Source organism: Enterobacter cloacae complex sp. 2024EL-00227, assembly GCF_043945315.1.
In the GTDB taxonomy this organism is placed as follows: Bacteria; Pseudomonadota; Gammaproteobacteria; order Enterobacterales; family Enterobacteriaceae; genus Enterobacter; species Enterobacter roggenkampii.
In genome coordinates this window covers 114,429-171,511 of sequence record NZ_JBIMQP010000010.1, presented here as the reverse complement: position 1 = coordinate 171,511, position 57,083 = coordinate 114,429, and the positions used below count along the sequence as shown (strand labels likewise).

55 protein-coding genes and 1 other annotated feature (2 of these 56 cut by a window edge) are annotated in these 57,083 nt (G+C 56.1%); of the genes, 39 read left to right on the top strand and 16 right to left on the bottom strand.

Annotated elements, in window-relative coordinates; all coding sequences use genetic code 11:
• Together ravA and viaA are read left to right on the top strand one after the other, a co-directional pair.
• A protein-coding gene (gene ravA / locus ACHH0Z_RS18035; protein WP_045406843.1) for an ATPase RavA crosses the window boundary here: on the top strand, positions 1-988 show its 3' portion. It extends 509 nt beyond the left edge of the window; the window shows 988 of its 1,497 coding nt (coding positions 510-1,497); its start codon lies beyond the left edge, outside the window; it ends in the stop codon at positions 986-988.
• Entirely contained in the window at positions 982-2,433 is a 1,452-nt protein-coding gene (gene viaA / locus ACHH0Z_RS18030) for an ATPase RavA stimulator ViaA (RefSeq protein WP_008500200.1), read from the top strand. Before ravA ends, viaA begins: the two co-directional genes overlap by 7 nt.
• Here the strand turns inward: viaA and asnA are convergent, their stop codons facing one another.
• Positions 2,434-3,426, bottom strand: coding sequence for an aspartate--ammonia ligase (gene asnA / locus ACHH0Z_RS18025; RefSeq protein WP_045406846.1), 993 nt, complete (start codon positions 3,424-3,426; stop codon positions 2,434-2,436).
• Positions 3,427-3,577: 151 nt separating this feature from the next.
• On the opposite strand from asnA, the gene asnC reads away from it, so the two are divergent.
• The 21 genes from asnC to ACHH0Z_RS17920 all read left to right on the top strand — a co-directional run bounded on the left by asnC (position 3,578) and on the right by ACHH0Z_RS17920 (position 24,857).
• The gene (gene asnC, locus ACHH0Z_RS18020) at positions 3,578-4,036 is read left to right on the top strand and encodes a transcriptional regulator AsnC (RefSeq protein WP_008500198.1); all 459 of its coding nucleotides are present in this window, start codon (positions 3,578-3,580) and stop codon (positions 4,034-4,036) included.
• Positions 4,037-4,126: 90 nt separating this feature from the next.
• On the top strand, positions 4,127-4,576 hold the full coding sequence (gene mioC / locus ACHH0Z_RS18015; RefSeq protein ID WP_008500197.1) for an FMN-binding protein MioC: 450 nt from the start codon (positions 4,127-4,129) through the stop codon (positions 4,574-4,576).
• A 374-nt stretch (positions 4,577-4,950) separates the two neighbouring features.
• The gene (gene mnmG, locus ACHH0Z_RS18010) at positions 4,951-6,840 is read left to right on the top strand and encodes a tRNA uridine-5-carboxymethylaminomethyl(34) synthesis enzyme MnmG (protein WP_008500196.1); all 1,890 of its coding nucleotides are present in this window, start codon (positions 4,951-4,953) and stop codon (positions 6,838-6,840) included.
• A 107-nt stretch (positions 6,841-6,947) separates the two neighbouring features.
• Entirely contained in the window at positions 6,948-7,571 is a 624-nt protein-coding gene (gene rsmG, locus ACHH0Z_RS18005; protein ID WP_008500195.1) for a 16S rRNA (guanine(527)-N(7))-methyltransferase RsmG, read from the top strand.
• A 616-nt stretch (positions 7,572-8,187) separates the two neighbouring features.
• Positions 8,188-8,568: a F0F1 ATP synthase subunit I gene (gene atpI / locus ACHH0Z_RS18000; protein WP_008500194.1), complete on the top strand. Its 381-nt coding sequence runs from the start codon at positions 8,188-8,190 to the stop codon at positions 8,566-8,568.
• A gap of 8 nt (positions 8,569-8,576) precedes the next feature.
• Complete coding sequence (atpB, locus tag ACHH0Z_RS17995) at positions 8,577-9,392, top strand: F0F1 ATP synthase subunit A (protein ID WP_008500193.1); 816 nt, start codon at positions 8,577-8,579, stop codon at positions 9,390-9,392.
• A 49-nt stretch (positions 9,393-9,441) separates the two neighbouring features.
• Positions 9,442-9,681, top strand: a complete 240-nt coding sequence (gene atpE, locus ACHH0Z_RS17990) for a F0F1 ATP synthase subunit C (protein ID WP_000429386.1) — start codon at positions 9,442-9,444, stop codon at positions 9,679-9,681.
• Between the two features lie 48 nt (positions 9,682-9,729).
• Entirely contained in the window at positions 9,730-10,200 is a 471-nt protein-coding gene (gene atpF, locus ACHH0Z_RS17985; protein ID WP_003862370.1) for a F0F1 ATP synthase subunit B, read from the top strand.
• Between the two features lie 14 nt (positions 10,201-10,214).
• Positions 10,215-10,748: a F0F1 ATP synthase subunit delta gene (atpH, locus tag ACHH0Z_RS17980; protein WP_008500192.1), complete on the top strand. Its 534-nt coding sequence runs from the start codon at positions 10,215-10,217 to the stop codon at positions 10,746-10,748.
• 12 nt (positions 10,749-10,760) lie between these two features.
• A complete protein-coding gene (atpA, locus tag ACHH0Z_RS17975) occupies positions 10,761-12,302 on the top strand; it encodes a F0F1 ATP synthase subunit alpha (protein WP_003862367.1) in 1,542 nt (513 codons plus the stop codon).
• Positions 12,303-12,353: 51 nt separating this feature from the next.
• The gene (gene atpG / locus ACHH0Z_RS17970; RefSeq protein WP_008500191.1) at positions 12,354-13,217 is read left to right on the top strand and encodes a F0F1 ATP synthase subunit gamma; all 864 of its coding nucleotides are present in this window, start codon (positions 12,354-12,356) and stop codon (positions 13,215-13,217) included.
• Between the two features lie 31 nt (positions 13,218-13,248).
• Entirely contained in the window at positions 13,249-14,631 is a 1,383-nt protein-coding gene (atpD, locus tag ACHH0Z_RS17965; protein ID WP_003862362.1) for a F0F1 ATP synthase subunit beta, read from the top strand.
• Between the two features lie 20 nt (positions 14,632-14,651).
• Complete coding sequence (locus ACHH0Z_RS17960; RefSeq protein WP_006177560.1) at positions 14,652-15,071, top strand: F0F1 ATP synthase subunit epsilon; 420 nt, start codon at positions 14,652-14,654, stop codon at positions 15,069-15,071.
• Between the two features lie 138 nt (positions 15,072-15,209).
• The gene (gene glmU, locus ACHH0Z_RS17955) at positions 15,210-16,580 is read left to right on the top strand and encodes a bifunctional UDP-N-acetylglucosamine diphosphorylase/glucosamine-1-phosphate N-acetyltransferase GlmU (RefSeq protein WP_045406849.1); all 1,371 of its coding nucleotides are present in this window, start codon (positions 15,210-15,212) and stop codon (positions 16,578-16,580) included.
• Positions 16,581-16,805: 225 nt separating this feature from the next.
• Positions 16,806-18,635, top strand: coding sequence for a glutamine--fructose-6-phosphate transaminase (isomerizing) (gene glmS / locus ACHH0Z_RS17950; protein ID WP_021242665.1), 1,830 nt, complete (start codon positions 16,806-16,808; stop codon positions 18,633-18,635).
• 321 nt (positions 18,636-18,956) lie between these two features.
• Entirely contained in the window at positions 18,957-19,997 is a 1,041-nt protein-coding gene (pstS, locus tag ACHH0Z_RS17945) for a phosphate ABC transporter substrate-binding protein PstS (protein ID WP_008500186.1), read from the top strand.
• A gap of 128 nt (positions 19,998-20,125) precedes the next feature.
• Positions 20,126-21,085 (top strand): phosphate ABC transporter permease PstC, encoded by a 960-nt coding sequence (gene pstC / locus ACHH0Z_RS17940; protein WP_008500185.1) that lies wholly within the window; start codon positions 20,126-20,128, stop codon positions 21,083-21,085.
• Positions 21,085-21,975: a phosphate ABC transporter permease PstA gene (gene pstA, locus ACHH0Z_RS17935; protein ID WP_008500184.1), complete on the top strand. Its 891-nt coding sequence runs from the start codon at positions 21,085-21,087 to the stop codon at positions 21,973-21,975. The genes pstC and pstA overlap by 1 nt, the downstream gene beginning before the upstream one ends.
• 47 nt (positions 21,976-22,022) lie before the next feature.
• Complete coding sequence (pstB, locus tag ACHH0Z_RS17930; RefSeq protein ID WP_008500183.1) at positions 22,023-22,796, top strand: phosphate ABC transporter ATP-binding protein PstB; 774 nt, start codon at positions 22,023-22,025, stop codon at positions 22,794-22,796.
• Between the two features lie 26 nt (positions 22,797-22,822).
• On the top strand, positions 22,823-23,548 hold the full coding sequence (phoU, locus tag ACHH0Z_RS17925; RefSeq protein WP_008500182.1) for a phosphate signaling complex protein PhoU: 726 nt from the start codon (positions 22,823-22,825) through the stop codon (positions 23,546-23,548).
• Positions 23,549-23,708: 160 nt separating this feature from the next.
• A complete protein-coding gene (locus ACHH0Z_RS17920; protein WP_102046727.1) occupies positions 23,709-24,857 on the top strand; it encodes an esterase in 1,149 nt (382 codons plus the stop codon).
• A gap of 30 nt (positions 24,858-24,887) precedes the next feature.
• On the opposite strand, the gene yieH is transcribed toward ACHH0Z_RS17920, so the two are convergent.
• Positions 24,888-25,553: a 6-phosphogluconate phosphatase gene (gene yieH / locus ACHH0Z_RS17915; protein ID WP_023326368.1), complete on the bottom strand. Its 666-nt coding sequence runs from the start codon at positions 25,551-25,553 to the stop codon at positions 24,888-24,890.
• 165 nt (positions 25,554-25,718) lie between these two features.
• Here yieH and adeP point away from each other — a divergent pair, with 165 nt between their 5' ends.
• On the top strand, positions 25,719-27,056 hold the full coding sequence (adeP, locus tag ACHH0Z_RS17910; protein ID WP_139152656.1) for an adenine permease AdeP: 1,338 nt from the start codon (positions 25,719-25,721) through the stop codon (positions 27,054-27,056).
• 91 nt (positions 27,057-27,147) lie between these two features.
• On the opposite strand, the gene ACHH0Z_RS17905 is transcribed toward adeP, so the two are convergent.
• The 9 genes from ACHH0Z_RS17905 to rpmH form a co-directional block, all read right to left on the bottom strand.
• The gene (locus tag ACHH0Z_RS17905) at positions 27,148-27,714 is read right to left on the bottom strand and encodes an NADPH-dependent FMN reductase (protein ID WP_014833835.1); all 567 of its coding nucleotides are present in this window, start codon (positions 27,712-27,714) and stop codon (positions 27,148-27,150) included.
• A gap of 36 nt (positions 27,715-27,750) precedes the next feature.
• Positions 27,751-28,497, bottom strand: a complete 747-nt coding sequence (locus ACHH0Z_RS17900) for a 4'-phosphopantetheinyl transferase superfamily protein (protein WP_032654285.1) — start codon at positions 28,495-28,497, stop codon at positions 27,751-27,753.
• A gap of 122 nt (positions 28,498-28,619) precedes the next feature.
• On the bottom strand, positions 28,620-29,591 hold the full coding sequence (gene yidZ / locus ACHH0Z_RS17895) for an HTH-type transcriptional regulator YidZ (RefSeq protein ID WP_008500176.1): 972 nt from the start codon (positions 29,589-29,591) through the stop codon (positions 28,620-28,622).
• Positions 29,560-30,735: an MFS transporter gene (locus ACHH0Z_RS17890; RefSeq protein WP_045406853.1), complete on the bottom strand. Its 1,176-nt coding sequence runs from the start codon at positions 30,733-30,735 to the stop codon at positions 29,560-29,562. Before ACHH0Z_RS17890 ends, yidZ begins: the two co-directional genes overlap by 32 nt.
• A gap of 111 nt (positions 30,736-30,846) precedes the next feature.
• Complete coding sequence (mnmE, locus tag ACHH0Z_RS17885) at positions 30,847-32,211, bottom strand: tRNA uridine-5-carboxymethylaminomethyl(34) synthesis GTPase MnmE (protein WP_025910754.1); 1,365 nt, start codon at positions 32,209-32,211, stop codon at positions 30,847-30,849.
• Between the two features lie 72 nt (positions 32,212-32,283).
• Entirely contained in the window at positions 32,284-33,927 is a 1,644-nt protein-coding gene (gene yidC / locus ACHH0Z_RS17880) for a membrane protein insertase YidC (RefSeq protein ID WP_008500173.1), read from the bottom strand.
• A 2-nt stretch (positions 33,928-33,929) separates the two neighbouring features.
• The gene (gene yidD, locus ACHH0Z_RS17875) at positions 33,930-34,187 is read right to left on the bottom strand and encodes a membrane protein insertion efficiency factor YidD (RefSeq protein ID WP_001307474.1); all 258 of its coding nucleotides are present in this window, start codon (positions 34,185-34,187) and stop codon (positions 33,930-33,932) included.
• Entirely contained in the window at positions 34,151-34,510 is a 360-nt protein-coding gene (gene rnpA / locus ACHH0Z_RS17870) for a ribonuclease P protein component (protein WP_021242673.1), read from the bottom strand. The genes yidD and rnpA overlap by 37 nt, the downstream gene beginning before the upstream one ends.
• 16 nt (positions 34,511-34,526) lie before the next feature.
• Positions 34,527-34,667 carry a 50S ribosomal protein L34 gene (gene rpmH, locus ACHH0Z_RS17865; protein ID WP_000831330.1) on the bottom strand — a complete coding sequence of 47 codons (141 nt, stop codon included), beginning with the start codon at positions 34,665-34,667 and terminating at the stop codon, positions 34,527-34,529.
• A gap of 599 nt (positions 34,668-35,266) precedes the next feature.
• On the opposite strand from rpmH, the gene dnaA reads away from it, so the two are divergent.
• Genes dnaA through gyrB form a run of 4 tightly spaced genes read left to right on the top strand, consistent with a single transcriptional unit; the run spans position 35,267 to position 41,279 of the window.
• The gene (dnaA, locus tag ACHH0Z_RS17860) at positions 35,267-36,661 is read left to right on the top strand and encodes a chromosomal replication initiator protein DnaA (RefSeq protein ID WP_010426558.1); all 1,395 of its coding nucleotides are present in this window, start codon (positions 35,267-35,269) and stop codon (positions 36,659-36,661) included.
• 4 nt (positions 36,662-36,665) lie between these two features.
• Positions 36,666-37,766, top strand: coding sequence for a DNA polymerase III subunit beta (gene dnaN, locus ACHH0Z_RS17855; RefSeq protein ID WP_008500170.1), 1,101 nt, complete (start codon positions 36,666-36,668; stop codon positions 37,764-37,766).
• Positions 37,766-38,839: a DNA replication/repair protein RecF gene (gene recF, locus ACHH0Z_RS17850; protein ID WP_008500169.1), complete on the top strand. Its 1,074-nt coding sequence runs from the start codon at positions 37,766-37,768 to the stop codon at positions 38,837-38,839. The genes dnaN and recF overlap by 1 nt, the downstream gene beginning before the upstream one ends.
• Positions 38,840-38,867: 28 nt before the next feature.
• Positions 38,868-41,279: a DNA topoisomerase (ATP-hydrolyzing) subunit B gene (gene gyrB / locus ACHH0Z_RS17845; protein ID WP_008500168.1), complete on the top strand. Its 2,412-nt coding sequence runs from the start codon at positions 38,868-38,870 to the stop codon at positions 41,277-41,279.
• Between the two features lie 34 nt (positions 41,280-41,313).
• Here the strand turns inward: gyrB and ACHH0Z_RS17840 are convergent, their stop codons facing one another.
• Positions 41,314-42,249: a LysR family transcriptional regulator gene (locus ACHH0Z_RS17840; protein WP_045406857.1), complete on the bottom strand. Its 936-nt coding sequence runs from the start codon at positions 42,247-42,249 to the stop codon at positions 41,314-41,316.
• A gap of 109 nt (positions 42,250-42,358) precedes the next feature.
• Between ACHH0Z_RS17840 and ACHH0Z_RS17835 the strand changes: the two genes are divergently transcribed.
• From ACHH0Z_RS17835 to ACHH0Z_RS17825, 3 genes are all read left to right on the top strand, one after another.
• Positions 42,359-43,384, top strand: a complete 1,026-nt coding sequence (locus ACHH0Z_RS17835) for an NAD(P)-dependent alcohol dehydrogenase (protein ID WP_045406862.1) — start codon at positions 42,359-42,361, stop codon at positions 43,382-43,384.
• A gap of 114 nt (positions 43,385-43,498) precedes the next feature.
• Positions 43,499-44,311: a sugar-phosphatase gene (gene yidA, locus ACHH0Z_RS17830; protein ID WP_008500165.1), complete on the top strand. Its 813-nt coding sequence runs from the start codon at positions 43,499-43,501 to the stop codon at positions 44,309-44,311.
• Between the two features lie 50 nt (positions 44,312-44,361).
• Positions 44,362-45,591 carry a DUF3748 domain-containing protein gene (locus tag ACHH0Z_RS17825; protein WP_023326374.1) on the top strand — a complete coding sequence of 410 codons (1,230 nt, stop codon included), beginning with the start codon at positions 44,362-44,364 and terminating at the stop codon, positions 45,589-45,591.
• Here ACHH0Z_RS17825 and ACHH0Z_RS17820 read toward each other — a convergent pair.
• The gene (locus ACHH0Z_RS17820; protein WP_021242679.1) at positions 45,588-45,920 is read right to left on the bottom strand and encodes a YceK/YidQ family lipoprotein; all 333 of its coding nucleotides are present in this window, start codon (positions 45,918-45,920) and stop codon (positions 45,588-45,590) included. The genes ACHH0Z_RS17825 and ACHH0Z_RS17820 overlap by 4 nt on opposite strands.
• Positions 45,921-46,169: 249 nt before the next feature.
• Positions 46,170-46,241 (top strand) — a sequence feature (ROSE (Repression Of Heat Shock gene Expression) occurs in the 5'-region of heat shock genes and acts as an RNA thermometer to modulate expression.).
• Here ACHH0Z_RS17820 and ibpA point away from each other — a divergent pair.
• From ibpA to ACHH0Z_RS17805, 3 genes are all read left to right on the top strand, one after another.
• Complete coding sequence (gene ibpA / locus ACHH0Z_RS17815) at positions 46,235-46,645, top strand: small heat shock chaperone IbpA (RefSeq protein WP_008500162.1); 411 nt, start codon at positions 46,235-46,237, stop codon at positions 46,643-46,645. Its footprint overlaps the feature before it by 7 nt.
• Positions 46,646-46,781: 136 nt before the next feature.
• Positions 46,782-47,210: a small heat shock chaperone IbpB gene (gene ibpB, locus ACHH0Z_RS17810; protein WP_008500161.1), complete on the top strand. Its 429-nt coding sequence runs from the start codon at positions 46,782-46,784 to the stop codon at positions 47,208-47,210.
• Between the two features lie 172 nt (positions 47,211-47,382).
• Positions 47,383-49,044, top strand: coding sequence for a putative transporter (locus ACHH0Z_RS17805; RefSeq protein WP_023293696.1), 1,662 nt, complete (start codon positions 47,383-47,385; stop codon positions 49,042-49,044).
• Here the strand turns inward: ACHH0Z_RS17805 and ACHH0Z_RS17800 are convergent.
• On the bottom strand, positions 49,012-49,758 hold the full coding sequence (locus tag ACHH0Z_RS17800) for a GntR family transcriptional regulator (protein ID WP_032654308.1): 747 nt from the start codon (positions 49,756-49,758) through the stop codon (positions 49,012-49,014). The two genes, ACHH0Z_RS17805 and ACHH0Z_RS17800, sit on opposite strands and share 33 nt — an antisense overlap.
• 221 nt (positions 49,759-49,979) lie before the next feature.
• On the opposite strand from ACHH0Z_RS17800, the gene ACHH0Z_RS17795 reads away from it, so the two are divergent.
• From ACHH0Z_RS17795 to ACHH0Z_RS17780, 4 genes are all read left to right on the top strand, one after another.
• Entirely contained in the window at positions 49,980-51,602 is a 1,623-nt protein-coding gene (locus ACHH0Z_RS17795; protein ID WP_008500158.1) for an alpha-glucoside-specific PTS transporter subunit IIBC, read from the top strand.
• Positions 51,599-52,921, top strand: coding sequence for a 6-phospho-alpha-glucosidase (locus ACHH0Z_RS17790; protein ID WP_045406865.1), 1,323 nt, complete (start codon positions 51,599-51,601; stop codon positions 52,919-52,921). The genes ACHH0Z_RS17795 and ACHH0Z_RS17790 overlap by 4 nt, the downstream gene beginning before the upstream one ends.
• Positions 52,922-53,013: 92 nt before the next feature.
• Complete coding sequence (locus ACHH0Z_RS17785) at positions 53,014-53,361, top strand: YidH family protein (protein WP_008500156.1); 348 nt, start codon at positions 53,014-53,016, stop codon at positions 53,359-53,361.
• Positions 53,351-53,698 carry a DUF202 domain-containing protein gene (locus tag ACHH0Z_RS17780; RefSeq protein WP_021242685.1) on the top strand — a complete coding sequence of 116 codons (348 nt, stop codon included), beginning with the start codon at positions 53,351-53,353 and terminating at the stop codon, positions 53,696-53,698. The genes ACHH0Z_RS17785 and ACHH0Z_RS17780 overlap by 11 nt, the downstream gene beginning before the upstream one ends.
• A gap of 83 nt (positions 53,699-53,781) precedes the next feature.
• Here the strand turns inward: ACHH0Z_RS17780 and dsdA are convergent, their stop codons facing one another.
• Both dsdA and dsdX read right to left on the bottom strand, forming a co-directional pair.
• Entirely contained in the window at positions 53,782-55,068 is a 1,287-nt protein-coding gene (gene dsdA, locus ACHH0Z_RS17775; protein ID WP_045406867.1) for a D-serine ammonia-lyase, read from the bottom strand.
• Between the two features lie 17 nt (positions 55,069-55,085).
• A complete protein-coding gene (dsdX, locus tag ACHH0Z_RS17770; protein ID WP_045406869.1) occupies positions 55,086-56,423 on the bottom strand; it encodes a D-serine transporter DsdX in 1,338 nt (445 codons plus the stop codon).
• A 204-nt stretch (positions 56,424-56,627) separates the two neighbouring features.
• On the opposite strand from dsdX, the gene dsdC reads away from it, so the two are divergent.
• A protein-coding gene (gene dsdC, locus ACHH0Z_RS17765) for a DNA-binding transcriptional regulator DsdC (protein WP_039267106.1) crosses the window boundary here: on the top strand, positions 56,628-57,083 show its 5' end (the start). Its footprint extends 471 nt past the window's final position; only the first 456 of its 927 coding nucleotides appear in the window; the start codon lies at positions 56,628-56,630; the stop codon falls past the right edge of the window.

Genomic DNA, 57,083 nt, shown 5'->3' with positions numbered 1-57,083 from the left:
TATGCTGATCCGCCTGTGGCTGGACAAAGTGCAGGATAAGTCCAACTTCCGTTCCATGCTGGTCAGCCAGCAGGATGAGAACGAGAACCCGGTAGCAGCGTCATTGCAGGTATCAGACGAGGAGTATTACCAGTGGCAGGAAGAGATCGGTAAAATTAAGCTGCCTGATTCCGTCTTCGAGCTGATCTTCATGCTGCGCCAGCAGCTTGATTTACTGCCCTCTGCCCCCTATGTCTCCGATCGCCGCTGGAAAAAAGCGATCCGCCTGCTGCAGGCCAGCGCCCTGTTCAGCGGTCGCGATGCCGTTGCGCCCATCGATCTGATCCTGCTGAAAGACTGCCTCTGGCACGACGCGGAAGGCATGAATCTGATGCAGCAGCAGCTCGACGTTTTGATGACCGGACACGCCTGGGGACAGCAGGCGATGCTCAACCAACTGGGGGCGATTGCCCAGCGGCGCATCCAGCTTCAGCAGCAGCAAAGTGATAAAACCGCGCTGAAAGTGAATCGCCTGGGGGGGATGTTCGCCCGCAAACCGCACTATGAATTACCCGCCGAACTCACCAGCACGACGCTGACCCTGCTGCTCCAGCAGCCGCTCAAGCTGCATGACATGCAGGTGGTGCATGTTACGATTGAGCGCGAGGCGCTGGCGCAGTGGCTGGATAAGGGCGGAGAGATCCGCGGAAAGCTCAACGGCATCGGTTTTGCGCAGCCGCTGAATATGGAAGTAGACAGCAGCCAGCACCTGGTGATCCGCGACGTCAGCCTGCAGGGCTCGCGTCTTGCGCTTCCGGGAACCGCCTCTGAGAGCGTCCCTGAAGAGATTAAGCAGCAGCTGGACGCGCTGGACACCGAATGGCACCAGCAGCACACCCGCTTTAGCGAGCAGCAAAAATGCCTCTTTATCCATAGCGACTGGTTAGGCCGCATCGAAGCCAGCCTGCAGGACGTTAGCGCGCAGATCAAACAGGCGCGTCAATGCTAACCCTGGATACGCTTAACGTCATGCTGGCCGTCAGCGAGGAAGGGTTGATCGAAGAAGTGGTGATCACCCTTCTGGCTTCACCGCAGCTGGCGGCCTTCTTTGAAAAATTTCCGAAGCTCAAAAAGGCGATGACCGACGATCTTCCGCGCTGGCGGGATAACCTGCGTCAACGGTTTAAAGAGACCGAAGTCCCCCCTGAGTTAACGGAAGAAGTGGCCTGCTATCAGCAGTGCCAGCGACTTTCCACGTCGCAGTTTATCGTCCAGCTTCCGCAAACCCTGACGTTGCTCGACAAGGTCCACTCCCCTTTTGCCAGCCAGGCCCGAGGGCTGGTCACGGATAACGCCACGTTCACTCCCGCACTGCACACCCTCTTCTTACAGCGCTGGCGTCTCAGCCTGGTGGTGCAGGCCACGACGCTAAACCAGCAGCTGCTGGACGAAGAGCGCGAACAGCTGCTCAGTGAAGTTCAGGAACGCATGACCTTAAGCGGCCAGCTTGAGCAGGTGCTGGTGGAAAATGAGAACGCGGCAGGGCGTCTCTGGGATATGAGCGCCGGCCAGCTCCGGCGCGGGGACTATCAGCTGATCGTCAAGTACGGCGATTTTCTGGCGCAGCAGCCCGAGCTGATGAAGCTTGCAGAACAGCTGGGACGTTCAAGGGAGGCAAAGTCGGTTCCAAAGAAGGACGCCCCGATGGAAACCTTCCGCACCCTGGTGCGTGAGCCGGCCACCGTTCCAGAGCAGGTCGACGGGCTCCAGCAGAGCGATGATATTCTGCGCCTGCTGCCCACGGAGCTGAGCACGCTCGGGATGACCGAGCTGGAGTACGAGTTTTACCGTCGGCTGGTGGAAAAACAGCTCCTCACCTACCGGCTGCACGGTGAAGCCTGGCGCGAGAAAGTCAGCCAGCGGCCGGTCATTCATCAGGATTTTGACGAGCAGCCGCGCGGGCCATTTATTGTCTGCGTGGATACGTCCGGCTCCATGGGCGGGTTTAACGAGCAGTGTGCAAAGGCGTTCTGTCTGGCGCTGATGCGCGTGGCGCTCGCCGATCGCCGCCGCTGCTTCATCATGCTGTTCTCCAGCGAAGTCGTGGGCTATGAGCTGACGAACCAGCAGGGGATAGAGCAGGCAATCCGCTTCCTGAGCCAGCGTTTTCGCGGCGGCACCGATCTGGCCAGCTGTTTTCGCAGCATCGTTGAGCGGATGCAGGGCGGCGACTGGTATGACGCTGACGCGGTAGTGATATCCGATTTTATTGCCCAGCGGCTGCCGGATGACGTGGTCAATAAAGTGAAGGAATTACAGCGTGTGCATCAGCACCGTTTTCATGCGGTGGCGATGTCCGCCCATGGAAAACCCGGCATCATGCGCATCTTCGATCATATCTGGCGCTTTGATACCGGGTTGCGTAGCCGCCTGCTCAGACGCTGGCAGCGTTAATTACAGAAGAGAACCGACGCTTTCACGTACCTGCTGCGGCCAGACGCCACACTGCACCTGACCAATATGGGGCAACTGAAGCAGCAGCATGGTCAGACGGGACTGGCCGATACCGCCGCCAATCGTCTGCGGCATTTCCCCACGCAGCAGCGCCTGGTGCCACTCCAGTTTGAGACGATCTTCATCGCCGGTCACCGCCAGCTGGCGCTTCAGCGCCTCAGCATCAACGCGGATCCCCATAGAAGAAAGCTCGAATGCGTCTTCCAGCACCGGGTTCCACACCAGAATATCGCCGTTCAGCCCGGCAAATTCGCCCTCACCGGTGGTGCTCCAGTCATCATAATCCGGCGCACGAACGTCGTGGCGTTTGCCATCAGACAGTTTGCCGCCGATCCCAATCAGGAACACCGCCCCGAGCTCTTTGGCGATCGCCCGCTCGCGGCCTTTGGCATCCAGATCCGGGAAACGGGTCAGCAATTCCTGGCTGTGTACAAAGTGGATCGTTTCCGGCAGGAACGGTGCCAGACCAAACGCTTTGCTTACGGCCGCTTCGGTCGCTTTGATCCCGGCGTAGATCGCCTCAACGGTAGACTTCAGCGTGCCAACGTGGCGCTCACCATCGCCCATCACGCGCTCCCAGTCCCACTGGTCAACGTAGACAGAGTGAATTGGGGAGAGACGGTCTTCATCGGGGCGAAGGGCTTTCATGTGCGTGTAGAGCCCTTCGCCCGCGCTGAAGTCATGTTGTCCCAGGGTCTGACGCTTCCACTTCGCCAGTGAATGAACCACTTCGAACTGGGCGTCTGGTAGCGTTTTCACTTTTACCTGTACCGCTTTTTCGCATCCAGAGAGGTTATCCTGCGTCCCGTCACCCACGCGGCTGAGGATCGGGGCCTGGACTTCAATCAGCCCAAGCTTCTCTTCCAGCTGGCGGGAAAAATAGGATTTTACGAAACTGATCTGGCGTTGTTTTGCGATGTAAGCGGTTTTCATTATTTATACTCCTGCGTCCTGTTGATATTGATTAAGCAACAGAAATGGCACCTTATTCAATAACCCATCAACAAAAAGCCGCCTTCACTTTTGATTCGATAAAATAAGGCGCTAGAATAGAGTGATTCATTAATCTTCATAAGAAAAAGCTATGGAAAATTATCAGATCGACAATCTCGACCGCGGCATTCTGGAGGCGTTAATGGCCAATGCCCGTACCGCCTACGCCGAACTGGCGAAACAGTTTGGCGTCAGCCCGGGAACCATTCACGTTCGCGTAGAGAAGATGAAGCAGGCGGGGATCATTACCGGCGCGCGCATTGACGTCAGCCCGAAGCAGCTGGGTTACGACGTCTGCTGCTTCATCGGCATCATTCTTAAAAGCGCCAAAGACTACCCTTCCGCCCTGGCGAAACTGAACGCGCTGGATGAAGTCACCGAGGCGTACTACACCACCGGACACTACAGCATCTTTATTAAGGTCATGTGCCGATCCATCGACGCGCTCCAGCAGGTACTTATCAACAAGATCCAAACAATCGATGAAATTCAGTCCACCGAGACCCTGATCTCCCTGCAAAACCCGATCATGCGTACCATCCGCCCGTGATCGGGCAAATCCATTCCCACATTTTCCACAGGTAGATCCCAGCTCGTTCACAGCGTACAATGGCCGTCTCTTTATCTGGGCGAGCGATCAATGGCGGACATTACCCTTATCAGCGGCAGCACCCTTGGCGGTGCAGAATACGTAGCGGAACATCTGGCTGAAAAGCTGGAAGAGGCGGGCTTTTCTACGGAAACCCTGCACGGCCCGTTGCTGGAAGATCTCCCGACTGACGGGGTCTGGCTGCTGATCACCTCCACGCACGGCGCGGGCGATCTGCCGGATAACCTGCAACCTTTATATGACGAACTGCTGGAACAGCAGCCCGACCTGTCAAACGTCCGTTTTGGCGCAGTGGGGATCGGCAGTCGTGAATATGACACTTTTTGCGGGGCAATAGAGAAAGTCGAAGCCGCTGTGACCTCCTGCGGAGCAAAACAGCTGGGTGAAACGCTCAAGATCAACATCCTCGATCATGACATTCCGGAGGATCCAGCCGAGATCTGGCTCGCGGAATGGAAAAATTTACTCAAAAACGATTAAAGATCGCGCGAACAGATGTGGATAACTCAGGGTAAAAGCTCGTATTAACCCGTAGTTATCCAAAGAACAACCGTAGCGTCGTTTTTGGCCTGTGTATAAAGTCGCGATCTGATCCCAGCTTATACGGTCCAGGATCACCGATCATTCACAGCAAACGATCCTTTCTAACTGCATGATCTTCTTTGTGAGATCGGACTTATCCACACGGGTTCGCGATCCTAATAAGAGATCACAATAGAACAGATCTCTAAATAAAAAGATCTTCTTTTTAATAGCCCAGGATCCCAATGCTTTCTCGAAAGACTAAAGTTGAGTAGAATCCACGGCCCGGGCTTCAATCCATTTTCATACCGCTTTACGCGAGGCAGACCACCATGTTTTATCAGGATCCTTTTGACGTCATCATCATTGGCGGGGGTCACGCAGGCACTGAGGCCGCAATGGCCGCAGCGCGAATGGGTCAGCAGACCCTGCTTTTGACACACAATATCGACACGCTGGGACAAATGTCCTGTAATCCGGCGATTGGCGGCATTGGGAAAGGACACCTGGTAAAAGAAGTGGATGCACTTGGCGGCCTGATGGCGAAGGCGATCGATCACGCAGGCATTCAGTTTAGGATACTAAACGCCAGTAAAGGCCCCGCTGTGCGTGCGACCCGTGCTCAGGCAGACCGCGTACTTTATCGCCAGGCGGTACGTACCGCGCTGGAGAACCAGCCGAACCTGATGATCTTCCAGCAGGCGGTTGAAGATCTTATCGTTGAGAACGATCGCGTCGTGGGCGCCGTGACCCAGATGGGCCTCAAATTCCGCGCCAAAGCCGTGGTGTTGACCGTGGGTACCTTCCTTGACGGTAAAATTCATATTGGTCTGGATAACTACAGCGGCGGCCGTGCTGGCGATCCGCCGTCTATCCCATTGTCTCGCCGTCTGCGCGAGCTGCCGCTGCGCGTCAGCCGCCTGAAAACCGGCACGCCGCCGCGTATTGATGCGCGCACCATTGATTTCAGCGTGCTGGCGCAACAGCACGGTGATAACCCAATGCCGGTCTTCTCGTTTATGGGCAATGCGGCACAGCATCCGCAGCAGGTGCCGTGCTACATCACGCACACCAACGAGAAAACCCATGACGTGATCCGCAATAACCTCGATCGCAGCCCGATGTACGCCGGCGTGATCGAAGGGATCGGTCCACGCTACTGCCCGTCGATCGAAGACAAAGTGATGCGCTTTGCCGATCGCAACCAGCACCAGATCTTCCTGGAGCCGGAAGGGTTGACCTCAAACGAAATTTACCCGAACGGCATCTCCACCAGCCTGCCGTTCGACGTACAGATGCAAATTGTTCGCTCAATGCAGGGTATGGAGAACGCAAAAATCGTTCGCCCTGGCTACGCTATTGAGTACGATTTCTTCGATCCGCGTGACCTGAAGCCGACCCTGGAGAGCAAATTCATCCACGGTCTGTTCTTCGCGGGTCAGATTAACGGCACCACCGGCTACGAAGAAGCGGCTGCACAGGGCCTGCTTGCCGGTCTGAACGCCGCGCGCTTCTCTGCTGAGAAAGAGGGCTGGGCTCCGGCGCGTTCTCAGGCTTATCTGGGCGTGCTGGTTGACGATCTCTGCACGCTGGGTACCAAAGAACCGTACCGTATGTTTACCTCTCGCGCGGAATATCGCCTGATGCTGCGTGAAGATAACGCCGACCTGCGTCTGACCGAAATGGGCCGCGAGCTGGGTCTGGTCGATGACGAGCGCTGGGCGCGCTTCAACGAGAAGCTGGAGCGCATTGAGCAGGAACGTCAGCGTCTGAAAACCACATGGGTGAATCCGCAGGCGGAAACCGCTGCTGAAGTGAACGCTCACTTAACCGCGCCGCTGTCGCGCGAAGCCAGCGGTGAAGATCTGCTGCGCCGTCCAGAAGTCACCTACGAGAACCTGGTCAAACTGACCGCGTTCGCGCCGGGCCTGGAAGACGCTGAAGCGGCAGAGCAGGTCGAAATCCAGGTGAAGTACGAAGGTTACATCGCCCGTCAGCAGGATGAGATCGAAAAACAGCAGCGTAACGAAAACACGCTGCTGCCGGAAATGCTGGACTACCGCCAGGTGACGGGCCTTTCCAACGAAGTGATCGCCAAGCTGAACGATCACAAACCGGTGTCGATCGGTCAGGCATCCCGCATCTCGGGCGTGACCCCGGCGGCGATTTCGATCCTGCTGGTGTGGCTGAAAAAGCAGGGCATGCTGCGCCGTAGCGCGTAATTGACATTGCTTTTGGCGGGTGGCGCTTCGCTGACCCGCCCTACTTATTCGTAGGCCCGGTAAGCGGCAGCGCTACCGGGCAAAAAAACTCTCAACAGGTATTCACTGTGCTCAACAAACTCTCTCGTCTGCTGGATCAGGCAGGTATTTCGCTCACCGATCACCAGAAAAATCAGCTGGTGGCCTATGTCGATATGCTGAACAAATGGAACAAAGCGTACAACCTGACGTCTGTTCGCGACCCCAACGAGATGCTCGTTCGCCACATTCTCGACAGCATCGTGGTTGCTCCCTGGCTGAAAGGTGAACGCTTTATCGACGTGGGGACGGGCCCTGGTCTGCCGGGTATTCCGCTGTCGATTGTTCGCCCTGAGAGCCATTTCACGCTGCTGGACAGCCTTGGCAAACGCGTGCGCTTTTTACGCCAGGTACAGCATGAGCTGAAGCTTGAAAACATCACGCCCGTGCAGAGCAGGGTAGAGGAGTTCCCGGCAGAGCCGCCGTTTGACGGGGTTATCAGCCGCGCATTTGCGTCGCTCAACGATATGGTGAGCTGGTGCAAGCACTTACCTGCGGAGAATGGCCGCTTTTATGCGCTCAAAGGGCAGTTGCCAGGCGATGAGATTGAACAGCTTCCGGACGGTTTTGCTGTCGAGTCTATTGAGAAATTACAGATTCCTCAGCTCGAAGGCGAACGACACCTGGTGATAATTAAGCCAAACAATTTTTAAAAAATTAATAAAAAATGTGGAATTCGTGCTGTTCTTATCATGTTAAAAAACAGCACAACTACCGGGGATTTATCGAGGAGCTTTTAACCTCTGCTTCACTAAGGTTTTTCTTCCGGTTAACGAAGCAATCGTTATTCACCGAGAAGATAGTCATCCTTGAAAATATAAGTCTGCTAAAAGTGGAAGGCAGTAACCAGAACGCAATGTTAATTATTTATTAAGAATGTCAATAAAAGGTTTTTATTGTGTACTGGGCTGTTTTGAAAATAGTTGCGACATTTTGCGTTTAATTTCATAAAGATAAATTTCTGCGATTTGCGCCTTTGATAAATACAACCTTATCGCAAATGTGTGTTTTGTGATCTCGTGCACGCTTTATCGACAACGTTTTCGCGCTGTTTGCAGTTTTGGTCGAAGGTTGACGCTTTCAGCGAAAGTTAAAAAATAGCGGTGGGGAAAAATATTTAAACATTTATTCACCTTTTCGCTACTTAATGTTTGAAATCACGGGTGCGCACCGTATAATTTGACCGCTTTTTGATGCTTGACTCTGAGCCTTAAAGGACGTTTTATACGACACGCGGCATACCTCGAAGGGAGCAGGAGTAAAAACGTGATGTCTGTGTCGCTCTTGAGTAGAAACGTTGCTCGTAAGCTTCTGTTCATTCAGTTTCTGGCTGTGATAGCAAGTGGACTGCTGTTTAGCCTCAAAGACCCCTTCTGGGGCATCTCCGCCGTGTGCGGGGGTTTGGCGGTTGTGCTGCCAAACGTGTTGTTTATGATTTTTGCCTGGCGTCATCAGGCGCATACACCTGCCAAAGGCCGCGTGGCCTGGTCCTTCGCCCTCGGCGAAGTGTGTAAGGTGTTGCTGACCTTTGCTCTACTGGTGATGGCGCTGGCGGTTTTGAAAGTGGTCTTCATGCCGCTGATAGCAACGTGGGTTTTGGTGCTGGTGGTACAAGTTCTGGCTCCAGCTGTAATCAATAACAAAGGGTAAAAGGCATCATGGCTTCAGAAAATATGACGCCGCAGGATTACATAGGTCACCATCTGAATAACCTTCAGCTGGACCTGCGTACATTCTCGCTGGTGGATCCACATAACCCCCCGGCCACCTTCTGGACGATCAACATCGACTCCATGTTCTTCTCGGTGGTTTTGGGTCTTCTGTTCCTGGCCATGTTCCGCGGTGTTGCTAAACGAGCGACCAGCGGTGTACCAGGGAAATTCCAGACCTTCATCGAAATGATCATCGGCTTCGTCCATGGCAGCGTCAAAGACATGTACCATGGCAAGAGCAAGCTGATTGCTCCGCTGGCGCTGACCGTGTTCGTTTGGGTCTTCCTGATGAACCTGATGGACCTGCTGCCAATCGATCTGCTGCCATTTATTGGCGAGCACATCTTCGGCCTGCCTGCACTGCGTGTTGTACCGTCTGCGGACGTGAACATCACCCTGTCGATGGCGCTGGGCGTGTTTATCCTGATTCTTTTCTACAGCATCAAAATGAAAGGCGTAAGCGGCTTTGTGAAAGAGCTTACCTTGCAGCCGTTCAACCACTGGGCGTTTATTCCGGTCAACCTGATCCTGGAAGGCGTTAGCCTGCTGTCCAAACCTGTTTCACTGGGTCTGCGACTGTTCGGCAACATGTATGCGGGTGAGCTGATTTTCATTCTGATCGCGGGTCTTCTGCCGTGGTGGTCACAGTGGGTTCTGAATGTGCCGTGGGCCATTTTCCACATCCTGATCATTACGCTGCAAGCCTTTATCTTCATGGTTCTGACGATCGTCTATCTGTCGATGGCGTCTGAAGAGCACTGATTTTTTACCAACACTACTACGTTTTAATTGAAACAAACTGGAGACTGTCATGGAAAACCTGAATATGGATCTGCTGTACATGGCTGCCGCTGTGATGATGGGTCTGGCGGCTATCGGTGCTGCGATCGGTATCGGCATCCTCGGGGGCAAATTCCTGGAAGGCGCTGCGCGTCAACCTGATCTGATTCCTCTGCTGCGTACTCAGTTCTTTATCGTTATGGGTCTGGTGGATGCTATCCCAATGATCGCTGTAGGTCTGGGTCTGTACGTGATGTTTGCTGTCGCGTAGTAGTAGTTTTAAAACCCTAAGCCACAGATATTAAAGAGGTATTGTGCTGTGAACATGAACGCAACAATCCTCGGCCAGGCCATCGCGTTTATTCTCTTTGTCTGGTTCTGCATGAAGTATGTATGGCCGCCTTTAATGGCAGCCATCGAAAAACGTCAGAAAGAAATTGCTGACGGTCTGGCTTCTGCAGAACGCGCTAAGAAAGATTTGGACCTTGCACAGGCCAACGCGACAGACCAGCTGAAAAAAGCGAAAGCGGAAGCTCAGGTTATCATCGAACAGGCTAACAAACGCCGTTCGCAGATCCTGGACGAAGCGAAAGCTGAAGCAGAACAGGAACGTACTAAGATCGTGACACAGGCTCAGGCTGAAATTGAAGCTGAGCGTAAACGTGCTCGTGAAGAACTGCGTAAGCAGGTTGCGATTCTGGCTGTTGCTGGCGCCGAGAAGATCATCGAACGTTCCGTGGATGAAGCTGCTAACAGCGACATCGTGGACAAACTTGTCGCTGAACTGTAAGGAGGGAGGGGCTGATGTCTGAATTTGTTACGGTAGCTCGCCCCTACGCCAAAGCAGCTTTTGACTTTGCTATCGAACACCAAAATGTCGATCGCTGGCAGAATATGCTGGCGTTTGCCGCTGAGGTGACGAAAAACGAACAAATGGCCGAGTTGCTTTCCGGTGCGTTAGCACCTGAAACCCTCGCCGCGTCGTTTATCGCCGTGTGCGGAGAGCAACTGGATGCCAACGGCCAGAACCTGATTAAGGTGATGGCAGAGAATGGTCGTCTCCGTGTGCTCCCGGATGTTCTCGAGCAGTTTGAGCACTTACGTGCCCTTAGTGAAGCTACCGCTGAAGTCGAAGTGACTTCTGCGACTGAACTGAGTGACGAACAGCTTGCGAAAATTACCGCCGCGATGGAAAAACGTCTGTCACGCAAAGTTAAGCTGAATTGCAAAATCGATAAGTCTGTAATGGCAGGCGTAATCATCCGTTCGGGTGATATGGTCATTGATGGCAGCGTACGCGGCCGTCTTGAGCGCCTTGCAGACGTCTTGCAGTCTTAAGGGGACTGGAGCATGCAACTGAATTCCACCGAAATCAGCGAACTGATCAAGCAGCGCATTGCTCAGTTCAATGTTGTGAGTGAAGCTCACAACGAAGGTACTATTGTTTCTGTAAGTGACGGTGTTATCCGCATCCACGGCCTGGCCGATTGTATGCAGGGTGAGATGATTTCCCTGCCGGGTAACCGTTACGCTATCGCACTGAACCTGGAGCGCGACTCCGTTGGTGCAGTTGTGATGGGTCCATATGCTGACCTCGCCGAAGGCATGAAGGTTAAGTGTACTGGCCGTATTCTGGAAGTACCGGTTGGCCGTGGCCTGCTGGGTCGCGTTGTTAACACCCTGGGTGCGCCAATCGACGGTAAAGGTCCGGTTGAGCACGATGGCTTCTCCCCAATCGAAGTTATCGCACCAGGCGTTATCGACCGTCAGTCCGTAGATCAGCCTGTTCAGACAGGTTATAAGTCCGTTGACGCCATGATCCCAATCGGTCGTGGTCAGCGTGAACTGATCATCGGTGACCGTCAGACCGGTAAAACCGCGATGGCTATCGACGCCATCATCAACCAGCGTGATTCCGGCATCAAATGTGTGTACGTGGCTATCGGCCAGAAAGCGTCCACCATTTCTAACGTGGTTCGTAAACTGGAAGAGCACGGCGCGCTGTCTAACACCATTGTTGTTGTGGCGACCGCTTCTGAATCTGCTGCACTGCAATACCTGGCACCATACGCCGGTTGCGCAATGGGCGAATACTTCCGTGACCGCGGTGAAGATGCGCTGATCGTATACGATGACCTGTCTAAACAGGCTGTTGCTTATCGTCAGGTTTCCCTGCTGCTCCGTCGTCCACCTGGACGTGAAGCGTTCCCTGGCGACGTATTCTACCTCCACTCTCGTCTGCTGGAGCGTGCTTCCCGCGTTAACGCGGAATACGTCGAGAACTTCACCAAAGGTGAAGTGAAGGGTAAAACGGGCTCTCTGACCGCGCTGCCGATCATTGAAACCCAGGCGGGTGACGTTTCTGCGTTCGTTCCGACCAACGTAATCTCCATTACCGATGGTCAGATCTTCCTGGAAACCAACCTGTTTAACTCCGGTATTCGTCCGGCGGTTAACCCGGGTATCTCCGTATCCCGTGTGGGTGGTGCTGCTCAGACCAAGATCATCAAGAAACTGTCCGGTGGTATCCGTACCGCGCTGGCACAGTATCGCGAACTGGCTGCGTTCTCTCAGTTCGCATCCGATCTGGACGAAGCAACCCGTAAACAGCTGAGCCACGGTCAGAAAGTGACCGAGCTGCTGAAGCAGAAACAGTACGCACCAATGTCTGTTGCTCAGCAGGGCCTGGTACTGTTCGCGGCTGAACGCGGTTACCTCGAAGATGTGGAACTGGCGAAAATCGGTAGCTTCGAAGCCGCTCTGCTGGCTTACGTCGACCGTGATCACGCTCCGCTGATGCAAGAGATCAACCAGACCGGTGGCTATAACGACGAAATCGAAGGCAAGCTGAAAGCTATCCTCGATTCCTTCAAAGCAACCCAATCCTGGTAATCGTCCGGCGGCTTGTCTCAGGACAAGCCGCCTGGCATTGAGGAGAAGCTCATGGCCGGCGCAAAAGAGATACGTAGTAAGATCGCAAGCGTCCAGAACACGCAAAAGATCACTAAAGCGATGGAGATGGTCGCCGCTTCCAAAATGCGTAAATCGCAGGATCGCATGGCGGCCAGCCGTCCTTATGCAGAAACCATGCGCAAAGTGATTGGTCACCTTGCAAACGGTAATCTGGAATATAAGCACCCTTACCTGGAAGAACGCGACGTTAAGCGCGTGGGCTACCTGGTGGTGTCGACCGACCGTGGTCTGTGTGGCGGCTTGAACATTAACCTGTTCAAAAAACTGCTGGCGGATATGAAAGCATGGTCTGAAAAAGGCGTTCAGTGCGATATCGCAATGATCGGCTCTAAAGGCGTCTCTTTCTTTAACTCCGTTGGTGGCAACATTGTCGCTCAGGTGACCGGTATGGGTGATAACCCGTCCCTGTCCGAACTGATCGGCCCGGTTAAAGTGATGTTGCAGGCCTATGATGAAGGCCGTCTGGACAGACTGTACGTTGTCAGCAACAAATTCATTAACACCATGTCTCAGGTTCCAACGCTCACTCAGATGCTGCCGTTACCGGCATCAGAAGATGACGAGCTGAAGCAAAAAGCCTGGGATTACCTGTATGAACCCGATCCGAAACCGCTGCTGGATACCCTGCTGCGTCGTTACGTTGAATCTCAGGTTTATCAGGGCGTTGTAGAAAACCTGGCCAGCGAGCAGGCCGCACGAATGGTGGCGATGAAAGCCGCGACCGATAATGGCGGCAGCCTGATTAAAGAGCTGCAGTTGGTTTACAACAAAGCTCGTCAGGCCAGCATTACTCAGGAACTCACCGAGATCGTCTCGGGGGCCGCCGCGGTTTAACCAGGTTTACGAATTACGTAGAGGATTCAAGATGGCTACTGGAAAGATTGTCCAGGTAATCGGCGCCGTGGTGGACGTCGAGTTCCCTCAGGACGCCGTACCACGCGTGTACGACGCGCTTGAGGTACAGAATGGTAACGAGAGCCTGGTGCTGGAAGTTCAGCAGCAGCTCGGCGGCGGTATCGTGCGTACCATCGCGATGGGTTCTTCCGACGGTCTGCGTCGTGGTCTGGAAGTAAAAGACCTTGAGCACCCGATCGAAGTCCCGGTAGGTAAAGCAACACTGGGTCGTATCATGAACGTATTGGGTCAGCCAATCGACATGAAAGGCGACATCGGTGAAGAAGAGCGTTGGGCTATCCACCGCGCGGCACCTTCCTACGAAGAGCTGTCCAGCTCTCAGGAACTGCTGGAAACCGGTATCAAAGTTATCGACCTGATGTGTCCGTTTGCGAAGGGCGGTAAAGTGGGTCTGTTCGGTGGTGCGGGTGTAGGTAAAACCGTAAACATGATGGAGCTGATCCGTAACATCGCGATCGAGCACTCCGGTTACTCTGTGTTTGCGGGCGTAGGTGAACGTACTCGTGAGGGTAACGACTTCTACCACGAAATGACCGACTCCAACGTTCTGGACAAAGTATCCCTGGTTTACGGCCAGATGAACGAGCCGCCTGGAAACCGTCTGCGCGTTGCGCTGACCGGCCTGACGATGGCTGAGAAGTTCCGTGACGAAGGCCGTGACGTTCTGCTGTTCGTTGATAACATCTATCGTTACACCCTGGCCGGTACTGAAGTATCTGCACTGCTGGGTCGTATGCCTTCAGCGGTAGGTTATCAGCCAACACTGGCGGAAGAGATGGGTGTTCTTCAGGAACGTATCACCTCTACCAAAACCGGTTCTATCACCTCCGTTCAGGCGGTATACGTACCTGCGGATGACTTGACTGACCCATCACCAGCCACCACCTTTGCGCACTTAGATGCAACCGTGGTACTGAGCCGTCAGATCGCGTCTCTGGGTATCTACCCAGCCGTTGACCCGCTGGACTCCACCAGCCGTCAGCTGGATCCACTGGTTGTTGGTCAGGAACACTACGACACCGCGCGTGGCGTACAGTCCCTGCTGCAGCGTTACCAGGAACTGAAAGACATCATCGCCATCCTGGGTATGGATGAACTGTCTGAAGAAGACAAACTGGTGGTAGCACGTGCGCGTAAGATCCAGCGCTTCCTGTCCCAGCCGTTCTTCGTTGCGGAAGTATTCACCGGTTCTCCGGGTAAATACGTTTCCCTGAAAGACACCATCCGTGGCTTTAAAGGCATCATGGAAGGCGAATACGATCACCTGCCAGAGCAGGCGTTCTACATGGTTGGTTCCATCGAAGAAGCTGTGGAAAAAGCCAAAAAACTTTAACGCCTTAATCGGAGGGTGATATGGCAATGACTTACCACCTGGACGTCGTCAGCGCAGAGCAACAAATGTTCTCTGGTCTGGTCGAGAAAATCCAGGTAACGGGTAGTGAAGGTGAGCTGGGTATTTTCCCGGGTCACGCACCGCTGCTCACCGCCATTAAGCCTGGTATGATCCGCATCGTTAAACAGTTCGGTCACGAAGAGTTTATCTATCTGTCCGGCGGCATTCTTGAAGTGCAGCCTGGTAGTGTGACCGTTCTGGCCGATACCGCTATTCGTGGCCAGGATCTCGACGAAGCGCGAGCCCTGGAGTCGAAGCGTAAGGCTGAAGAGCACATTAGCAGCTCTCATGGCGACGTGGATTACGCTCAGGCGTCTGCGGAGCTGGCCAAAGCGATCGCGAAACTGCGCGTTATCGAGTTGACCAAAAAAGCGATGTAACACCGGCTTGAAAAGCACAAAAGCCAGTCTGGATACCAGGCTGGCTTTTTTTTTCGGCCTTAATTCATGATGAAAAAGATGTAGAATTTTAAGCATCAAACGTTTTTACTTCTCACTCAAACAACCGTCAGGATGCGTATGTCAAACAGTGCGATGAGCGTGGTGATCCTTGCCGCAGGCAAAGGGACCCGCATGTATTCCGACCTGCCTAAAGTGCTTCACACGCTTGCAGGAAAGCCAATGGTGCAGCACGTCATTGATGCAGCGAATGAATTGGGTGCCAGTCAGGTCCACCTGGTCTACGGCCACGGCGGCGATCTGCTGAAAAAGACGCTGAGCGACGACAAGCTCAACTGGGTGCTTCAGGCTGAACAGTTGGGTACAGGCCATGCCATGCAGCAGGCAGCGCCCTTCTTTGCGGATGACGAAGACATTTTGATGCTCTACGGTGATGTCCCGCTGATCTCCGTTGAAACGCTGACTCGCCTGCGTGAAGCCAAACCGCAGGGCGGCATCGGTTTATTAACCGTCGTGCTGGACGATCCAACCGGTTATGGCCGTATCACCCGTGAAAACGGCAACGTTACGGGCATTGTTGAGCATAAAGATGCCAGCGAGGCGCAGCGTCAGATTCAGGAGATCAACACCGGTATCCTGATTGCCAATGGTGCGGATATGAAGCGCTGGCTGTCGAAGCTCAATAACAATAACGCCCAGGGTGAATACTACATCACCGACATTATTGCGATGGCATACCTGGAAGGGCGCGAGATTGCGGCGGTCCATCCGGCGCGCATCAGCGAAACCGAAGGGGTGAACAACCGCCTTCAACTCTCCCGTCTTGAGCGCGTTTATCAGTCCGAACAGGCCGAGAAACTCCTTCTGGCTGGCGTGATGCTGCGCGATCCGGCGCGTTTCGATCTGCGTGGAACGTTATCTCACGGGCGCGACGTTGAAATTGATACTAACGTTATCCTCGAAGGTCACGTCACGCTGGGCAATCGCGTCAAAATTGGCGCTGGCTGCGTGATCAAAAACAGCGTCATTGGTGACGACTGTGAAATCAGCCCGTACAGCGTGGTGGAAGATGCCCGTCTGGATGTGGCCTGTACCATCGGCCCGTTTGCGCGTTTGCGCCCGGGCGCTGAGCTGCTGGAAGGCTCACATGTTGGAAACTTCGTTGAGATGAAAAAAGCGCGTCTGGGTAAAGGCTCTAAAGCCGGTCATTTAACCTATCTGGGCGACGCGGAAATTGGTGACAACGTCAACATTGGCGCAGGCACAATCACCTGTAACTATGACGGCGCCAATAAGTTTAAAACCATCATCGGTGATGATGTGTTTGTCGGTTCCGACACCCAGCTGGTGGCGCCTGTTACCGTGGGTAACGGCGTAACGATTGCCGCCGGGACAACCGTTACGCGCGATATCGCCGATAACGAACTGGTATTAAGCCGTGTGCCGCAGGTGCACAAGCAGGGCTGGAAACGTCCTGTGAAGAAGAAGTAACAACAAGGCGGGTGGCGCTACGCTTACCCGCCCTACGATTGAGTAGGCCTGATAAGGCGTAGCCGTCATCAGGCAAACCCGGGTGAGGAGATAAACATATATCTCCCCCCACAAGCAGTACCCATAAAAATAACCCCACTCTCTACAAGGCTCGGGGCGCCCGGAAAGGGCAAATACAGGTCAGCGACAACGCAGGCATTATGCCTAAATTCGGAATCTAAAATTATGTGTGGAATTGTTGGCGCAGTTGCGCAGCGTGATATTGCTGAAATCCTTCTCGAAGGTTTACGTCGTCTGGAATACCGTGGTTACGACTCTGCCGGTCTGGCTGTTGTCGATGCAGAAGGTCATATGACCCGTCTGCGCCGTCTCGGTAAAGTGCAGATGCTGGCCCAGGCCGCGGAAGAACATCCGCTGCACGGGGGAACCGGTATTGCGCACACCCGCTGGGCGACGCACGGCGAACCGTCTGAAGGCAACGCGCACCCGCATGTGTCTGAACACATCGTGGTCGTGCACAATGGCATTATCGAAAACCACGAACCGCTGCGTGAAGCACTGAAAGCGCGCGGCTACACCTTCGTCTCTGAAACTGACACCGAAGTGATTGCTCACCTGGTGCACTGGGAGCTGGAGCAGGGCGGTACGCTGCGTGATGCGGTGCTGCGTGCTATCCCTCAGCTGCGCGGTGCGTACGGTACGGTGATCATGGATTCCCGCGATCCGTCCACGCTGCTGGCCGCGCGTTCCGGTAGCCCGATGGTTATCGGTCTGGGCATGGGTGAAAACTTTATCGCCTCTGACCAGCTGGCGCTCCTGCCGGTCACCCGCCGCTTTATCTTCCTGGAAGAGGGGGATATCGCCGAAGTGACTCGCCGCAGCGTGACCGTGTTCGATACCAAAGGCGAGCAGGTGAAGCGCCAGGAGATCGAATCTAACCTGCAGTACGACGCGGGCGACAAAGGCGCTTACCGTCACTACATGCAGAAAGAGATTTACGAGCAGCCAAACGCCATCAAAAACACCCTGACCGGGCGCATCAGCCACGGTGAAGTGGATCTGAGCGAGCTGGGTGCAAATGCGAATGAACTGCTCAGCAAGGTTGAGCACATTCAGATCGTGGCCTGCGGCACCTCCTACAACTCCGGTATGGTCTCTCGCTACTGGTTTGAATCCCTGGCGGGCGTGCCGTGTGATGTGGAAATTGCGTCTGAATTCCGCTATCGCAAATCTGCGGTGCGTCGTAACAGCCTGATGATCACCCTTTCCCAGTCTGGTGAAACGGCGGATACCCTGGCTGCGCTGCGACTGTCTAAAGAGCTGGGTTACCTGGGCTCTCTGGCCATCTGTAACGTCCCGGGCTCTTCCCTGGTGCGTGAATCCGATCTGGCGCTAATGACCAAAGCGGGTACCGAAATCGGCGTGGCCTCCACTAAAGCGTTTACCACTCAGCTGACCGTTCTGCTGATGCTGGTGGCGAAGCTGGCGCGTCTGAAAGGCGAAGATGCTTCCGTTGAGCATGACATCGTTCATGGTCTGCAGGCGCTGCCGAGCCGTATTGAGCAGATGCTGTCTCAGGACAAACGCATTGAAGTGCTGGCGGAAGATTTCTCTGACAAGCATCACGCCCTGTTCCTGGGTCGTGGCGATCAGTATCCGATTGCGCTGGAAGGCGCGCTGAAGCTGAAAGAAATCTCCTATATTCACGCAGAAGCGTATGCGGCAGGCGAACTGAAACACGGCCCGCTGGCGCTGATTGACGCCGATATGCCGGTCATCGTTGTGGCACCAAATAACGAACTGCTGGAAAAACTGAAATCTAATATCGAAGAAGTGCGCGCCCGCGGCGGCGTGTTGTACGTCTTTGCTGATAAAGATGCCGGTTTCGCCAGCAGCGACAACATGCACATCATCGAGATGCCGCATGTGGAAGAGGTGATTGCGCCGATCTTCTACACCGTTCCGCTGCAGCTGCTGGCCTATCACGTGGCGCTGATCAAAGGCACCGACGTCGACCAGCCGCGTAACCTGGCGAAATCGGTCACTGTAGAATAAACCCTTCAGGCTCCACCTTCGGGTGGAGCTTTTTTATCCTGCCTGGTTTGTTTTTCATCAATCCTTTCTCATTTTTAATAATGACAATTTGTCATCTTCAGCTACTTTTTTCAGTGTCACATAAAGAAAATATTTCTGAAAACAACCTATCATAAAAGTGGCTAACTTTATGAAAATTAAGCTTTATTTTGTTTAATTTTAAGTTAAATTTTCATTGTCATAAAACTGTCATAATTCGTACATTTATCTGTCACCTGTTTGTCCTATTTTGCTCATCGTAGCCACTAAACAACGATTTACGAAAATCTTGCAGGAGACATTATGAAAGTTATGCGTACCACTGTCGCAACTGTTGTCGCCGCGACCTTATCTCTGAGCGCGTTCTCTGTATTTGCAGAAGCAAGCCTGACTGGCGCTGGTGCAACCTTCCCTGCGCCGGTGTATGCCAAATGGGCGGATACCTACCAGAAAGAAACCGGTAACAAGGTTAACTATCAGGGTATCGGCTCCTCCGGTGGCGTAAAACAAATTACCGCGAACACGGTTGATTTCGGCGCATCAGATGCTCCGCTGTCTGATGACAAACTGGCTCAGGAAGGCCTGTTCCAGTTCCCTACCGTGATCGGTGGCGTGGTTCTGGCGATCAACCTGCCGGGCGTGAAGTCGGGTGAGTTGGTGCTGGACGGCAAAACCCTGGGTGACATCTATCTGGGCAAAATCAAAAAATGGGATGACGAAGCGATCGCCAAACTCAACCCAGGCCTGAAGCTGCCTTCTCAGAACATCGCCGTGGTTCGCCGCGCGGATGGTTCCGGTACCTCTTTCGTGTTCACCAGCTACCTGGCGAAAGTGAACGAAGAGTGGAAATCTAAAGTCGGCTCCGGCTCTACCGTTAACTGGCCTACCGGTCTGGGCGGTAAAGGTAATGACGGTATCGCCGCGTTCGTACAGCGTCTGCCTGGCTCCATCGGCTACGTAGAGTATGCGTACGCGAAGCAGAACAACCTGTCCTACACCAAACTGGTGTCTGCCGACGGCAAACCGGTTAGCCCGACCGAAGAGAACTTTGCTAACGCCGCCAAAGGCGCTGACTGGAGCAAATCCTTCGCGCAGGATCTGACTAACCAGAAGGGCGAAGGGGCGTGGCCAATCACCTCTACCACCTTCATCCTGGTGCACAAAGAGCAGAAGAAACCTGAACAGGGCGCTGAAGTGCTGAAGTTCTTCGACTGGGCATACAAAAACGGCGGCAAACAGGCTAACGCTCTGGATTACGCCACCCTGCCAGACAACGTGGTTGAGCAGATTCGCGCTGCATGGAAAACCAACGTGAAAGACAGCAGCGGTAAAGCGCTGTACTAACAGGATATATTTAACGAAGATGGCGGGTGGCGCTGCGCTTACCCGCCCTACGGTTTACTCTGTAGGCCCGGTAAGCGTCAGCGCCACCGGGCATATTCGTAAAAACGTCTCAAACAGAAGAGTAATTTATGGCTGCAACCAAGCCTGCATTTAACCCTCCGGGTAAAAAAGGTGACATGATTTTCAGCGCGCTGGTCAAACTGGCTGCGCTGATTGTGCTATTGCTGCTGGGCGGCATTATCGTGTCTCTGATTTTCTCCTCCTGGCCGAGCATTCAGAAATTCGGTTTCTCCTTCCTGTGGAGTAAAGAGTGGGATGCGCCGAACGATATCTACGGTGCACTGGTGCCGATTTACGGCACGCTGGTGACCTCGTTCATCGCCCTGCTGATTGCGGTTCCGGTAAGTTTCGGTATCGCCCTGTTCCTGACGGAGCTGGCGCCGGGCTGGCTGCGTCGCCCATTGGGTATCGCCATCGAACTGCTGGCGGCCATCCCAAGTATCGTCTACGGCATGTGGGGCCTGTTTATCTTTGCGCCGCTGTTCGCCACGTACTTCCAGGAACCGGTGGGTAACGTCCTCTCTGCCATTCCGTTTGTGGGGGCCCTGTTCTCCGGCCCGGCTTTCGGTATCGGCATTCTGGCGGCGGGTGTGATCCTCGCCATCATGATTATTCCGTACATTGCGGCGGTGATGCGCGATGTGTTCGAACAAACGCCGGTGATGATGAAAGAGTCGGCCTACGGCATCGGCTGCACCACCTGGGAAGTGATCTGGCGCATTGTCCTTCCGTTCACCAAAAATGGGGTGATCGGGGGCGTGATGCTGGGCCTGGGTCGTGCTCTGGGTGAAACCATGGCGGTCACCTTCATCATCGGTAACACCTATCAGCTCGACAGCGCGTCGCTTTATATGCCGGGTAACAGTATTACCTCTGCACTGGCGAATGAGTTTGCGGAAGCGGAATCCGGCCTGCACGTCGCGGCGCTGATGGAGCTGGGTCTGATTCTGTTCGTTATTACCTTCATTGTTCTGGCGATTTCCAAGCTGATGATTATGCGTCTCGCTAAAAATGAGGGAGCACGCTAATGGCCACTCTCGAAATGCAAGCTACTGCTGAACTGGCGGAATCCCGCCGCAAAATGCAGGCCAGACGCCGCATGAAAAACCGCATTGCCCTGACGCTCTCTATGGCGACGATGGCATTCGGTCTGTTCTGGCTTGTCTGGATCCTCTTCTCAACGGTCGTTCGCGGGATTGACGGAATGTCACTCTCGCTGTTCACCGAAATGACGCCGCCGCCGAACACGGCGGGTGGTGGCCTGGCGAATGCCCTGGCGGGCAGCGGATTGCTGATCCTCTGGGCCACGGTCTTCGGCACGCCGCTGGGCATCATGGCGGGCATCTACCTGGCAGAATACGGTCGTAAATCCTTGCTGGCGGAAGTGATTCGTTTCATTAACGACATTTTGCTGTCAGCCCCGTCTATCGTCGTGGGTCTGTTCGTTTACACCGTCGTGGTGGCGCAGATGGAACACTTCTCCGGCTGGGCGGGTGTGATTGCGCTGGCGCTGCTGCAGGTGCCGATTGTGATTCGAACCACCGAGAACATGCTAAAACTGGTACCGGACAGCCTGCGTGAAGCGGCTTACGCGCTGGGTACGCCAAAATGGAAGATGATCTCTGCGATTACGCTGAAGGCGTCGGTCTCCGGGATCATGACCGGTATCCTGCTGGCGGTGGCGCGTATTGCGGGTGAAACGGCGCCGCTGCTGTTTACGTCCCTCTCCAACCAGTTCTGGAGCACGGACATGATGCAGCCGATCGCCAACCTGCCGGTGACGATCTTTAAATTTGCGATGAGCCCCTTCGCGGAATGGCAGCAGCTGGCCTGGGCCGGGGTGCTGATCATTACCCTTTGCGTACTGTTGCTGAACATTCTGGCGCGCGTCATTTTCGCGAAGAAGAAACACGGTTAATTTTTTACGGCGCGGCAGCTCGCGGCGCCGAATGAGGAAATGAGTCAATGAGTATGGTTGATACTGCCCCGGGTAAGATTCAGGTTCGTGATTTGAACTTCTACTACGGCAAATTCCATGCCCTGAAGAACATCAACCTGGATATCGCGAAGAACCAGGTCACGGCATTTATCGGTCCGTCCGGCTGTGGGAAATCCACGCTGCTGCGTACCTTTAACAAAATGTATTCGCTCTATCCGGAGCAGCGTGCTGAAGGGGAAATCATCCTCGACGGCGAAAACATTCTGACCCAGGCTCAGGATATCGCCCTGCTGCGCGCGAAAGTGGGGATGGTGTTCCAGAAACCCACGCCGTTCCCGATGTCCATTTATGACAACATCGCCTTTGGCGTTCGCCTGTTTGAAAAGCTCTCCCGTGCCGATATGGATGAGCGCGTGCAGTGGGCTTTGACCAAGGCCGCATTATGGAACGAAACCAAAGATAAGTTGCACCAGAGCGGGTACTCTCTCTCCGGTGGTCAGCAGCAGCGTCTGTGCATTGCGCGCGGTATTGCCATTCGCCCGGAAGTGTTGCTGCTGGATGAGCCGTGTTCAGCGCTGGACCCGATTTCAACCGGTCGTATTGAAGAACTGATCACCGAGCTGAAGCAGGATTACACCGTGGTTATCGTGACCCACAACATGCAGCAGGCTGCGCGTTGCTCCGATCACACGGCGTTTATGTACCTGGGTGAATTGATTGAGTTCAGTAACACGGACGATCTGTTCACTAAGCCCGCGAAGAAACAAACCGAAGATTATATTACTGGCCGCTACGGTTGATTTGCCTTAGTGCATGTGGAGAAACCATGGACAACCTCAATCTTAATAAACACATTTCCGGCCAGTTCAACGCAGAGCTGGAAAGCATTCGCACCCAGGTGATGACCATGGGCGGCATGGTCGAGCAGCAGCTTTCTGATGCGATTACGGCGATGCACAACCAGGACAGCGAGCTGGCGAAGCGCGTCATTGAAGGCGATAAAAACGTCAACATGATGGAAGTGGCTATCGACGAAGCCTGCGTGCGCATTATCGCGAAACGTCAGCCGACGGCGAGCGACCTGCGTCTGGTGATGGCGATCATCAAAACCATCGCCGAGCTGGAACGTATTGGTGACGTCGCCGATAAAATCTGCCGCACCGCGCTGGAGAAGTTTTCGCAGCAGCATCAGCCGCTGCTGGTCAGCCTGGAGTCACTGGGCCGCCACACCGTGCAGATGCTGCACGACGTGCTGGATGCCTTTGCGCGGATGGATCTGGACGAAGCGGTGCGTATCTACCGTGAAGACAAGAAGGTCGATCAGGAGTATGAAGGCATCGTGCGCCAGCTGATGACCTACATGATGGAAGATTCCCGCACGATCCCGAGCGTGCTGACGGCCCTGTTCTGCGCGCGCTCCATCGAGCGTATCGGTGACCGCTGTCAGAACATTTGCGAATACATTTTCTACTTCGTGAAGGGTCAGGACTTCCGTCACGTGGGCGGCGACGAGCTGGACAAGCTGCTGGCGGGTAAAGATCCGAAAGAGTAATCCTGTCATCTGATAACAACGCCGGTACTCACCGGCGTTGTTATTTCTAGTGTAATCACAATTTTCCCCTTCATCCGTTGCCTGACGTTCGAAACGCGCTAACGTGAGACGAAAAAACAGCAAAGGATGGTATATGAAAAATTCATTAGCGTGCCTGGCGATGGCCATCAGCATCGGGATCGGTACTGGAACAGACGTGATTGCCGCACCGTTGCCGGTCACACCTGACCAGACTACCCCGGTCAGCCGCTATGTGACCCAGGTTAATGCGGATAAAAGCATTACGTTTCGCCTGTTTGCACCCGGCGCAACGCGAGTCTCCGTGGTGACGGGGTCAATGCCTGAAAGCCAGGTTTCCCATGATATGACGAAAGAGAAAAATGGCGTCTGGTCATGGAAAAGCGAGCCGATGGCCCCGAATCTCTATGAATATTATTTCGACATCGATGGTTTCCGTTCAGTTGACACGGGAAGCCGCTATCAAAAACCCCAGCGGCAGGTGAACACCAGCCTGATTCTGGTTCCGGGCAGTATTCTCGACGATCGTCCTGTACCGCATGGCGATTTGACGACCTTGACCTGGCACTCCCCGTCGCTCAAGTCAGAGCGCCGCATCTATGTATGGACTCCCCCTGGCTACAACGGCACAGGGGAACCCTTACCGGTGCTCTACTTCTACCATGGTTTTGGGGATACCGGGCTTTCGGCCATCGACCAGGGCCGTCTGCCGCAAATCATGGATAACCTGATGGCCGAAGGGAAAATCAAACCGATGCTGGTGGTGGTACCCGACACCGAGACGGAGAGCACTGAGGCCATCCCCGAGAACTTCCCACCGGTAGAACGACGGAAGTCTTTCTATCCGCTCAATGCGAAAGCCGCAGACCGTGAACTGATGAGCGAGATTATTCCGCTGGTGGATACACGCTTCAACGTGCGTAAAGATGCGGCAGGCCGGGCACTGGCGGGATTGTCACAGGGCGGTTATCAGGCGCTGGTCTCCGGGATGAATCATCTGGAGAGCTTCGGCTGGCTGGGAACGTTCAGCGGCGTTACCACGACAACCGTGCCTGACGAAGGCGTGGCCGCACGCTTTAAGCAGCCTGAGGCCATTAACCGGCAGCTGCATAACTTCACCGTCGTTGTGGGAGAGCGCGATTCGGTGACCGGCAAAGATATCGCCGGTCTGAAAGCGGAGCTGGAAAAGCAGGGCATCAAATTCGACTATAAAATGTACCCCGGTCTGAATCACGAAATGGACGTCTGGCGTCCGGCCTATGCTGAGTTTGTTCAAAAGCTCTTCAGATAAACCTGTCCCCCTCCCTGCCGGGAGGGGCGGTTAACGCGTAATATTCCACCCGCGCGCCTTCCACAGCGCGGGTAGCTGCGCCAGATCGGTGAAGGTCGTGACTTTTGGATGATCGATCGGCTTGTTGTGCGGGTCGGCGCAGAAGTAAAACACCTCCATTCCCGCATCAATCCCCGACTGCGCGCCCGCAGACGAGTCATCCACCAGAATGCAGTGCTCTACGTTAACGTTCATCGCCTTTGCCGCATGAAACATCAGTGCCGGGTCCGGCTTCCAGCGCTGGATATCGTAGCCGCTGAACAGTTTTTCCGGGAAGTGGTGCAGCATCTCAAGCTTGCCGAGCGAGTGCTGCATTTTGCTGACAGGCCCGTTGGAGACCACGCAGATCGGCACTGTCATGGCATCCAGCAGCGCGTTTGCGCCCGGAATCACCTCCAGCTCCGAATCGAACAGGCGTGCAACCTCGGCGCGATACACCGGTTCCAGAGCCGTTTTATCCAGAACGACGCCGTGTTCTTCGTTAATGATGTCGATGATCTCGTAGAGCTTCACGCCCTTAAAGCGCTTAAACACCTCGTCGAGTTCCAGCGTAATGCCAAATTCCTGGAACATGGCGACATACGCGCGGGAACAAATGACCTCACTGTCGACCAGCGTACCGTCGCAGTCGAAAAATACCGCTTCAATTCCGGACATGCCTTTCCCTTTTAACCAGTTTAACGTTTACGTACGGCAGTTCACCGGAACGCAATCGTTGCCGTATAAGCAAATTCAATGAAAAAAGTATCACGTAACCGCCACTATTGTCGCATTTTGGTATAGGATAGCGACGAATTTTCCCTCCTTGTTCGGAAATTGATGATGAGTCAACAACACACTACCCAGACATCTGGTCAGGGTCTGCTTGAGCGCGTGTTTAAACTGCGCGAGCACGGCACGACGGCACGCACCGAAGTGATCGCCGGTTTCACCACCTTCCTGACGATGGTCTATATCGTTTTTGTTAACCCTCAAATTCTGGGCGTTGCTGGCATGGATACCAGCGCCGTCTTCGTGACTACCTGTCTGATCGCGGCCCTCGGCAGCATTCTGATGGGTGTGTTCGCTAACCTGCCGGTCGCGCTGGCCCCGGCGATGGGTCTGAATGCGTTCTTTGCCTTCGTGGTGGTTCAGGCGATGGGGCTGCCGTGGCAGGTGGGTATGGGCGCCATCTTCTGGGGTGCGATTGGCCTGCTGCTGCTGACCATTTTCCGCGTGCGTTACTGGATGATTGCGAACATTCCCGTGAGCCTGCGCGTGGGCATCACCAGCGGTATCGGTCTGTTTATCGGGATGATGGGGCTGAAAAACGCCGGTGTCATCGTGGCGAACCCGGATACGCTGGTGAGCATCGGTCACCTGACCTCTCATAACGTGCTGCTGGGCGTGCTGGGCTTCTTTATCATCGCTATCCTGGCTTCCCGCAATATTCATGCGGCGGTGCTGGTCTCCATCGTGGTGACCACGCTGCTGGGCTGGATGCTGGGCGACGTTCACTATAACGGCATCGTTTCCGCGCCACCGAGCGTCTCTACCGTTGTTGGCCATGTTGATCTGGCGGGTTCCCTGAACCTGGGCCTGGCGGGCGTGATTTTCTCCTTCATGCTGGTGAACCTCTTCGACTCCTCCGGTACGCTGATCGGCGTGACCGACAAAGCGGGTCTGGCAGATGAGAAAGGCAAATTCCCGCGCATGAAGCAGGCGCTGTTTGTGGACAGTATCTCCTCTGTGACCGGCTCATTTATCGGGACCTCGTCTGTGACCGCTTACATCGAATCCTCTTCCGGGGTTTCTGTGGGTGGCCGTACCGGCCTGACGGCGGTTGTCGTGGGTATTCTGTTCCTGCTGGTGATCTTCCTCTCGCCGCTGGCGGGCATGGTGCCTCCGTACGCTGCAGCCGGCGCGCTGATCTACGTGGGTGTGCTGATGACCTCCAGCCTGTCGCGCGTGAAGTGGGATGATTTAACCGAAGCGGTGCCGGCGTTTATTACCGCCGTGATGATGCCGTTCAGCTTCTCGATTACCGAAGGTATCGCGCTGGGCTTTATCTCTTACTGCGTAATGAAGATCGGTACCGGCCGCTTCCGCGACCTCAGCCCGTGCGTCATCGTTGTGGCGCTGCTGTTTGTACTGAAGATTGTGTTTATTGACGCGCACTAAGGTGCGGTTTGTGGTGTCAGGTGGCGCTTCGCTTACCTGACCTACTGACGAGTGTAGGCCCGGTAAGCGCTAGCGCCACCGGGCTTTTTTATCAGGCTTTAACCCGCTTAATATAATCCCCGAACGCCGTCAGCTGGCCAGACAGATGATCGCGCGTGCTCTGATCCACCACCTCACCCGTTTGCGGGTCGACCTTGTTCTGAATCACTCCGCCCATAAATTCCGGCTTGTTCATCACCATCGCATCGAGGAAGACCAGGATCTGACGCAGGTGATACTGGCAGCGCGCGCCGCCAATCGCGCCCATGGAGCTGGTCTGGATCAGCACCGGTTTGCCTGACAGCGGCTGCTCAGGTAAACGGGACAGCCAGTCGATGGCATTCTTCAGACCACCGGGTACAGAGTAGTTGTACTCTGGCGTGACGATGACCACGCCGTCAGCCTGGCGAATCTGCTCTGCCAGCGCCTCAACGCTCTGCGGGAACCCTTCTTCCTGCTGTACGTCAGCATCATAAAGCGGAATATCGCCAATAGACGGCAGGGCGCTAATTTCCATACCTGCAGGCGCCAGCTGTGGCAGCGTGCGGGCTACCATCCCGTTAAATGAACCTTTGCGCAGGCTTCCCAGTAACGTAACAACTTTCAACGTATCAGACATGATTACTCCTGTTTCATCATGATGACCCTGATTGGATCAGCTAAGGGTGAATGCTTTTTCTGCCGGTAAACTGGTTAATCGCATCAGACGTGCGGCGGGCTCGTTGGCGCGCTCGGGCACATCAGGAAGGCTACGCCATCCCTGTTGACTGTCAAATTCCCAGATTTTCATGCGTTCGATGGCGGGGGTCACCGCGATGGACCAGATGAGCACATCCTCCGCGTCGCAGAGCGCTTCTACCAGCGTGGCCTGGGTGGCGCGCAGACGTCCGGAGCCAGGCAACAGTTGCAGCAGGCTGGCGTCGTCTGAGGCGCATCCGCAGAGCTTGCGAATGCTCTGGCGCAGGGTAATTAGCTGGGCTCTGGCTTCAACAGGATCGTTCTGGTTGCGTACCCACAGCTTCTCATTGCTGGAGAGCGGATAGTCTTCATGCGCGTTACCACCGTGGAAGCTGCGCGTCGCGCGCTGAAGCTCCATATCGAGCCCACAGTCCCCTTCGGTGGTCAGCGCGACCCCAATGATATTGCCCGTGTAGGCAATGGAAAAACGAGGGAGCTCCGGGTCCGCAAAGACCGGGCGGCCTTCTGGCTGGGTAATGATGTCCGGCAGCTCGCTGGTGCCGTACAGCATAAACATCAGTTCTGCGAGAAGCGCTCGGGACGCTAAAAACCGCGACCTGCGATGCTCCGGAAGCGTGAGTGCTTCACGGTGACAGGCTGAAGAAATTCTTGCCGATACGAGACGTCCTTCTGTAAGTATCCCTCTTGCAAAGTGCGTAGCCATTTTTCGCTCCTTGATAATGGTCGTAATCGGTTAAACGGTTACATGATTATCGCTTAACTTGCCTCCTGTTTTAATCAGTAAATGGAAGTAAGAGAAGCCTTAGGACCGAACTTTACATTTTCTTAGGCAAAAATTGGATCGCTCGCACCGTACAGCGCCTTGATGGTCTCCCGCAGCCAGAGAATTTTGGGATTATGGCTGTTCCGTTTATGCCAGATCAGCGTGAAGGGCACGGTCAATTTATCCGCCTGCTCCTCATCAATGGGGATCGGAAGCGCGATCAGCTTACGCTGGTGGAGTTCATTGTAGTGGTGACAGTAGTGCGGGGCGGTGGCGATATAGTGATGGCCGGGCTGCGCCGCCATAAACATCGCCTGTTCGAAGCCCGGCAGGCTCATGGCGATAGTGCGATCGCGTCCCATCTCCTTTAACACCTCATCAAGCGCCCAGGTATCGCTGCGTTCCCAGAAGATGCTGATGTGGGGATAGCGCAGGAAGGTCTCCAGATTCCACTCTTGCTGAAGCGCTGGATGATCCTCGCGCAGATAGACGCAGGGGCGGTCGCTGAACAGGATTTCGTAGTCGATAAACCACGGCATCAGCTTAAGCAGCTCGCGGGATCGCGGATGCGTTTCACGCCCGGTGAAGCCCAAATCCACCTCGCCACGCGTAATCGCGTCCAGCGAGTCGTAATCCCACTGGCGCATTTTCACCGTCGCCTGTGGATAGCGCTGGTTCACCTGCTCCAGCAGGGTATTGAAGCGGATCAGCATCAGCGGCGTTTCCGCGGCCAGCACGAACGTCAGCCCGCCCGGAGAATCATGATGGAATTTATCGAGGATCTGGTTGCCGATTTGCATCCAGTCAGCCAGATCCTGCTCCAGGCTCACCGTCAGCGGCGTCGGCAGCAGCCCTAACGGCGTTTTGACAAACAGCGGGTCATCGAACCAGTCGCGCAGCTTGGCCAGCGATTTACTCACCGCCGACGGCGTCACGTTCATCCGCTTCGCCGCTTTGGTAACGCTGCGCTCCTGCAGCAAAAGCTGCAGGCACAGCAACAGGTTAAGATCGAGACTGCTGATGGGCTTCTTCATAGTGCGCCGCGGGCTGGATGACCATAAGTAAGGTAATGCAGACTATGCTACAGCCAATCAGAACCCCGATCAGCATATTCAGCGCGTTAAGCCCGATGACTGCCGCCAGCCAAATCCACAGCGACGAGCCGCAGACCTGCGCGATCCCCAGCACCGAACTCGCCACGCCTGCCCGCAGCGAGAAGGGGCCAAGCGCCTGGCTCATCGCCACGCCAAAGCCAACCGAGAACCCGGCGCAAATGAGCGTAATGCCCACCAGCATCACCGCATGTGAGCTGGTGGTCGCCAGGATCGCGCCTGCGGCAAGGAATAAAACCTGTGAGGTCACCATCAGCGTGCGCTGGCGGAAGATATTCAGCGCAAACGGCGTCGAAAACGAAACGGCCATACTGACCATCGCGGTTAATGCCATCACCGTGGAATACTCACCGCGATCGAAGCCCATGGTCTCCATCAGCAACACCGGGGAAACGTTTACATAGGTCAGGATCACCGCCACGCTTAACGTGGTCACGGTCATACGGCTGAGGAAAAAGCGGTTTAGAAGCTTCTCTGCCGGGTGAATGGTTGCGGTATGGCCGGTATTCTGCGAGCCCGGGTGGGTCTCTTTCAGCACGGCAATCGACAGGACAAACACCAGCGCGCCCATCGCCGCCATGGTCCAGAACAGGCTCTGCCACGGGAATTTCAGCATGATCAGATAGCCCACGACCGGGGCCAGCACCGGGATGATGCAGGTAATGCCGTTCAGCATCGACAGCACTTTGGCGCGACGCTGGGCGCTTAAGGTGTCGCGCAAAATGGCAAACGCCACCACGTAGCAACCGCCCGCACCGATGCCCTGGATAAAGCGCCCGGTCAGGAACACGGTGCTGTTTTGCGCCTGTGAGCAGAGAAGGGATGCCAGGGCAAAAACGATGGCACCGGCGATTGCGACAGGCTGACGGCCTGCTTTATCCGCGATCTTCCCGGCAAAGACCATCGACGACGCCATCCCCGCGAGGTAGGCCGAAAACGCAATATGCAGCTGCGCTTCGCTGGCGCCCAGATCGCGGGCGATATGCGGTAGTCCCACCAGATACATATCAATGCCGGACGGATAAAGCAGAACTAATGCGAAACTACAAAACAGAAAACGCGCCATAAACCCCCCATAGATGCAGGCATGCAGGATAGGGGGTGAAAAGGGATTAGGCGAGTTGCCATTTGGACAATGGTGATTTCCCAGGAGGAAATCACCATGGATTAGCGGGAATTACTTGCCAATGCAGAAGCTCGAGAAGATCCGTCCCAGCAGATCGTCCGACGTAAACTCCCCGGTGATCTCGCTCAGATTCTGCTGCGCCAGACGCAGCTCTTCCGCCAGCAGTTCACCTGCCCACGCGCCAATCAGCTGCGCTTTGCCCTGGTCAAGATGGCGTGCCGCTTCTTCCAGCGCCTGCAGGTGACGGCGACGCGCCAGGAAGCCGCCTTCCATGCTGGTGTCAAAGCCCATGCTCTGCTTGAGATGGTTACGCAGGTCGTCCACGCCTTCACCGGTCCGCGCCGACAGGCGAATCAGTGAGTGACCATTCACATCGCTGATACCGAGCGTTTCGCCGGTCACGTCCGCTTTGTTACGCACCACGGTGATCGGCAGTTTTGCCGGCAGACGGGCAATAAAGTCCGGCCAGATCTCTGCCGGGTCAACGGCGTCGGTCGTGGTGCCGTCCACCATAAACAGCACGCGGTCGGCCTGCTCGATCTCCTGCCAGGCGCGTTCGATACCGATGCGCTCAACTTCGTCGCTGGCATCGCGCAGACCGGCGGTATCGATGATGTGCAGCGGCATGCCGTCGATGTGGATGTGCTCGCGCAGCACGTCGCGAGTGGTACCGGCAATGTCGGTCACGATCGCTGCTTCACGGCCCGCCAGGGCGTTCAGCAGGCTCGATTTCCCGGCGTTAGGGCGTCCGGCAATGACCACCTTCATCCCTTCACGCAGCAGGCTGCCCTGGCGCGCTTCGGCGCGAACGGCGTCGAGATCGGCCATCACCTGGTCGAGCTGGGCTTCGATTTTGCCGTCAGAGAGGAAGTCGATCTCCTCGTCCGGGAAGTCGATAGCCGCTTCCACGTAGATCCTAAGGTGAGTAAGTGCTTCCACGAGGTGATTCACACGCGCGGAGAATGCGCCCTGCAGCGAGTTCAGAGCAGAGCGGGCCGCCTGTTCAGAACTGGCGTCGATCAGGTCAGCAATGGCCTCAGCCTGCGCCAGGTCGAGCTTGTCGTTGAGGAAGGCACGTTCGGAGAACTCGCCCGGCTTCGCAATGCGCAGGCCCGGCAGGGTCAGGATTCGTTTTAACAGCAGGTCGAGGATAACCGGGCCGCCGTGGCCCTGAAGCTCCAGCACGTCTTCACCGGTAAAGGAGTTCGGGCCGGGGAACCACAGCGCAATGCCCTGGTCCAGCGGCGTGCCGTCGGCATCTTTAAACGGCAGGTAATCAGCGTAGCGCGGCTTTGGCAGTTTACCCAGCACCGCTTCGGCCACCTCGCGTGCCTTCAGGCCGGAGATACGCAGAATGCCTACACCACCGCGTCCCGGTGGGGTTGCCTGGGCGACGATAGTGTCGTTATGGCTCATGGTTGCTCTCGTTCAATACAAATAAAAAAGGCGGTCAATCGACCGCCCTTATTTTAGCGTTAACTTATCGGATCAGGACTTTTTCTTTTCGCGGCTATGCAGGCCACGTTTTTCCAGACCACGGTAAATCAGCTGCTGCTGGATGATGGTCACCAGGTTGCTGACGATATAGTACAGCACCAGACCTGACGGGAACCACAGGAAGAACACGGTGAAGATGACCGGCATAAAGGTCATGATCTTCTGCTGCATCGGGTCGGTCACGGTGGTCGGCGACATCTTCTGGATGAAGAACATCGTCACGCCCATCAGGATCGGCAGGATGTAGTACGGGTCCTGTGCGGACAGGTCATGGATCCACAGCGCGAACGGCGCATGGCGCAGCTCAACGGAACCCATCAGCATGTAGTACAGCGCAAGGAAGATTGGCATCTGAATCAGCAGCGGGAAGCAGCCACCCAGTGGGTTCACTTTCTCTGCTTTGTACAGGGCCATCATTTCCTGGCTCTGACGCTGTTTGTCATCGCCCAGACGCTCACGCATTGCCTGAATCTTCGGCTGCAGCATGCGCATCTTCGCCATGGAGGTGTACTGCGCTTTAGTCAGCGGGTACATGATGCCACGAACGATGAAGGTGATAACGATGATGGAGAAGCCCCAGTTACCCAGGAAGCTGTGGATGAACTTCAGCAGCTTAAACAGCGGCTGAGAGATGAACCACAACCAACCGTAATCCACGGTCAGATCCAGGTGCGGCGCAACAGCGGCCATTTTGTCCTGAATTTCCGGGCCAACCCACAGGGTGCTGGCGAGCTTACCGGTTTGACCCGGCTGTACCAGAACCGGCTGAGATTTATAGCCGATGGCTGCAAGGCCGTTACCCAGGTTCGCGGTATAGAAGTTGTTGGTACCGTCGTTATTTGGCACCCACGCCGTCGCGAAATACTGCTGCAGCATCGCCACCCAACCGCCTTTAGCGCTGACGTTCAGGTTTTCGTTATCGGCAATGGTGTCGAATTTGTATTTCTCGTACTTCGCGTCAGGCGTGGAGTACGCCGCGCCACGGAAGGTGTGCAGCGCAAAGTTGCTGCTTCCGGTGTCACGGTGAGACGGCAGATTGATGGACTGCTTCAGCTGGCCAAAGGTCGACAGCTCCAGCGGTTTCGCGCTGGCGTTCTGTACGCTGTAGCCCACGTTCACCGCATACTCACCGCGCTTCAGGGTGAAGGTTTTGGTGAAGGTGTTGCCTGCGGCGTCGGTATAGGTCATCGGGATAACGAGTTCGTTCTGGCCATCAGCCAGCACAAAGGTGTCGTTCTCGACGTTATACAGTGGACGCGCACCGTTAGCCGGGTTATCCGGGCCATCACGACCGGTCAGGCCGCTCTGCGCCTGGTAGATAAACTCAGGCGTGGTTTCCAGTAACTGGAACGGTTCGTTAGACTTCAGCTCTTTCGGGTAGGTCAACAGCAGCGCCTGCTCAACATCACCACCACGGGTGTTGATTGTCAGCTCAAGCACATCGGTCTTAACCGTAATCTGTTTCCCCTGGCCACTGGCCGGTACGCCCTGGTCGGCGGCGCTACCCGCTGCGGTGGTCGTAGTCTGCGTGGTCTGCTGCTGGGGTTGAGGATTTTTATCCTGCTCCCATGCCTGCCAGATCATGAAAGACACGAACAACAAAGCGATGATAAGAAGATTGCGTTGCGAATCCATCGTTAGTGTTCTCTGGTATCAAAGGGTCCTGGGGGGACGGGGTCGTCTCCACCGGGGTGTAAAGGGTGGCATTTTAATACGCGTTTCACCGTCAACCAACTGCCTTTTATCACTCCAAACCTGCGCAATGCCTCAATTCCGTAGCTTGAGCATGTTGGTGTGAAACGGCAGTGCGGCCCGAGTAGCGGACTAATCAGGCGTTGATAGACCCGAATGAGGGCTATCAGGACCCGGGAGCCAGGCGACAGTGGCGGCGCCATAATTTTTCCAACGCTTCCGAGAGAGCACGGTTATCGAGGTCGGCAACCCCTTTCTTCGCCACCACCACGAAATCCATTGAAGGCAGTTCGTGCTGACGTAAACGGAAGCTTTCACGCGTCAGACGTTTAATCCGATTGCGTTCATGCGCACGCTTAACATTTTTCTTGGCGACTGTGAGACCGATGCGGGGATGCCCCAGCGAATTTTGGCGGCCGAGGATGGTGATTTGCGGCGTGCCAGCCCGTTGTGGCTGCTGGAAGACGAAAGTGAAATGAGCGGGAGTTAACAAACGTAACTCCCTGGGAAATGCTAGCTTAACCACTCAGGGGTTAGCTTTATTACTTGGAAACGGTCAGACGAGCGCGGCCTTTAGCACGACGACGTGCCAGAACCTGACGACCATTTTTAGTAGCCATACGAGCACGGAAGCCGTGAGAACGGTTGCGCTTCAGTACAGACGGTTGAAAAGTGCGTTTCATGGCGATTTCTACCTAAACTTGAATAAATTCACTGACTTTTGCGTATACCCGAACGAGTTTCGAACGACTAACGCCTCAGCGTGGGTGATTAAAGAGGCCGGATTGTAATAATTGTACACTCCGGAGTCAATTCTCTTTCCTTATTTCCCGCGTATTTCCGCACGTTTTCGCGTGGAAAATGAGCAACGGACGACGCAGGAAGATGAGCATCACGCGCCGGGTCGAGGATTATACGGGCTCACCGATAAAGCGCAAGGATCGTCCCGGATCTTCGTTAGATCATTTAAGCAATAAATTGGCTGTGCTCATTAATTTTTCCAATATGCGGGCTAAATCGTGGGGCACTCGCGCCAGGATCGTTTACACTTAACCGGTTTCTGATCTTCCTGTGGATAAATCGGGAAGAATCTGTGAGAAACAGAAGATCTCTGGCTCAGTTTAGGCTATGATCCGCGGTCCCGATCGGGATCCCAGGATCCTGGTCAGGATAAATTGCAGATAGCAATTCGCACGTCCCCCTTTACACAGGGTCATGCCGATGTGCGCCAACAATCATGAATATTCAATAGTTTTCTTTTATTGTTCGAGTGGAGTCCGCCGTGTCACTTTCGCTTTGGCAGCAGTGTCTTGCCCGATTGCAGGATGAGTTACCAGCCACAGAATTCAGTATGTGGATCCGCCCGTTGCAGGCGGAACTGAGCGATAACACGCTGGCTTTGTACGCGCCAAACCGTTTTGTGCTCGATTGGGTAAGGGACAAGTACCTTAATAACATCAATGGACTGCTGAACGATTTCTGCGGGTCAGATGCCCCACAGCTGCGCTTTGAAGTGGGCACAAAGCCGGTCACCCAAACCGTACGTGAAACCGTGAATGTGGCTGCGCCTGCTCAGGCCGCACCCGCGCCGGCCCCTCGCGTCGCTCCTGCTCGTCAGGGTTGGGATAATGTTCCTGCACCGGCTGAGCCAACCTACCGCTCTAACGTAAACGTCAAACACACGTTCGATAACTTCGTTGAAGGTAAGTCGAACCAGCTGGCGCGCGCGGCGGCTCGCCAGGTTGCTGATAACCCCGGTGGGGCCTACAACCCGCTGTTCCTGTATGGCGGCACGGGTCTCGGTAAAACGCACCTGCTGCACGCGGTGGGCAACGGCATTATGGCGCGCAAGCCCAATGCCAAAGTGGTGTATATGCACTCCGAACGCTTCGTTCAGGACATGGTAAAGGCCCTGCAAAACAATGCGATCGAAGAGTTTAAACGCTACTACCGTTCCGTTGACGCGCTGCTGATCGATGACATTCAGTTCTTTGCCAATAAAGAACGATCGCAGGAAGAATTTTTCCACACCTTCAATGCCCTGCTGGAAGGCAATCAGCAGATCATTTTGACCTCGGATCGTTATCCAAAAGAGATCAACGGCGTTGAAGATCGTCTGAAATCCCGCTTCGGCTGGGGCCTGACCGTGGCGATCGAGCCACCGGAGCTGGAAACCCGCGTCGCGATCCTGATGAAGAAAGCCGATGAAAACGACATTCGCCTGCCGGGTGAAGTGGCGTTCTTCATTGCCAAGCGTCTGCGCTCCAACGTGCGTGAGCTGGAAGGGGCACTGAACCGCGTTATCGCCAATGCCAACTTTACCGGTCGTGCGATCACCATCGATTTTGTGCGTGAAGCGCTGCGTGATTTGCTGGCATTGCAGGAAAAACTGGTCACTATCGACAATATTCAAAAGACGGTGGCAGAGTACTACAAGATCAAAGTGGCAGATTTACTGTCTAAACGTCGTTCCCGCTCGGTGGCGCGCCCGCGTCAGATGGCGATGGCGCTGGCAAAGGAGTTAACCAACCACAGTCTGCCGGAAATCGGGGATGCGTTTGGTGGCCGTGACCATACGACCGTGCTGCACGCCTGTCGCAAGATTGAGCAGTTACGCGAAGAAAGCCACGACATAAAAGAAGATTTTTCCAATCTAATCAGAACATTATCATCGTGACGCTATGAAATTTACCGTTGAACGTGAACATTTATTAAAACCGCTGCAACAGGTCAGTGGCCCATTAGGCGGCCGCCCAACGCTGCCTATTCTCGGAAACCTGCTGCTTCAGGTCGCGGACGGTACGCTGTCGCTGACCGGTACAGATCTGGAAATGGAAATGATCGCGCGCGTTACGCTGACGCAGCCGCACGACGCGGGCGCGACCACGGTTCCGGCACGTAAATTCTTTGATATCTGCCGCGGGCTGCCGGAAGGCGCTGAAATCGCCGTGCAGCTGGAAGGCGACCGTATGCTGGTGCGCTCTGGCCGCAGCCGTTTCTCGCTCTCCACGCTGCCTGCAGCAGACTTCCCGAACCTGGACGACTGGCAGAGCGAAGTGGAATTCACCCTGCCGCAGGCGACGATGAAGCGTCTGATTGAAGCCACCCAGTTCTCCATGGCGCATCAGGACGTTCGTTACTACTTAAACGGCATGCTGTTCGAAACCGAAGGTGAAGAGCTGCGTACCGTGGCGACCGACGGCCACCGTCTGGCGGTCTGTTCCATGCCGATTGGCGACTCACTGCCAAACCATTCGGTGATCGTGCCGCGTAAAGGGGTGATTGAGCTGATGCGTATGCTCGACGGTGGCGACACGCCGCTGCGCGTGCAGATCGGCAGTAATAACATCCGCGCTCACGTGGGCGACTTTGTCTTCACATCGAAGCTGGTTGACGGCCGTTTCCCGGATTATCGCCGCGTATTGCCGAAGAATCCGGACAAAACGCTGGAAGCTGGCTGCGATAGCCTCAAGCAGGCGTTTGCGCGTGCGGCTATTCTCTCTAACGAGAAATTCCGCGGCGTGCGCCTGTACGTGAGTGAAAACCAGATCAAAATCACCGCCAACAACCCGGAGCAGGAAGAGGCAGAAGAGATTCTGGACGTCACCTACGCCGGGGCTGAGATGGAAATCGGCTTCAACGTTAGCTACGTGCTGGATGTGCTGAACGCGCTGAAATGCGAGAACGTGCGCATCCTGCTGACCGACTCCGTTTCGAGCGTACAGATTGAAGATGCCGCATCACAGTCGGCTGCCTATGTTGTCATGCCAATGAGACTGTAATGTCGCTCACCCGTCTGTTGATCCGCGACTTTCGCAACATCGAAAGCGCGGATCTCGCTTTATCCCCTGGCTTTAATTTCCTGGTTGGCGCGAACGGTAGCGGCAAAACCAGCGTGCTGGAAGCCATCTATACGCTCGGCCACGGCCGGGCGTTTCGCAGTTTGCAGATTGGTCGCGTGATTCGCCACGAGCAGGAATCTTTTGTTCTGCACGGGCGTTTACAGGGCGAGGAGCGGGAGACCGCCATCGGCCTGACCAAAGACAAGCAGGGCGACAGCAAGGTGCGCATCGACGGTACCGACGGCCACAAGGTGGCCGAGCTGGCGCTGCTGATGCCGATGCAGCTGATCACGCCCGAGGGGTTTACTTTACTCAACGGCGGCCCCAAATATAGAAGAGCGTTCCTCGACTGGGGATGCTTTCACAACGAAGCCGGATTCTTTAACGCCTGGAGCAACCTGAAGCGTCTGCTCAAGCAGCGTAACGCCGCGTTGCGCCAGGTGACGCGCTACGCCCAGCTGCGTCCGTGGGATATGGAGTTAATCCCTCTTGCGGAACAAATCAGCAACTGGCGTGCCGAATACAGCGCAGGTATTGCCGAAGACATGGCCGACACCTGCAAACAGTTTTTACCCGAGTTCTCTCTCACCTTCTCCTTCCAGCGCGGCTGGGAGAAAGAGACGGACTATGCCGAGGTGTTAGAGAGAAGCTTCGAGCGCGACCGCATGTTGACCTACACCGCGCACGGCCCGCACAAGGCGGATTTCCGCATTCGTGCCGACGGTGCGCCGGTGGAAGACACGCTGTCGCGCGGGCAGCTCAAGCTCCTGATGTGTGCGTTGCGCCTGGCGCAGGGGGAGTTCCTCACCCGCGAGAGCGGGCGACGCTGCCTGTACCTGATAGATGATTTTGCCTCGGAACTTGACGACGCGCGGCGCGGGCTGCTTGCCAGCCGCTTAAAAGCCACGCAGTCGCAGGTTTTCGTCAGCGCCATTAGCGCTGAACACGTTATGGACATGTCGGACGAAAATTCGAAGATGTTTACCGTGGAAAAGGGTAAAATAACGGATTAACCCAAGTTGAAATGAGCGAGAAACGTTGATGTCGAATTCTTATGACTCCTCCAGTATCAAAGTCCTGAAAGGGCTGGATGCGGTGCGTAAGCGCCCGGGTATGTATATCGGCGACACGGATGACGGCACCGGTCTGCACCACATGGTATTCGAGGTGGTAGATAACGCTATCGACGAAGCGCTCGCGGGTCACTGTAAAGACATCGTGGTCACCATCCATGCGGATAACTCCGTCTCCGTCACCGATGACGGCCGTGGTATCCCAACCGGTATTCACCCGGAAGAGGGCGTCTCCGCGGCGGAAGTGATCATGACCGTCCTGCACGCAGGCGGTAAGTTCGACGATAACTCCTATAAAGTTTCCGGCGGCCTGCACGGCGTAGGTGTTTCGGTAGTAAACGCCCTGTCGCAGAAGCTGGAGCTGGTTATCCAGCGCGAAGGCAAAATTCACCGCCAGCTTTACACGCACGGCGTGCCGCAGGCACCGCTGGCCGTTACTGGCGAAACCGACAAAACCGGTACCATGGTGCGTTTCTGGCCGAGCCTCGAAACCTTCACCAACGTCACCGAGTTCGAGTACGACATCCTGGCGAAACGCCTGCGTGAACTGTCGTTCCTGAACTCCGGCGTCTCGATTCGCCTGCGCGACAAACGCGACAACAAAGAAGACCACTTCCACTACGAAGGCGGTATCAAGGCGTTTGTTGAGTATCTGAACAAGAACAAAACGCCTATTCACCCGAATATCTTCTACTTCTCCACCGAAAAAGACGGCATCGGCGTTGAAGTGGCGCTGCAGTGGAACGACGGTTTCCAGGAAAACATCTACTGCTTTACCAACAACATTCCACAGCGTGACGGTGGTACCCACCTTGCAGGCTTCCGTGCGGCGATGACCCGTACCCTGAACGCCTACATGGACAAAGAAGGCTACAGCAAGAAAGCGAAAGTCAGCGCCACCGGTGACGATGCCCGTGAAGGCCTGATTGCCGTGGTTTCCGTGAAGGTGCCGGATCCGAAGTTCTCCTCACAGACCAAAGACAAGCTGGTCTCTTCCGAGGTGAAATCGGCGGTTGAGCAGCAGATGAACGAACTGCTGAGCGAATACCTGCTGGAAAACCCGTCCGACGCGAAAATCGTGGTGGGCAAAATTATTGATGCGGCGCGTGCCCGTGAAGCGGCGCGTAAAGCCCGTGAAATGACCCGTCGTAAAGGCGCGCTGGACTTAGCCGGCCTGCCGGGCAAGCTGGCTGACTGCCAGGAACGCGACCCGGCGCTGTCCGAACTGTACCTCGTGGAAGGGGACTCCGCGGGCGGTTCTGCGAAGCAGGGCCGTAACCGTAAGAACCAGGCGATTCTGCCGCTGAAGGGTAAAATCCTCAACGTTGAGAAAGCCCGTTTCGACAAGATGCTCTCTTCTCAGGAAGTGGCGACGCTCATCACCGCGCTGGGCTGCGGCATCGGCCGTGACGAGTACAACCCGGACAAACTGCGCTACCACAGCATCATCATCATGACCGATGCGGACGTCGACGGCTCGCACATTCGTACGCTGCTGTTGACCTTCTTCTATCGTCAGATGCCTGAAATCGTTGAGCGTGGTCACGTCTACATTGCCCAGCCGCCGCTGTACAAAGTGAAGAAAGGCAAGCAGGAACAGTACATCAAAGACGACGAAGCGATGGATCAGTACCAAATCGCAATCGCGCTTGATGGCGCGACCCTGCACGCGAACTCGCACGCCCCTGCACTGGCCGGTGAGCCGCTGGAGCGTCTGGTGTCCGAGTTCAACGCCACGCAGAAAATGATTACGCGTATGGAACGCCGTTATCCGAAAACGCTGCTGAAGGAGCTGGTTTATCAGCCAACCCTGACCGAAGCCGATCTGAGCAGCGAGCAGACCGTCACCCGCTGGGTGAACGCTCTGGTGACCGATCTGAACGAAAAAGAGCAGCACGGCAGCCAGTGGAAATGCGATGTTCAGCAGAACGCTGACGGGCAGTTCGAGCCGATCGTTCGCGTGCGTACCCACGGCGTCGACACCGACTACCCGCTGGAGCACGAGTTTGTCACCGGTCCGGAATACCGTCGTATCTGCACGCTCGGCGAGAAGCTGCGAGGCCTGATCGAAGACGATGCGTTCATCGAACGTGGCGAACGTCGTCAGCCGGTAGCCAGCTTCGAGCAGGCGCTGGACTGGCTGGTGAAAGAGTCCCGTCGCGGCCTCGCGATCCAGCGCTATAAAGGTCTGGGCGAAATGAACCCGGAGCAGCTGTGGGAAACCACCATGGATCCGGAAAGCCGCCGCATGCTGCGCGTGACCGTTAAGGACGCGATTGCTGCAGACCAGCTGTTCACGACCCTGATGGGCGATGCGGTTGAACCACGTCGTGCCTTCATCGAAGAGAACGCCCTGAAAGCGGCAAATATCGATATTTAATCGACGTGATACCGCACGATAACTGGCCGCGCGTTTAGCGCGGCTTTTTTATGGGCGCAGGCATATCCTGCGACAGCACTGACGGTAAGCGACTGGCGAGCGTATCGACGGCAATCCTCACCCTCAGCGGCAGGTGCGGCGTCTGCTGCCAGACGGCATGAACGTCAAAATGGACATCGGGCGCCTGTTTCAGGAGCGGGACGAGCTTTCCCTGATGAATTTCTTTAATGGCCATCCAGCAGGGGAGCCAGGCAATCCCGTGCCCGGCCAGCGCCGCGTCGCAGATGGCCTGCAAATCATCCATATTGAGCGATGAACGGGAAGTAAAGGTGTGCGAGGTCCCTTCGTTATCCATCAGTTGCCAGGGTAACACTCTGCCTGCGCGCAGATAGTTAATGGCCGTATGATGGGGTAAGTCAGCCACGCTTTGCGGCTGGCCTTTGTTCTGCAGATAATCCGGCGCAGCGCACAGCACCATGCGGTGTTCCCCTAGCTTTCTGGCGACCAGCATGCTGCTGTCCTGCAGCGTGCCGTTACGCACCGCCATATCAAACCCTTCCTCCACCAGATCCACCACGCGGTCGCTGAACGACATCTCAAGCTCAAGCCCGGGGTGTTCCTGCGCCAGTTCAATCAGCAGCGGCGCGACGCACTGGCGGCCAAACAGTACCGGCATGGCAACGCGCAGGCGGCCGCTGACCTGCTGTTTCCCCGTTTCAAGCAGCGACTCTGCGCCCCGAATTTCCTCCAGCGCACGCAGGCACCGTTCATAAAAAAGGGCGCCGTTATCGGTCAGGCTCTGGCTGCGGGTGGTGCGCTGAAACAGCCGTACCCCCAGTCGCTCCTCGAGACGAGCGATGCTTTTTCCTACCGCCGAGCGTGACAAATGCAGACGAATGGCGGCCTGTGCAAAGCTTCCCGCCTCTACGGCAGCGACAAAAACAGGGATATCCTTCAGCGTGTCGGTCATGAATTGTATCTTTTTTGGCGTCAATATAGAGAAAACTTATCGCCACTGGCGACCATGCGTCAACGGTAGACTGTCAGTACTAACGCTTACTTGATGGCCGGAGAAAAAAATGACAGAGACAATGCAACGCTGGACGATGAGCGCCCTCGGGCGCGAGAACCTCACGCTTATTCAGGAGCCCATTCCACAGCCCGGTCCGGGTGAAGTGCGCGTAAGGGTGAATGCCGTCGCGCTCAACTATCGCGACAAAATGGTGATAGAAGGCACGATGCCGATTCCGCTTTCCTTCCCGTTTACCCCGGCGTCTGACATGGCGGGCGTCGTCGACAGCGTTGGTGAAGGCGTCACGCGTTTCCAGCCCGGCGCGCGCGTTATCTCAACCTTCTTCCCGGAGTGGTTCGACGGTAAACCGCAGGCGGACGCGCGCAATTTGCCCTATAGAACGTCCGGCGGATACTTCCAGGGAATGCTGGCCGAGTACGTGATTGTGAAAGAAGACGCGCTGGCGGCATCGCCGGAAACCCTGGATGACGCAGAGGCCAGCACCTTACCCTGCGCGGGGCTTACCGCCTGGTTCGCACTGGTGGAACGCGGTCAGCTGCGCGCCGGGCAATCGGTGCTGGTACAAGGAACGGGCGGCGTGGCGATTTTCGCCCTGCAAATCGCAAAAGCGCACGGCGCAGAGGTCATTGTTACGTCCGGGAGCGATGAAAAGCTGGCGCTGGCCAAAAAGCTGGGGGCCAGCCAGGGCATCAACCGCCTGAAAGGTGACTGGGCTGAAGAGGCGCTGGCGCTGACTCAGGATCGCGGCATCGACCATATTATTGAAACCGTGGGGGGCGAGAACCTGAAGCACTCCCTGCGCGCCGTTGCCGTTCATGGACGTATCTCGGTCATTGGCGTGCTGGCCGGGTCTGACATTTCGCTCTCGGCTGGTGAACTGTTGCTGAAATCTCCCGTCATTCAGGGGATCGGCGTGGGGCACCGCCGGGCGCTGGAAGATTTCGTCCGCGCCGTGGATGTCACCGGGTTGAAACCCGTGATTGAGCATCGCTACCGTTTTAACGAGCTTAAACAGGCTCTTGAGCATCTGGATCGCGGTGCGTTTGGTAAAATCGTTCTCACCCGCGAGTAGGTCTTTGTTCCTCGGGATAGGCGTAAAAGGGGGCTTTTGTTGCGCAAGGTAGCTCTATTTTTGTGTGCTTAATCGCGTTAGCATGAGGCAGCACTCATTTATCCCGGGGAACTCATGGCTATCAAACTTATTGCAATCGATATGGACGGCACGCTGTTGCTGCCAGACCACACTATCTCTCCAGCCGTTAAGAACGCGATCGCCGCGGCACGCGCAAAGGGCGTGAATGTGGTCCTCACCACGGGGCGTCCGTATGCGGGCGTGCACAGCTACCTGAAAGAGCTGCACATGAATCAGCCCGGCGACTACTGCATTACCTATAACGGCGCGCTGGTGCAGAAAGCCGCGGATGGCAGTACGGTTGCGCAAACCGCGCTAAGCTACGATGACTACCGGTTCCTGGAAAAACTGTCCCGTGAGGTGGGTTCCCACTTCCACGCTCTCGATCGCAATACGCTTTACACCGCCAACCGTGATATCAGCTACTACACGGTACATGAATCCTACGTGGCGACCATTCCGCTGGTGTTCTGTGAAGCCGAGAAGATGGATCCGGCCACCCAGTTCCTGAAAGTGATGATGATCGACGAGCCGGAGATCCTGGATAAAGCGATTGCGCGCATTCCGGCCGAAGTGAAAGAGAAATACACCGTGCTGAAAAGTGCGCCGTACTTCCTTGAAATCCTCGATAAACGCGTCAATAAAGGCACTGGCGTGAAATCGCTGGCCGACGCGCTGGGCATCAAGCCGGACGAAATCATGGCGCTGGGCGATCAGGAAAACGACATCGCGATGATTGAATTCGCGGGCATGGGCGTAGCGATGGATAACGCTATTCCGTCGGTGAAAGAAGTGGCTAATTTTGTCACCAAATCCAACCTCGAAGACGGCGTGGCTTACGCCATTGAGAAGTTTGTGCTGAACTAAACACCCGCTTGCGATACCCTGATGCGATAACTGCGCATCAGGGTATCCTCATGAAACAAATCACCTTCGCTTCCCGCAACCACCAGCTTACTAACATCAATACCTGGACGCCGGACAGCCAGTGGCTGGTCTATGACGTGCGCCCGTCAGGTGCATCGTTCACCGGTGAAACCATCGAGCGGGTTAATGTTGTTACGGGCGAGGTCGAGGTGATTTATCGCGCTACTGACGGTGCGCACGTTGGCGTGGTGACCGTTCATCCCGCGCAGGAGAAATACGTTTTTATCCACGGCCCGAAAAACCCGGATGCGGACTGGCACTACGATTTTCATCATCGCCAGGGGGTAATTGCGCATCACGGGCAGGTGAGCAATCTGGACGCAATGGATATCACTTCACCGTTCACCCCGGGCGCGCTGCGCGGCGGCAGCCACGTCCATGTCTTTAGCCCGAACGGCCAGCTTGTCAGCTTTACCTATAACGACCACGTGCTGCACGTGCGCGATGCGAAGCTTGATTTACGCAACGTCGGCGTGGCAGCGCCTTATGGCCCGGTGAATCCGCCGGGAAACCATCCTCGTGAATACCCGGGGACTTACTGGAGCGTGCTGGTCAGCCGCACGACGCCCAACCCGCAGCCGGGCAGCGACGAAATTAACCGCGCCTACGAAGAGGGCTGGGTGGGCAACGACAGACTGGCGTTTATCGGCGATACCCTGTCTGCAACGGGCGAGAAAGTGCCTGAACTGTTTATTGTTAACCTACCAGAAGATGAACAGAGCTGGAAACGCGCGGGCGATGCGCCGCTTCAGGGCACCGCAGAGACCCTGCCAGCCCCGCCTGCTGGGGTGAAGCAGCGTCGTTTGACCTTTACGCATCAAAGGGCCTATCCGGGCCTGGTGAACGTGCCGCGTCACTGGGTTCGCAGCAACCCGGAGGGGACACAGGTCGCGTTTCTGATGCGCGACGATAACGGCATTGTGCAGCTGTGGCTGATCTCACCTGAAGGCGGCGAGCCGCGCCAGCTGACGCGTAACGGGAGCGATATTCAGTCTGCGTTTAACTGGCATCCGGCGGGTGATCGGCTGGGGTTTGTGCTCGAAAACCGGATCGCCTGCTGTGACGCGCAGACCGGACAGGTGACGTTTTTGACGTCCGATCACGGCAATCCGCCGTCTGCGGATGCCGTCGTATTTTCCCCGGACGGGCGCTTTATTGCGTGGATGGAAGAGACGGACGGTTTCCGTCAGCTCTGGTTAGCGGAAACCGCGCAGAACTAGCGCGGCGGCATCTCTGCGGGCGGAATGACGGCGTTTGTCGCCAGATTTTCCTGCTCGCTTTTCTCTACCCGTGAGCGCACGGAGTCGTCCTTACGGAATAAATCCCACGGCAGCAGAAGCGTGTCCGCCACAGCCGTAAACGGCATATCCAGGATAACCAGGGATTTGGTGCCCCAGTTTGTATCGTCATCGGAGATCATCGCCGCGCTGGCGCGCGTCCCCGGATATGTTCCTTCTTTACCGCCGGTGTGAGACATCACGCTCGAACACCCGCAAAGTAAAACTACCCCGCTGAACGTCGTCAGCTTTATCAGAACATTTTTCATCATCACTCAGTCATCGTTAATGGCACTGCATAGACCTGCAACTCAGGGTTATAGCGAGCCTTATCCAAAATGGATAGCCCGATAACCCCGCACTGTGGCAGCCATCGCAATTTAACCCTTTGTGCTGTTGTCCCAGTCTATGCGAGATGCAGGAAAGTGCAAAAAAAAGTGCAGTTGTCATGCTTGAAAAGCCCGGTTGCAGACCCATTTTAAGAATACGACCCGATAACGAACTCGCCTGATGGGTGTTCGGGGGGCGTCAAGGCCTGTCCATGGTGGAAGGCTTACTTTTCTCGCTGATTTCAGGAGTTTTATTTATGCGTAACTTCGATCTTTCTCCGCTATACCGTTCTGCAATTGGTTTTGACCGCCTGTTTAACCATTTAGAAAATAACCAAAGCCAGAGCAACGGCTACCCTCCATACAATGTTGAGCTGGTTGACGAAAACCACTACCGCATCGCCATTGCCGTCGCCGGTTTTGCAGAAAACGAACTGGAGATCACCGCGCAGGACAACCTGCTGGTGGTGAAAGGTTCCCATACGGCCGAGCAGAAAGAACGTACCTACCTTTACCAGGGCATCGCTGAGCGCAACTTTGAACGCAAGTTCCAGTTAGCCGAGAACATTCACGTGAAAGGCGCGAACCTGGTCAACGGCCTGCTGTTTATCGAACTGGAACGTGTGATTCCGGAAGAGAAAAAACCGCGTCGTATCGAAATTAACTAATTATGCGGGTCGCGCGAGCGGCCCACCCAGACTTGCTTGCCGTAACGGGAGCATATGCGAATCCATCAGGATTTGCAGGAACAACTGCGCACAACATTAAACTGTGCCGAACTCGCTTCTCAGAAGGAGATTTAGTATGCGTAACTACGATTTATCCCCCTTACTTCGTCAGTGGATTGGTTTTGACAAACTGGCTAATGCCCTGCAAAACACCGCCGAGCAACAGACGTTTCCGCCGTACAACATCGAAAAAAGCGACGATAACCACTATCGCATCACCCTGGCGCTGGCTGGCTTCCGTCAGGAGGATCTGGATATTCAGCTCGAAGGCACGCGTTTGACCGTGAAAGGTACGCCGGAGAAACAAGAGACCGAGACCAAATGGCTACATCAAGGGCTCGTTAATCAGCCGTTTAGCCTGAGCTTTACCCTGGCAGACCATATGGACGTCTCCGGCGCAACGTTTACCAACGGGCTGCTGCATATTGACCTGACCCGTAACGTACCGGAAGCCATCGCGCCGCAGCGTATCGCCATTAGCGACCGGCCGGCGTTGAATAGTTAACAAGCCCGCCGAACCTGTAGGTCGGGTAAGGCGCAGCCGCCACCCGACACCGCTCACAGACCGCACAAGGCCCTGCCCCGGCAGGGCTTTTTTGTGCGCCATCGCCCATACAACCGCCCACGGCTCTGAGAGAATCCTTAGCATAACTAAGGTTATGCCAAGGAAGTGGATCATGAGTGATATCGCGTTAACCGTCAGCGTGTTGGCCCTGGTCGCTGTTGTTGGCCTGTGGATAGGGAATATCAAAATCCGCGGCGTCGGGTTTGGGATAGGCGGGGTGCTGTTTGGCGGCATTTTTGTTGGCCACTTTGCCGACCAGCTCGGGCTGGTGCTGAGCGCCGAAATGCTCCACTTTACCCAGGAGTTCGGCCTGATCCTGTTCGTCTATACCATCGGGATTCAGGTGGGGCCGGGTTTTTTCGCCTCTCTTCGTGTCTCCGGCTTACGGCTCAACCTGTTTGCTCTCGGCATTGTGGTGATGGGCGGGCTGGTCACCGCCATTCTGCATAAAATCTTTGCTATCCCGCTGCCCGTGGTGCTGGGCATTTTCTCCGGGGCGGTCACCAACACGCCTGCGCTCGGCGCGGGGCAGCAAATCCTGCGAGATTTGGGCATCGAACCCGGCATCGTTGACCAGATGGGGATGAGCTACGCCATGGCCTATCCGTTTGGTATTTGCGGCATTCTGCTCTCCATGTGGCTGGTCCGCGTCCTGTTTCGCATTAACGTCGATAAAGAGGCGAAGGACCACGAAACCACGCTCACCAACGGCCATATGCCGATCAAAACCATCAACATTCGGGTCGATAACCCCAACCTGAACAATATGGCGATTCAGGACGTGCCGATCCTGAACAGCGCCAATATTATCTGCTCGCGCCTCAAGCGCGACGATATGCTGATGGTGCCTGCCCCCGGCACCATTATTCAGCAAGGCGATCTGCTGCACCTGGTGGGCCAGCCTGGCGATTTGAACAATGCCCGTCTGGTGATTGGTCAGGAAGTGGATACCTCGCTCTCAACGCGCGGCACCGATATGCGCGTTGAACGCGTTGTGGTGACCAACGAGCACGTCCTTGGCAAAAAAATACGCGATCTGCAGGTAAAAGAGCGTTATGACGTCGTGATCTCCCGCCTTAACCGTGCGGGTGTCGAGCTGGTCGCCAGCCCGGAGGCCAGCCTGCAGTTCGGGGATATCCTCAACCTGGTTGGGCGCCCGTCTTCCATCGACGCCGTCGCGGATATGGTGGGTAACGCCCAGCAGAAACTGCAGCAGGTGCAGATGCTACCGGTGTTCATCGGTATCGGGCTCGGCGTGCTGCTCGGCTCCATCCCGCTGTACGTGCCGGGCTTCCCGGTGGCGCTCAAGCTGGGCCTGGCGGGCGGGCCGCTGATTATGGCGCTGATCCTCGGGCGTATCGGCTGCATCGGTAAGCTCTACTGGTTTATGCCGCCAAGCGCTAACCTGGCGCTGCGCGAGCTGGGCATCGTGCTGTTCCTCGCAGTGGTCGGGCTGAAGTCCGGCGGGGATTTCGTCGACACCCTGATCAAGGGCGAAGGGATGAGCTGGGTCGGCTACGGCATCTTTATCACGGCGATCCCGCTGCTGACGGTGGGCATACTGGCGCGGATGTTCGCCAAAATGAACTACCTGACGCTGTGCGGCATGCTGGCGGGCTCCATGACCGATCCGCCCGCGCTGGCCTTTGCCAATAACCTGCACACCACCAGCGGCGCGGCCGCGCTCTCCTATGCCACCGTCTACCCGCTGGTGATGTTCCTGCGCATCATCACCCCGCAGCTACTGGCGGTGCTGTTCTGGGGGATGAGCTAGTAAATCTTCCGGGTGGATGCGCCGCAGATGGTAGTCCACCTGGTAATCACTGGTATTTCGGAACATCACGGAATAGTTGAGGAACTCGCCGCTGTCGCTGTAGGAAAGGGAGGTGATACGCAGCAGCGGCGTCTGTTCCGGCAGATTCATATAACCCGCCAGCTGCTTATCGGCCAGCACCGGCGTCAGGCTCTCGTAGTTGCCGCTGATGGTGATCCCGCACTCCTTCTCGATGTAATCAAACTTTGACCCTTCAAGATGCGCCAGCGACAGATTGCGAAACAGCTTCACCGGCATAAAGCTGTCCTCCAGCATCAGCGGTTTTCCGTCCACGTAGCGCACCCGCCGGGAAAAGTAGATCCGCTCATCCACCTGAATTCGCAGCTGGCTGGCGATGGCGGGCGGGGCGGGCATCACTTCAAACTGCAGCACCTTGCTCTGCACCTCTTTTCCCTGCTGACGCAACACTTCCACCAGCCCGGTCAGGTTGGTGGTTTCGTGGTGAACGTCTTTGCGCGCCACAAACGTGCCGCTGCCGTGCCGCCGTTCAACCAGCCCCCAGCTCACCAGCAGATCCAGCGCCTTGCGGATGGTCATTCGCGCCACGCCAAACTCCTGCGCCAGCGCTTTCTCGCCCGGCAGCGGACTGCCGATGTTGTAGTCCGATGAATTCAGCCGCAGCCGCAATCTGTCAGCAATGGATTTGTAGATCACCAGTAGACCTCTCTGCCCTTATCAGGGCGTGGATGGCGTCCTGACATGTCCATATTTACCGTAAAAAGTAGACCTGATTGGTCAAAATAAAACCATGAATGCGATCACGAATCGCAGCGGCACGCCATGTTCGCGCATCAGTAAGTTCTTATGCTCACCTCAGGCCAGCAAAAAACCATAAAGGCCTCTACCCCTACAGGTTGTTTCATGAGGATTTAAAAATGCTCAGTCAAATACAACGTTTTGGCGGTGCCATGTTTACCCCGGTGTTGCTGTTTCCGTTCGCCGGGATCGTGGTGGGAATCGCCATCATGCTTCGCAACCCGCTGTTTGTCGGCGAAGCCTTAACGGCCCCCGATCATCTTTTCGCGCAGATTGTTCACATCATTGAAGAGGGCGGCTGGGCGGTGTTCCGCAATATGCCGCTGATTTTTGCCGTCGGCCTGCCGATTGGCCTGGCGAAGCAGGCCCAGGGCCGCGCCTGTCTGGCGGTGCTGATTAGCTTCCTGACCTGGAATTACTTCATCAACGCGATGGGGATGACCTGGGGCCACTTCTTCGGCGTCGACTTCTCCGCCGAACCGACGGCGGGAAGCGGGCTGGCGATGATTGCCGGGATTAAAACGCTCGATACCAGCATCATCGGCGCCATCGTGATTTCAGGCATCGTTACCGCCATCCACAACCGCTATTTTGACAAGCCGCTGCCGGTGTTTCTGGGGATTTTCCAGGGCAGCTCGTTTGTCGTTATCCTCGCGTTCTTCGTCATGATCCCCTGCGCCTGGCTGACGCTGCTGGGCTGGCCGAAAGTGCAGATGGGCATCGAGTCCCTGCAGGCGTTCCTGCGCTCTGCCGGTGCGCTGGGCGTATGGGTGTATACCTTCCTGGAACGCATTCTGATCCCAACCGGATTGCACCACTTCGTCTACGGTCCGTTCATCTTTGGCCCGGCGGCGGTGGAAGGCGGGATTCAGGTCTACTGGGCGCAGCACCTGCAGGAGTTCAGCCAGAGCACCCTGCCGCTGAAAACCCTTTTCCCGGAAGGCGGGTTCGCGCTGCACGGCAACTCCAAAGTGTTTGGCTCGGTCGGGATTGCGCTGGCGATCTGGTACACCGCGTCGCCGGAAAACCGCGTCAAGGTCGCGGGGCTGCTGGTCCCGGCCACGCTTACCGCGGTGCTGGTGGGTATTACCGAACCGCTCGAATTTACCTTCCTGTTTATCTCGCCGCTGCTGTTTGCCGTTCACGCCGTGCTGGCGGCCACCATGGCAACGGTGATGTACACCTTCGGCGTGGTCGGGAACATGGGCGGCGGCCTGCTGGACCAGTTCCTGCCGCAAAACTGGATCCCGATGTTCCACAACCACGCCGCGACGGTGTTCACCCAGATCGGCATTGGCGTCTGCTTTACCGGAGTTTACTTCGTGGTCTTCAAAACGCTGATTGCGCGTCTGAACCTGAAAACCCCGGGCCGGGAAGAGAGCGAAATCAAGCTCTACAGCAAGGCCGACTATAAGGCGGCGCGCGGGCAAACCACCGCTCCGGCCGCGGCCAGCCAGCAGGTCGGGCAGGCAGCCGGGTTCCTGCAGGCGCTGGGCGGCGCGGCCAACATCGAAAGCATCAACAACTGCGCCACCCGCCTGCGCATCGCCCTGGTCGATATGGCGAAAACACAAAGCGATGACGTCTTCAAAGCCCTCGGCGCCCACGGCGTGGTGCGACGCGGCAACGGCATTCAGGTGATTGTCGGCCTGCACGTTCCTCAGGTGCGCGACCAGCTGGAATCGCTGATGAAAACCCCCTTAACGAATGAACAAACCACCCTGACAGAGGCTATATCATGAAAAAATTCTCAGTTGTCATTGCAGGCGGCGGCAGCACCTTTACGCCTGGTATCGTCCTGATGCTGTTAGCCAACCGTGACCGTTTCCCGCTGCGCGCCCTGAAGTTCTATGACAACGACGGCGCGCGTCAGGAGACCATCGCCGAAGCGTGCAAAATCATCCTTAAGGAGCAGGCGCCGGAAATTGAATTCAGCTACACCACCGATCCGAAAGCGGCGTTTAGCGATGTGGATTTCGTGATGGCGCATATCCGCGTGGGCAAATATCCAATGCGCGAAAAAGATGAAAAAATCCCGCTGCGCCACGGCGTGCTGGGCCAGGAAACCTGCGGCCCGGGCGGGATCGCCTACGGCATGCGCTCTATCGGCGGCGTGCTGGAGCTGGTGGATTACATGGAGCAGTACTCTCCGAACGCGTGGATGCTGAACTACTCCAACCCGGCGGCGATTGTTGCGGAGGCCACGCGCCGCCTGCGTCCGAACGCCAAAATTCTCAACATCTGCGATATGCCGATCGGTATTGAAGGGCGCATGGCGCAGATTGTCGGCCTGAAGGACCGCAAAGAGATGCGCGTGCGCTACTATGGCCTGAACCACTTCGGCTGGTGGACGTCGATTGAAGATCTCAACGGCAACGATCTGATGCCGAAACTGCGCGAATACGTGGCGAAACACGGCTATGTACCGCCGTCAGACGATGCGCACACCGAGGCGAGCTGGAACGATACCTTCGCCAAAGCCAAAGACGTGCAGGCGCTGGATCCGGACACCATGCCGAACACCTATCTGAAGTATTACCTGTTCCCGGACTACGTGGTCGCGCATTCCAACCCGGAGCGTACCCGCGCCAATGAAGTGATGGATCACCGTGAGAAGCACGTGTTCAGTTCATGCCGGGCGATTATCGAAGCAGGTCATTCTTCTGCCGGTGAACTGGAAATCGACGAACACGCATCGTACATCGTCGATCTGGCGACCGCGATTGCCTTTAATACCCAGGAACGCATGCTGCTGATTGTGCCTAACAACGGGGCTATCCATAATTTTGACGCCGACGCGATGGTGGAGATCCCGTGCCTGGTGGGCCATAAGGGACCGGAGCCGCTCACGGTGGGCGATATTCCACACTTCCAGAAAGGGCTGATGAGCCAGCAGGTGGCGGTGGAAAAACTGGTGGTGGATGCCTGGGAGCAGCGCTCGTACCAGAAACTCTGGCAGGCGATTACCCTGTCGAAAACCGTGCCGAGCGCGTCCGTCGCGAAAGCGATTCTGGATGACCTGATCGAGGCCAACAAAGAGTACTGGCCAGCGCTGCACTGATCGTCCTGACCGGCATCGCCCGATGCCGGTCTCCTTGTCCTTGTCGATTTACGCTATGCTGAAGCCTGCCCGTAGCTCGACAAGGAACCTTCATGAAAATTTCCCGCCTCGGCGAAGCGCCGGACTACCGCTTCTCGCTGGCTAATGAACGCACGTATTTAGCGTGGATCCGCACCGCGCTGGGATTCCTTGCCGCCGGGGTGGGGCTCGACCAGCTCGCGCCTGATTTCGCCACGCCGTTGATTCGCGAGGTGCTGGCGCTGCTGCTGTGCCTCTTCGCGGGCGTGCTGGCGATTTACGGCTACCTGCGCTGGCTGCGCAATGAGAAGGCGATGCGTCTGAAGCAGGATCTGCCCTATACGCGTGGGTTACTCATCATCAGCGCGATTTTGCTGGCGGTGGCGGGCGTGGTGATGGGGCTGGTGTTCTATGGCGGATAGCCGCAAAGCGCGACGCGAAGCGGACCCCGGCCTGCAGCCGGAGCGGACGTCACTGGCGTGGCTGCGCACGCTGCTGGGATATGGCGCGCTGATTGCCCTGGCGATTAAGCACAACTGGCACCGCACCGGGGTGCCGTTCTGGATCTCGCTTGTTGTGCTGGCGCTGGTGGCAATCGTTTTATGGCGCTATACCCGCAGCCGTAACCTGATGGACGTAGCGCAGGACGACTTTGTGCAGCCGAAGGCGGTGCGGGATAAGTTCCTCATCGCCCTGGCCGTGCTGTCGCTGTCTTTACTCTTCGCAGTGACTCACATTCAGCAAATTGTGAGCTTTTAAAGCCCGGTGGCGGCTACGCCTTACCGGGCCTACAACTGCCGCGAACCGTAGGCCGGGTAAGGCGCAGCCGCCACCCGGCAGAATTACTGCCCTTTAGCCAGATACTTCGCCATCTCGTCTTCCGGCACCATGCCGCCGCCGGTCGCCCACACCAGGTGGGTAACGCTGGCATCTGAAGGCACGCGCAGCGGTCCGGCCATGCCCGCCAGCGCGGACGGTTCCAGCCGAATGCCTTCCTCCTGCGCCAGCCAGCCGAGCATGTCGTACATGCTCTGATCGGAAAGCGTATAGAACCCGTCGAGCAGGCGCTCCATCGCGCGGCCCACGAAGCCGGAGGCGCGTCCTACCGCCAGCCCGTCCGCCGCCGTCACGTTATCAATGCCCAGGTCCTGCACCGCGATCTCATCGTGCAGGCCGGTGTAAACGCCCAGCAGCATGCACGGGGAGTGCGTGGGCTCTGCGAAGAAGCAGTGAACGTTATCGCCAAAGGCCAGCTTCAGGCCAAACGCCACGCCGCCAGGGCCGCCGCCGACGCCGCACGGCAGGTAGACGTACAGCGGATGATCGGCATCCACCACGCGGCCCTGAGCGGCAAACTGTGCTTTCAGGCGCTCGCCCGCCACCGCGTAGCCCAGGAACAGGGTGCGGGAGTTTTCATCGTCAATGAAGAAGCAGTTCGGATCGCTTTCCGCCGCTTTGCGTCCCTGCTCCACCGCCACGCCGTAATCCTGTTCATATTCCACGACGATGACGCCGTGGCTGCGCAGTTTGGCTTTTTTCCACTCGCGGGCGTCGGCGGACATATGTACCGTCACCTTAAAGCCGATGCGGGCGCTCATGATGCCGATGGACATCCCCAGGTTGCCGGTTGAGCCTACCGCAATGCTGTACTGGCTGAAGAAGTCCTTAAAGCGCGGCTCCAGCAGGATGCTGTAGTCGTCTTCAACGCTCAGCAACCCGGCGTCCAGCGCCAGTTTTTCCGCGTGGGTCAGCACCTCATAGATACCGCCGCGCGCTTTAATCGAGCCGGAGATTGGCAAATGGCTGTCTTTTTTCAGCAGCAGCGTGCCGGGAATGGATTTGCCAGATTCTTTCTCCAGCCGCGCCCGCATTGCCGGGATGGCGACCAGGTCGGATTCAATAATCCCGCCCGTTGCGGCCGTCTCCGGGAAGGCTTTCGCCAGATATGGCGCGAAGCGTTTGAGGCGCGCATGCGCATCGTCCACGTCGGCTTTGGTCAGCCCGACATAGGGCAGCCCTTCTTCAAGCGTGGTGGTGTTCGGGTTAAGCCAGGTGGTTTCTTTCAGGGCAATCAGATCCTCAACCAGAGGAAACTGTGCGGTTAAAGTGGTGATAGTTGCGTTTTCCATAATACGTCTCTTCGCGCTCAGATAATGAAAGAAAGCAGGAATGTGCCGCCAAGTGCAAGCACCGAGGCGATAAACGTCGCCGTCGTATAGTATTTGAAGGTCTCATTCAGGGTCGCGCCGCAGTATTGCTTCACCAGCCAGAAGAGGGAATCGGTCACGATCGTGCAGCCAATGGCGCCGGAACCGATGGCAATGGTGATGATCTCCGGGCTGACGTTCGGGTAGAGCGGTAGCATCGGCGCGACGATGGCCGTGGCGCCCATCATCGCGACCGTCGCGGAGCCAACGGCGGCATGCAGCACCAGCGCCACCAGCCAGGCGAGCAGGATAGGGTGCATGTGCAGGTTCGAGAGAATATGCGCCAGCGAGTCCGCCAGTCCGCTGGTTTTCAGGATGGCGTTGAACGCGCCGCCCGCGCCGATAATCAGCAAAATGTTGGCGATAGAGCCAAAGCCGTGCTCCGTATGGGTCAGCATCGCGCCCATGCCCATGTGCTGGCGGATCCCCAGCAGGTAGTAGGCGACAAACACGGCGATAAACATCGCGGTGATCGGGTTGCCGATAAACTCCAGCAGCGTATACAGCGTGCCGTCTTTTGACATATTCAGTTCGGCGATGGTCTTCACCAGCATCAGGGCAATCGGCAACAGCACCGTAAACAGCGTGGCGCCCAGCGACGGCAGGGTATGCTCCTCCCGCACCTTCAGGTCTGAAAATTCCGCCGGAACCGGTTTAAACGGCAGACGATTGTCGAGCAGCTTCAGGAACAGCGGGCCGCCGACCAGAGAGGCCATTAGGCCCACCAGCAGGCCGTAGACGATTACCGTCCCAACGTCCGCCCCTAATTTATTGGTCACAAACAGCGCGGCCGGATGCGGCGGCACCACGCAGTGCACCGCCATCAGCGCGGTACAAAGCGGAATGGCCAGCTTGAGCAGCGACGTGTGGGTCTTTTTGGCGATGGAAAACGCCAGCGGGATCAGCAGGACCACGCCCACTTCCACGAACAACGTAATGCCGCAGATCAGGCCCACCAGCACCATAATAACGTCTGCTGACAGCCAGCGGCAGCGCTGCAACGTAATCCCGATGCGCTCTGCCGCGCCGGAAACCTCCATCATCTTGCCGAGAATGGTCCCAAGACCAATCACGGCCGCCAGGAAGCCCAGCGTGCCGCCAATCCCGCTCTCAATGGCGTTTACCATATCCAGCGGGCTCATTCCCATCATTGCGCCGACGAAAAAGCTCGCCAGCAGCAGCGCGAGGAACGGGTGAAACTTCAGCTTAACGATGGTTAAAACAATCAACACAATGCTGACCAGCAGCGTTGCCACAACCCAGACCTGAGATCCCATATCTCACCTCACCCTTATGTCATCTGGGGGTATTGGACGAAAAAGCGGCGTGGGCTGACAAACGATATAAATTGGCGTTCAGGTGAGCCAGATTGAATCAACTGAGTGACTGCGCTCTAAAAAACGCACTTAATCCGCATTAGGTTCACATAAATTCACCCATGAACGGTATGCTGGGCGCAGAAAACACGCGTGAGAATTGTGATGACCGATGCAAATGAAGCCAGAAACCGACTATTAAACGGCTGGCAGCTGTCGAAAATGTACACCTTTGAAGTGGCGGCCCGGCATGAATCCTTCGCGCTGGCGGCGGAGGAGCTGTCGCTCAGCCCCAGCGCGGTGAGCCACCGCATCAACCTGCTGGAAGAGGAGCTGGGTATTCAGCTGTTTGTCCGTTCGCACCGTAAAGTCGAGCTGACGCAGGAGGGAAAGCGCGTTTACTGGACGCTAAAATCGTCCCTCGACACCCTGAATCAGGAGATCCTGGACATCAAAAACCAGGCGCTGTCCGGCACGCTGACGGTCTACTCCCGGCCGTCGATCGCTCAGTGCTGGCTGGTACCCATGCTGGGCGACTTTACCCGCCGCTATCCGTCAATATCGCTTACCGTCCTTACCGGCAATGATTACGTCAATATGCAGCGAACGGGCGTCGATCTG

Excerpts from the sequence above, each read along its gene's own strand:
- viaA (WP_008500200.1), top strand. The coding sequence starts at position 982 with ATGCTAACCCTGGATACGCTTAACGTCATGCTGGCCGTCAGCGAGGAA.
- asnA (WP_045406846.1), bottom strand. The coding sequence starts at position 3,426 with ATGAAAACCGCTTACATCGCAAAACAACGCCAGATCAGTTTCGTAAAA.
- asnC (WP_008500198.1), top strand. The coding sequence starts at position 3,578 with ATGGAAAATTATCAGATCGACAATCTCGACCGCGGCATTCTGGAGGCG.
- mioC (WP_008500197.1), top strand. The coding sequence starts at position 4,127 with ATGGCGGACATTACCCTTATCAGCGGCAGCACCCTTGGCGGTGCAGAA.
- mnmG (WP_008500196.1), top strand. The coding sequence starts at position 4,951 with ATGTTTTATCAGGATCCTTTTGACGTCATCATCATTGGCGGGGGTCAC.
- atpI (WP_008500194.1), top strand. The coding sequence starts at position 8,188 with ATGTCTGTGTCGCTCTTGAGTAGAAACGTTGCTCGTAAGCTTCTGTTC.
- atpB (WP_008500193.1), top strand. The coding sequence starts at position 8,577 with ATGGCTTCAGAAAATATGACGCCGCAGGATTACATAGGTCACCATCTG.
- atpE (WP_000429386.1), top strand. The coding sequence starts at position 9,442 with ATGGAAAACCTGAATATGGATCTGCTGTACATGGCTGCCGCTGTGATG.
- atpH (WP_008500192.1), top strand. The coding sequence starts at position 10,215 with ATGTCTGAATTTGTTACGGTAGCTCGCCCCTACGCCAAAGCAGCTTTT.
- atpA (WP_003862367.1), top strand. The coding sequence starts at position 10,761 with ATGCAACTGAATTCCACCGAAATCAGCGAACTGATCAAGCAGCGCATT.
- atpG (WP_008500191.1), top strand. The coding sequence starts at position 12,354 with ATGGCCGGCGCAAAAGAGATACGTAGTAAGATCGCAAGCGTCCAGAAC.
- atpD (WP_003862362.1), top strand. The coding sequence starts at position 13,249 with ATGGCTACTGGAAAGATTGTCCAGGTAATCGGCGCCGTGGTGGACGTC.
- ACHH0Z_RS17960 (WP_006177560.1), top strand. The coding sequence starts at position 14,652 with ATGGCAATGACTTACCACCTGGACGTCGTCAGCGCAGAGCAACAAATG.
- glmU (WP_045406849.1), top strand. The coding sequence starts at position 15,210 with ATGTCAAACAGTGCGATGAGCGTGGTGATCCTTGCCGCAGGCAAAGGG.
- glmS (WP_021242665.1), top strand. The coding sequence starts at position 16,806 with ATGTGTGGAATTGTTGGCGCAGTTGCGCAGCGTGATATTGCTGAAATC.
- pstS (WP_008500186.1), top strand. The coding sequence starts at position 18,957 with ATGAAAGTTATGCGTACCACTGTCGCAACTGTTGTCGCCGCGACCTTA.
- pstC (WP_008500185.1), top strand. The coding sequence starts at position 20,126 with ATGGCTGCAACCAAGCCTGCATTTAACCCTCCGGGTAAAAAAGGTGAC.
- pstA (WP_008500184.1), top strand. The coding sequence starts at position 21,085 with ATGGCCACTCTCGAAATGCAAGCTACTGCTGAACTGGCGGAATCCCGC.
- pstB (WP_008500183.1), top strand. The coding sequence starts at position 22,023 with ATGAGTATGGTTGATACTGCCCCGGGTAAGATTCAGGTTCGTGATTTG.
- phoU (WP_008500182.1), top strand. The coding sequence starts at position 22,823 with ATGGACAACCTCAATCTTAATAAACACATTTCCGGCCAGTTCAACGCA.
- ACHH0Z_RS17920 (WP_102046727.1), top strand. The coding sequence starts at position 23,709 with ATGGCCATCAGCATCGGGATCGGTACTGGAACAGACGTGATTGCCGCA.
- yieH (WP_023326368.1), bottom strand. The coding sequence starts at position 25,553 with ATGTCCGGAATTGAAGCGGTATTTTTCGACTGCGACGGTACGCTGGTC.
- adeP (WP_139152656.1), top strand. The coding sequence starts at position 25,719 with ATGAGTCAACAACACACTACCCAGACATCTGGTCAGGGTCTGCTTGAG.
- ACHH0Z_RS17905 (WP_014833835.1), bottom strand. The coding sequence starts at position 27,714 with ATGTCTGATACGTTGAAAGTTGTTACGTTACTGGGAAGCCTGCGCAAA.
- ACHH0Z_RS17900 (WP_032654285.1), bottom strand. The coding sequence starts at position 28,497 with ATGGCTACGCACTTTGCAAGAGGGATACTTACAGAAGGACGTCTCGTA.
- yidZ (WP_008500176.1), bottom strand. The coding sequence starts at position 29,591 with ATGAAGAAGCCCATCAGCAGTCTCGATCTTAACCTGTTGCTGTGCCTG.
- ACHH0Z_RS17890 (WP_045406853.1), bottom strand. The coding sequence starts at position 30,735 with ATGGCGCGTTTTCTGTTTTGTAGTTTCGCATTAGTTCTGCTTTATCCG.
- mnmE (WP_025910754.1), bottom strand. The coding sequence starts at position 32,211 with ATGAGCCATAACGACACTATCGTCGCCCAGGCAACCCCACCGGGACGC.
- yidC (WP_008500173.1), bottom strand. The coding sequence starts at position 33,927 with ATGGATTCGCAACGCAATCTTCTTATCATCGCTTTGTTGTTCGTGTCT.
- yidD (WP_001307474.1), bottom strand. The coding sequence starts at position 34,187 with ATGGCGCCGCCACTGTCGCCTGGCTCCCGGGTCCTGATAGCCCTCATT.
- rpmH (WP_000831330.1), bottom strand. The coding sequence starts at position 34,667 with ATGAAACGCACTTTTCAACCGTCTGTACTGAAGCGCAACCGTTCTCAC.
- dnaN (WP_008500170.1), top strand. The coding sequence starts at position 36,666 with ATGAAATTTACCGTTGAACGTGAACATTTATTAAAACCGCTGCAACAG.
- recF (WP_008500169.1), top strand. The coding sequence starts at position 37,766 with ATGTCGCTCACCCGTCTGTTGATCCGCGACTTTCGCAACATCGAAAGC.
- gyrB (WP_008500168.1), top strand. The coding sequence starts at position 38,868 with ATGTCGAATTCTTATGACTCCTCCAGTATCAAAGTCCTGAAAGGGCTG.
- ACHH0Z_RS17840 (WP_045406857.1), bottom strand. The coding sequence starts at position 42,249 with ATGACCGACACGCTGAAGGATATCCCTGTTTTTGTCGCTGCCGTAGAG.
- ACHH0Z_RS17835 (WP_045406862.1), top strand. The coding sequence starts at position 42,359 with ATGACAGAGACAATGCAACGCTGGACGATGAGCGCCCTCGGGCGCGAG.
- yidA (WP_008500165.1), top strand. The coding sequence starts at position 43,499 with ATGGCTATCAAACTTATTGCAATCGATATGGACGGCACGCTGTTGCTG.
- ACHH0Z_RS17825 (WP_023326374.1), top strand. The coding sequence starts at position 44,362 with ATGAAACAAATCACCTTCGCTTCCCGCAACCACCAGCTTACTAACATC.
- ACHH0Z_RS17820 (WP_021242679.1), bottom strand. The coding sequence starts at position 45,920 with ATGATGAAAAATGTTCTGATAAAGCTGACGACGTTCAGCGGGGTAGTT.
- ibpA (WP_008500162.1), top strand. The coding sequence starts at position 46,235 with ATGCGTAACTTCGATCTTTCTCCGCTATACCGTTCTGCAATTGGTTTT.
- ibpB (WP_008500161.1), top strand. The coding sequence starts at position 46,782 with ATGCGTAACTACGATTTATCCCCCTTACTTCGTCAGTGGATTGGTTTT.
- ACHH0Z_RS17805 (WP_023293696.1), top strand. The coding sequence starts at position 47,383 with ATGAGTGATATCGCGTTAACCGTCAGCGTGTTGGCCCTGGTCGCTGTT.
- ACHH0Z_RS17795 (WP_008500158.1), top strand. The coding sequence starts at position 49,980 with ATGCTCAGTCAAATACAACGTTTTGGCGGTGCCATGTTTACCCCGGTG.
- ACHH0Z_RS17790 (WP_045406865.1), top strand. The coding sequence starts at position 51,599 with ATGAAAAAATTCTCAGTTGTCATTGCAGGCGGCGGCAGCACCTTTACG.
- ACHH0Z_RS17785 (WP_008500156.1), top strand. The coding sequence starts at position 53,014 with ATGAAAATTTCCCGCCTCGGCGAAGCGCCGGACTACCGCTTCTCGCTG.
- ACHH0Z_RS17780 (WP_021242685.1), top strand. The coding sequence starts at position 53,351 with ATGGCGGATAGCCGCAAAGCGCGACGCGAAGCGGACCCCGGCCTGCAG.
- dsdA (WP_045406867.1), bottom strand. The coding sequence starts at position 55,068 with ATGGAAAACGCAACTATCACCACTTTAACCGCACAGTTTCCTCTGGTT.
- dsdX (WP_045406869.1), bottom strand. The coding sequence starts at position 56,423 with ATGGGATCTCAGGTCTGGGTTGTGGCAACGCTGCTGGTCAGCATTGTG.